Annotated in this window: 43 protein-coding genes and 1 pseudogene; 6 read left to right on the top strand and 38 right to left on the bottom strand. The window is 74.4% G+C overall.

What is annotated here, in order from left to right; genetic code table 11:
• Positions 1-19: 19 nt before the first annotated feature.
• From BIV57_RS15190 to proS, 14 genes are all read right to left on the bottom strand, one after another.
• Positions 20-1,672: a YifB family Mg chelatase-like AAA ATPase gene (locus tag BIV57_RS15190; RefSeq protein WP_071657341.1), complete on the bottom strand. Its 1,653-nt coding sequence runs from the start codon at positions 1,670-1,672 to the stop codon at positions 20-22.
• Entirely contained in the window at positions 1,673-2,032 is a 360-nt protein-coding gene (locus BIV57_RS15185; RefSeq protein WP_071657340.1) for a YraN family protein, read from the bottom strand.
• A gap of 169 nt (positions 2,033-2,201) precedes the next feature.
• Positions 2,202-2,546 (bottom strand): DUF2469 domain-containing protein, encoded by a 345-nt coding sequence (locus BIV57_RS15180; protein ID WP_071657339.1) that lies wholly within the window; start codon positions 2,544-2,546, stop codon positions 2,202-2,204.
• A 93-nt stretch (positions 2,547-2,639) separates the two neighbouring features.
• On the bottom strand, positions 2,640-3,182 hold the full coding sequence (locus BIV57_RS15175; protein ID WP_071657338.1) for an NUDIX hydrolase: 543 nt from the start codon (positions 3,180-3,182) through the stop codon (positions 2,640-2,642).
• Between the two features lie 75 nt (positions 3,183-3,257).
• A complete protein-coding gene (gene lepB, locus BIV57_RS15170) occupies positions 3,258-4,082 on the bottom strand; it encodes a signal peptidase I (RefSeq protein ID WP_079170350.1) in 825 nt (274 codons plus the stop codon).
• Positions 4,039-5,007, bottom strand: coding sequence for a signal peptidase I (gene lepB / locus BIV57_RS15165; RefSeq protein WP_071657346.1), 969 nt, complete (start codon positions 5,005-5,007; stop codon positions 4,039-4,041). The genes lepB (BIV57_RS15170) and lepB (BIV57_RS15165) overlap by 44 nt, the downstream gene beginning before the upstream one ends.
• 205 nt (positions 5,008-5,212) lie before the next feature.
• Positions 5,213-5,839 (bottom strand): signal peptidase I, encoded by a 627-nt coding sequence (gene lepB, locus BIV57_RS15160; RefSeq protein ID WP_071657336.1) that lies wholly within the window; start codon positions 5,837-5,839, stop codon positions 5,213-5,215.
• Positions 5,840-5,869: 30 nt separating this feature from the next.
• Entirely contained in the window at positions 5,870-6,232 is a 363-nt protein-coding gene (gene rplS / locus BIV57_RS15155; RefSeq protein WP_071657335.1) for a 50S ribosomal protein L19, read from the bottom strand.
• 133 nt (positions 6,233-6,365) lie between these two features.
• The gene (gene trmD / locus BIV57_RS15150) at positions 6,366-7,157 is read right to left on the bottom strand and encodes a tRNA (guanosine(37)-N1)-methyltransferase TrmD (RefSeq protein ID WP_071657345.1); all 792 of its coding nucleotides are present in this window, start codon (positions 7,155-7,157) and stop codon (positions 6,366-6,368) included.
• A 5-nt stretch (positions 7,158-7,162) separates the two neighbouring features.
• Positions 7,163-7,795: a ribosome maturation factor RimM gene (gene rimM / locus BIV57_RS15145; RefSeq protein ID WP_071657334.1), complete on the bottom strand. Its 633-nt coding sequence runs from the start codon at positions 7,793-7,795 to the stop codon at positions 7,163-7,165.
• A 119-nt stretch (positions 7,796-7,914) separates the two neighbouring features.
• Positions 7,915-8,154 carry an RNA-binding protein gene (locus BIV57_RS15140; protein ID WP_071657333.1) on the bottom strand — a complete coding sequence of 80 codons (240 nt, stop codon included), beginning with the start codon at positions 8,152-8,154 and terminating at the stop codon, positions 7,915-7,917.
• A gap of 1 nt (position 8,155) precedes the next feature.
• The gene (rpsP, locus tag BIV57_RS15135; RefSeq protein WP_071657332.1) at positions 8,156-8,629 is read right to left on the bottom strand and encodes a 30S ribosomal protein S16; all 474 of its coding nucleotides are present in this window, start codon (positions 8,627-8,629) and stop codon (positions 8,156-8,158) included.
• A 268-nt stretch (positions 8,630-8,897) separates the two neighbouring features.
• On the bottom strand, positions 8,898-9,515 hold the full coding sequence (locus BIV57_RS15130) for a hypothetical protein (RefSeq protein ID WP_071657331.1): 618 nt from the start codon (positions 9,513-9,515) through the stop codon (positions 8,898-8,900).
• Positions 9,516-9,668: 153 nt separating this feature from the next.
• Entirely contained in the window at positions 9,669-11,081 is a 1,413-nt protein-coding gene (gene proS / locus BIV57_RS15125) for a proline--tRNA ligase (protein WP_071657330.1), read from the bottom strand.
• A gap of 177 nt (positions 11,082-11,258) precedes the next feature.
• On the opposite strand from proS, the gene BIV57_RS15120 reads away from it, so the two are divergent.
• Positions 11,259-12,227: a hypothetical protein gene (locus BIV57_RS15120; RefSeq protein WP_071657329.1), complete on the top strand. Its 969-nt coding sequence runs from the start codon at positions 11,259-11,261 to the stop codon at positions 12,225-12,227.
• A gap of 64 nt (positions 12,228-12,291) precedes the next feature.
• Here the strand turns inward: BIV57_RS15120 and BIV57_RS15115 are convergent, their stop codons facing one another.
• The 6 genes from BIV57_RS15115 to BIV57_RS15090 all read right to left on the bottom strand — a co-directional run bounded on the left by BIV57_RS15115 (position 12,292) and on the right by BIV57_RS15090 (position 20,402).
• Positions 12,292-12,834 carry a GNAT family N-acetyltransferase gene (locus tag BIV57_RS15115; protein ID WP_071657328.1) on the bottom strand — a complete coding sequence of 181 codons (543 nt, stop codon included), beginning with the start codon at positions 12,832-12,834 and terminating at the stop codon, positions 12,292-12,294.
• Positions 12,831-14,399 carry a signal recognition particle protein gene (gene ffh / locus BIV57_RS15110; protein ID WP_071657327.1) on the bottom strand — a complete coding sequence of 523 codons (1,569 nt, stop codon included), beginning with the start codon at positions 14,397-14,399 and terminating at the stop codon, positions 12,831-12,833. The genes BIV57_RS15115 and ffh overlap by 4 nt, the downstream gene beginning before the upstream one ends.
• An 86-nt stretch (positions 14,400-14,485) precedes the next feature.
• Positions 14,486-16,894: a [protein-PII] uridylyltransferase gene (locus BIV57_RS15105; protein WP_071657326.1), complete on the bottom strand. Its 2,409-nt coding sequence runs from the start codon at positions 16,892-16,894 to the stop codon at positions 14,486-14,488.
• Positions 16,895-17,033: 139 nt separating this feature from the next.
• Positions 17,034-17,372 carry a P-II family nitrogen regulator gene (locus BIV57_RS15100; RefSeq protein WP_071657325.1) on the bottom strand — a complete coding sequence of 113 codons (339 nt, stop codon included), beginning with the start codon at positions 17,370-17,372 and terminating at the stop codon, positions 17,034-17,036.
• Positions 17,369-18,682, bottom strand: a complete 1,314-nt coding sequence (locus tag BIV57_RS15095) for an ammonium transporter (protein WP_071657324.1) — start codon at positions 18,680-18,682, stop codon at positions 17,369-17,371. The genes BIV57_RS15100 and BIV57_RS15095 overlap by 4 nt, the downstream gene beginning before the upstream one ends.
• Positions 18,683-18,908: 226 nt before the next feature.
• Entirely contained in the window at positions 18,909-20,402 is a 1,494-nt protein-coding gene (locus BIV57_RS15090; RefSeq protein ID WP_245797689.1) for an NsdA family TPR-like regulatory protein, read from the bottom strand.
• A gap of 621 nt (positions 20,403-21,023) precedes the next feature.
• Here BIV57_RS15090 and BIV57_RS15085 point away from each other — a divergent pair.
• Positions 21,024-21,689 (top strand): bifunctional DNA primase/polymerase, encoded by a 666-nt coding sequence (locus BIV57_RS15085; RefSeq protein ID WP_071657322.1) that lies wholly within the window; start codon positions 21,024-21,026, stop codon positions 21,687-21,689.
• Positions 21,690-21,744: 55 nt separating this feature from the next.
• Here BIV57_RS15085 and ftsY read toward each other — a convergent pair whose 3' ends face one another.
• The 14 genes from ftsY to BIV57_RS15015 form a co-directional block, all read right to left on the bottom strand.
• Positions 21,745-22,980, bottom strand: coding sequence for a signal recognition particle-docking protein FtsY (gene ftsY / locus BIV57_RS15080; RefSeq protein ID WP_071657321.1), 1,236 nt, complete (start codon positions 22,978-22,980; stop codon positions 21,745-21,747).
• 34 nt (positions 22,981-23,014) lie between these two features.
• Positions 23,015-26,626, bottom strand: coding sequence for a chromosome segregation protein SMC (gene smc / locus BIV57_RS15075; protein ID WP_071657320.1), 3,612 nt, complete (start codon positions 26,624-26,626; stop codon positions 23,015-23,017).
• Between the two features lie 280 nt (positions 26,627-26,906).
• Positions 26,907-27,107, bottom strand: coding sequence for a hypothetical protein (locus BIV57_RS15070; RefSeq protein WP_071657319.1), 201 nt, complete (start codon positions 27,105-27,107; stop codon positions 26,907-26,909).
• Between the two features lie 355 nt (positions 27,108-27,462).
• Positions 27,463-27,735 carry an acylphosphatase gene (locus tag BIV57_RS15065; RefSeq protein ID WP_071657344.1) on the bottom strand — a complete coding sequence of 91 codons (273 nt, stop codon included), beginning with the start codon at positions 27,733-27,735 and terminating at the stop codon, positions 27,463-27,465.
• 103 nt (positions 27,736-27,838) lie between these two features.
• Positions 27,839-29,278: a hypothetical protein gene (locus BIV57_RS15060; RefSeq protein WP_071657318.1), complete on the bottom strand. Its 1,440-nt coding sequence runs from the start codon at positions 29,276-29,278 to the stop codon at positions 27,839-27,841.
• A 114-nt stretch (positions 29,279-29,392) separates the two neighbouring features.
• A complete protein-coding gene (gene mutM / locus BIV57_RS15055; RefSeq protein WP_071657317.1) occupies positions 29,393-30,262 on the bottom strand; it encodes a bifunctional DNA-formamidopyrimidine glycosylase/DNA-(apurinic or apyrimidinic site) lyase in 870 nt (289 codons plus the stop codon).
• 37 nt (positions 30,263-30,299) lie between these two features.
• Positions 30,300-31,100 carry a ribonuclease III gene (gene rnc / locus BIV57_RS15050; RefSeq protein WP_071657316.1) on the bottom strand — a complete coding sequence of 267 codons (801 nt, stop codon included), beginning with the start codon at positions 31,098-31,100 and terminating at the stop codon, positions 30,300-30,302.
• Positions 31,101-31,119: 19 nt separating this feature from the next.
• Positions 31,120-31,293 carry a 50S ribosomal protein L32 gene (gene rpmF, locus BIV57_RS15045; RefSeq protein ID WP_071657315.1) on the bottom strand — a complete coding sequence of 58 codons (174 nt, stop codon included), beginning with the start codon at positions 31,291-31,293 and terminating at the stop codon, positions 31,120-31,122.
• Between the two features lie 2 nt (positions 31,294-31,295).
• On the bottom strand, positions 31,296-31,865 hold the full coding sequence (locus BIV57_RS15040) for a YceD family protein (protein ID WP_079170349.1): 570 nt from the start codon (positions 31,863-31,865) through the stop codon (positions 31,296-31,298).
• Between the two features lie 262 nt (positions 31,866-32,127).
• The gene (locus BIV57_RS15035) at positions 32,128-32,784 is read right to left on the bottom strand and encodes a hypothetical protein (protein WP_071657314.1); all 657 of its coding nucleotides are present in this window, start codon (positions 32,782-32,784) and stop codon (positions 32,128-32,130) included.
• Positions 32,785-32,807: 23 nt separating this feature from the next.
• Positions 32,808-33,290 carry a pantetheine-phosphate adenylyltransferase gene (gene coaD / locus BIV57_RS15030; protein WP_071657313.1) on the bottom strand — a complete coding sequence of 161 codons (483 nt, stop codon included), beginning with the start codon at positions 33,288-33,290 and terminating at the stop codon, positions 32,808-32,810.
• A 27-nt stretch (positions 33,291-33,317) separates the two neighbouring features.
• The gene (rsmD, locus tag BIV57_RS15025; RefSeq protein WP_071657312.1) at positions 33,318-33,890 is read right to left on the bottom strand and encodes a 16S rRNA (guanine(966)-N(2))-methyltransferase RsmD; all 573 of its coding nucleotides are present in this window, start codon (positions 33,888-33,890) and stop codon (positions 33,318-33,320) included.
• A gap of 58 nt (positions 33,891-33,948) precedes the next feature.
• Positions 33,949-36,156 carry an ATP-dependent DNA helicase RecG gene (recG, locus tag BIV57_RS15020; RefSeq protein WP_071657311.1) on the bottom strand — a complete coding sequence of 736 codons (2,208 nt, stop codon included), beginning with the start codon at positions 36,154-36,156 and terminating at the stop codon, positions 33,949-33,951.
• A gap of 43 nt (positions 36,157-36,199) precedes the next feature.
• Positions 36,200-37,888, bottom strand: coding sequence for a DAK2 domain-containing protein (locus BIV57_RS15015; protein WP_107409572.1), 1,689 nt, complete (start codon positions 37,886-37,888; stop codon positions 36,200-36,202).
• A gap of 269 nt (positions 37,889-38,157) precedes the next feature.
• On the opposite strand from BIV57_RS15015, the gene rpmB reads away from it, so the two are divergent.
• Positions 38,158-38,343 carry a 50S ribosomal protein L28 gene (rpmB, locus tag BIV57_RS15005; RefSeq protein ID WP_071657309.1) on the top strand — a complete coding sequence of 62 codons (186 nt, stop codon included), beginning with the start codon at positions 38,158-38,160 and terminating at the stop codon, positions 38,341-38,343.
• A gap of 156 nt (positions 38,344-38,499) precedes the next feature.
• On the opposite strand, the gene BIV57_RS15000 is transcribed toward rpmB, so the two are convergent.
• Positions 38,500-39,462, bottom strand: coding sequence for a thiamine-phosphate kinase (locus tag BIV57_RS15000; RefSeq protein WP_071657308.1), 963 nt, complete (start codon positions 39,460-39,462; stop codon positions 38,500-38,502).
• A 122-nt stretch (positions 39,463-39,584) separates the two neighbouring features.
• On the opposite strand from BIV57_RS15000, the gene BIV57_RS14995 reads away from it, so the two are divergent.
• The gene (locus tag BIV57_RS14995) at positions 39,585-39,818 is read left to right on the top strand and encodes an Lrp/AsnC family transcriptional regulator (protein ID WP_071657307.1); all 234 of its coding nucleotides are present in this window, start codon (positions 39,585-39,587) and stop codon (positions 39,816-39,818) included.
• 19 nt (positions 39,819-39,837) lie between these two features.
• The gene (locus tag BIV57_RS14990; protein ID WP_071657306.1) at positions 39,838-40,365 is read left to right on the top strand and encodes a DUF3515 family protein; all 528 of its coding nucleotides are present in this window, start codon (positions 39,838-39,840) and stop codon (positions 40,363-40,365) included.
• 125 nt (positions 40,366-40,490) lie between these two features.
• Here the strand turns inward: BIV57_RS14990 and BIV57_RS14985 are convergent, their stop codons facing one another.
• The 3 genes from BIV57_RS14985 to BIV57_RS14975 are packed head-to-tail and all read right to left on the bottom strand — an operon-like array spanning position 40,491 to position 43,519.
• The gene (locus tag BIV57_RS14985) at positions 40,491-41,630 is read right to left on the bottom strand and encodes a D-alanine--D-alanine ligase family protein (RefSeq protein WP_071657305.1); all 1,140 of its coding nucleotides are present in this window, start codon (positions 41,628-41,630) and stop codon (positions 40,491-40,493) included.
• Between the two features lie 25 nt (positions 41,631-41,655).
• A complete protein-coding gene (locus tag BIV57_RS14980; protein WP_071657304.1) occupies positions 41,656-42,657 on the bottom strand; it encodes an NAD(P)H-dependent glycerol-3-phosphate dehydrogenase in 1,002 nt (333 codons plus the stop codon).
• Between the two features lie 49 nt (positions 42,658-42,706).
• Positions 42,707-43,519, bottom strand: coding sequence for a lysophospholipid acyltransferase family protein (locus BIV57_RS14975; protein WP_071657303.1), 813 nt, complete (start codon positions 43,517-43,519; stop codon positions 42,707-42,709).
• 140 nt (positions 43,520-43,659) lie between these two features.
• Between BIV57_RS14975 and BIV57_RS14970 the strand changes: the two are divergent.
• A pseudogene (locus BIV57_RS14970) lies at positions 43,660-44,088 on the top strand (2-phospho-L-lactate guanylyltransferase); the annotation flags it as partial.

Here is a 44,088-nt window from a genome sequence, read left to right as displayed (position 1 = left end):
GGGGTGGGGTCTGGGGTGGTCACAGGAGGCCTCCTCGGGGGTGGCGGGTGCCGCGGTTGGTGCCGGTGCGGTAGGCGAGGGCGAGGCGGATGTGATCGGGGCCGGGTCGGTCGTCGGCGTGCAGGTCGGCGATGGTCCAGGCGACGCGGAGGACGCGGTCGAGGCCGCGGGCCGTCAGGAGGCCGCGCTCCATGTCGCGCTCGGCGGGGCCGAGCGCCCCGGAGGCGACCGGCCACCGCGTCCGCAGCTCATGGCCGGGGACCTCGGCATTGAGCCGCCACGGCGTCTCCGCGTAGCGGGCCGCGGCCCGCTTGCGGGCCTGCCGGACGCGGGCGGCCACCGTCTCGCTGGACTCGCACTCCTCCTGCTGCTCCAGCAGCTCCACGCGGCTCACCCCGGCCACCTCGACCTGGAGGTCGACGCGGTCCAGCAGCGGACCCGAGAGCCGCGCGAAGTACCGCTCCCGCTGCCGCGGCGGGCACTCGCAGCCGCCGCCGCGCAGCGAGAACCGGCCGCAGGGGCAGGGGTTGGCCGCCAGCACCAGCAGGAACCGCGCCGGGAGCGTCAGCGACCCGTGCGCGCGGGCGACCACGATCCGTCCCGACTCCAGCGGCTGCCGCAGCGAATCCAGCACCCGCATGGAGAACTCCGGCGCCTCGTCGAGGAAGAGCACCCCGCGGTGGGCCAGCGAGACCGCGCCCGGGCGCGGCAGGCCTGAGCCGCCGCCGACGACCGCCGCCATCGTGGTGGAGTGGTGCGGCGCGCAGTACGGCGGGCGCTCCAGCAGCGGCTGGCCCGTCGGCAGCAGGCCGGCGACGGAGTGCACCGCCGTCACCTCCAGCGCCTCGTGCGGCTCCAGGGGCGGCAGCAGCCCCGGCAGGCGCTCGGCGAGCATCGTCTTGCCGGCCCCGGGAGGGCCCTTGAGCAGCAGGTGGTGGCCGCCCGCCGCGGCGATCTCCAGCGCCTTGCGGGCCTGGTGCTGGCCGGCCACCTCCGCCAGGTCGAGCCGGCGGCCCGCCTCGGGGCCGCGGGCGTCGATGCCCGCGCCGGGCAGCATCAGCCCGGCGAGCAGCGGATCGCGCGGTCCGCCGCCCGCCGCCTCGTCGGGGCCCTCCTCCGGGATCGGCTTCCGGCCGCCGGACGGATCCTCCGCGGGCGGCTCCCCGCCCAGCAGCGCCACCAGCTCGCGCAGCGAGCGGACGCCCCGCACCTCGACGCCCGGCACCAGCGCGGCCTCCGCCGCCGTCGCCTCCGGGACGACCACCCGGCGGTAGCCGGCGTCCGCCGCGGCGAGCACCGACGGCAGCACCCCGCGGACCGGCCGGGCCCGGCCGTCCAGCCCCAACTCGCCGATCAGCAGCACCCCGGCGAGCCCCGCCGCCGGGATCCGCTCCTCAGCCGCGAGGATCGCCGCCGCCACCGCCAGGTCGAACCCGGACCCCGACTTGGGCACCGAGGCCGGGCTCAGCCCGATCGTCAGCCGCTTCTGCGGCCACTTCTCGCCGCTGTTGACCACCGCCGCCCGCACCCGGTCCCGCGACTCGTTGAGCGCCTTGTCCGGGAGGCCGACGATGCTGAACGCCGGGACGCCCGGCTCCAGATCGGCCTGCACCTCGATGACCACGCCGTCCACCCCGACCAGCGCCACCGAGCAGCATCGCGCGAACCCCATCTACACCGCCCCCCGCACATGCTCGACGTGCGCCGCGCCGCGGCGCCCCCGCACCACCGCCACCACGTCGAACCGCACCCCGCCCGGCGGCCCCGCCCGCCGGTCGAAGCGCGGCCACCGCCGGGCCAACCACACCTCCGCCAGCAGCCGCAGCCGCTCCGCCTTGCGCTCCCCCACGCCCGCCAGCGGATGCTGGTAGCCGGTGCCGCTGCGCGTCTTCACCTCGCAGACCACCAGGACGTCGCCGTCCTGCGCCACGATGTCGATCTCGCCGTGCCGGCAGCGCCAGTTGCGCTCCAGCACCCGCATGCCGGCCGCCTCCAGGCAGCGGACGGCCACGTCCTCGCCGTAGCGGCCCATCGCGCCCGCCGCGCACGCCGGACCGCGGCCTCCGCGGCCCTCGCCGCCCCCGCGCGCCGTCTTCTCTCCGGTCACAAGGAATCACCCCCGCGAGAAGACTCGCGGGGGTGACCGGTCCTGCACAAAATGTTACCGGCGGGTTGTGGATAACCCGAGCAACCCGCCCGGCCTACTGGCCGCTGCCGCTCCCGCCGCCGAACCCCGCCTCGTCCGAGGGCAGTTCGAGGTCGTTCTTGGTCAGCTCCTCCACATTGACGTCCTTGAACGTCAGCACCCGCACCTGGCGCACGAACCGCGCCGGCCGGTACATGTCCCACACCCACGCGTCCGCCATGGCGACCTCGAAGAACACTTCGCCGCCGTCCGACCGCACCTTCAGCTCGTAGTCGTTGGTGAGGTAGAAGCGCCGCTCGGTCTCGATGACATAACGGAAGAGACCGACCACATCCCGGTACTCCCGGTAGAGCTTCAGCTCCATCTCGGTCTCGTACTTCTCGAGGTCCTCGGCGCTCATCGAGACGTTCCCCTCTTCGCACGCGGCGGGCGGCGCAACCGCCCGCTCCACTCTTCCGTCACCCATTGTGGCCCCGGCCGCGGCCGGGGCCCGTCACTCGATCTGGTCGTCCAGCCGCAGCGGCTCCGCGCCGGGCCCGTCCGCGAGCAGTCGGGCCAGCAGTCCGCCCATCCCGGCCGGGTGCACCACCTCCCCGCCGGCCTCCGCCTCGGCCAGCTCCTCCGCCGTCCACCAGCGCAACCCGCGCAGGCTGTGCCGCTCCAGATCCGTCCAGCCCCGGGTGTCGGCGCCGGCCCGCTCGCCCGGTACGGCGGTGCGCGCCAGGTGGAACCACTCGTCGGAGCGGTAGCGGCACCCCGCGAAGAGGAAGTCGCTGCGCCGCCGCCACACCACCGGGCCCAGCTCCACGTCCGCGATGCCGGTCTCCTCGGCGAGCTCGCGCAGGGCGCACTGCTCCAGCGTCTCGCCCGGCTCGACGCCGCCGCCGGGGGTGAACCACCAGGTGTCGGAGGGGTCGTCGGGCTCGTGGCCGTGCAGCATCAGGACCCGGTCGGCCGGGTCGAGCAGCAGCACGCGGGCGGTCGTCCGGTCCACCACGGGAGGTCCGGTCTCGGCGGGGCGCGGCTGCTCGGTCACCCCCGCATTCTGCCCCTCGGGGGCCGCGCCATCCGCGGCGGCACGCCCGCACACCCGTGCCCGGACGCCGCGGCGTCAGGCGCCGCGCCGCTCCCGGGACCTGGCGGCGATCGCCGTGACGCCTCCGGCGAGGGTCGTCAGCAGCAGCAGCGCCACGCCGCCCACGCAGACCGCCAGCGCCGGCACCAGCGGCCCCGCGCCGCCGCCCGCGTCCTTCGCGGCGCCCGGCACGCCCGCGGCGGCGAAGACCGCGCGGCCGGCCCGGTCGCCGCCGAGCAGGCCGATCCGGTCCGACGGCCAGGCGACCGCCTCCACCCGGCCCACCACGGCGTCCACCGGCACCGTGCCGTGCTTCCCGTCGCCGAGCCGGGCCGCCGAGTCCATCGAGTTGAGGCGGTTGTCGCCGAGCAGGAAGAGCCGCCCGGACGGCACCGTGACGGCGAACTTGCTCAGCGCGCTCTGCTGGTGGGCGGTGCGGTCGCCGAGCGGGCGGGGGGCGAGGTAGGTCTCCTTGAGCGGCTTGCCGTCCACCGTCAGCAGGCCCTGCTTGTTGCAGCAGGAGACGCGGTCGCCGCCGACGCCCACCACCCGCTTCACCTCGGGCAGCGCGCCCCAGGTCGGGTCCTTGATGACGACCACGTCGCCGCGGCGGGCCGAGGTGCCGGGGACGCGGTCCGCCAGCACCCGGTCGCCCGGCTGCACGGTGGGCTTCATGGAGTCGGTGGGCACGGCGAACGGCCGGTAGTTGAGGGCCAGCATGCCGAATCCGCCCAGCATCGCCACGATCCCGACGCCGATGAGCACACCCTGGACCCGCTGCCAGGCCCGCCCGCGGCGGGCCCCGGCAGCGGCTCCGTCAGTCGCGCCCGTCGTCCCGGCGCCCGTCCCCGTTGCTGTCATGGCGCAAGACCGTACCCGACCGCCTCCGGCGCCACGCCAGCGGCAGCAGCCCGGCGGCGAGCACGGCGCCCGGCAGCGGGGCGCTCACCGGGTTGAGCGCACTGCTGCCGCTCCCCCCGGACATGGGCGCCGAGGCCGCCGAGGACGGGTTCGGGACGGAGGCGAAGGTGTGCGGCACCTGCAGCAGGTCCCAGCGGTTGATCGGCCACGCGACCGCGAACGCCCGGCCCACCACGTCCTTCAGCGGCACCGCGCCGCCGCCCTTCTCCGTCTCGTGGTAGCGGGAGTCGAGCGAGTCCTGGCGGTGGTCGCCCATCACCCAGACGTATCCCTTGGGGACGGTGTACGGCTTGCCGCCGTGGATCGGCTTGTCGCTGCAGGAGTAGCCGGGCTCGTAGATGTACGAACGCTCGTCCAGGGCCTTGCCGTTGACGGAGACCGTGCCGGTGCCGCTGCACTGGACGGTGTCGCCGCCGACGGCGACGACGCGCTTGATGAGGTCCTGCTCGTTGGCGGACGGCATCAGGCCGATCCAGCTCAGCGCCGTCTGGATGCCCTTGCCGACCGAGTTCTGGGTGGACGGCGGCTGCTCGCCCAGCCAGTGGCCCGGGTCGTGGAAGACGATCACGTCGCCGCGCTCCGGCTTAGCGCCGAACCACGGGGTGAGCTTGTCGACCAGCACCCGGTCGCCCACCTGCAGGGTGTTCTGCATCGACTGCGACGGAATGGAGAATGCCTGCACGAAGAAGGACTTGATGACCAGGGCGAGGACCAGCGCGATCAGGATCAGGATCGGCAGCTCCTTCCAGAAGGAGCGTTCCTTGCCCTTCTTGCCCTTGCCGTCCGCCTTGCCCGACTTGTCGGTGGAGGTCGAACTGCCGCCCGAGGACCCTCCCCCGTCGAAGCCCTGTGTCCCCTCGGTCACGGTCACCTCGCTGTCACCCACTGCCTCGCGTCCCCGCCGCGTCCGCCGCTGCTCGGCGGCGCGCGGCCCAACTGAAGTTCCGGCCTTGTGTATCACTTAACGAGCGGAGGCCGCCGAAGGACGCGGCCGGGTCGACTTCGGCCGGAAGTTTCCCAGTTTCCGCCGCGATTGAACACAGCGCCTCCCCCATGCTGGCACTACCCGTCTAAAGGGAGCGCCAGCGACTCACCGGCCACACCACCCAATCGACCCGTCCGACCACCATGTCCAGCGGGACCATCCCGCCCCCCGGGTCGCCCAGGTGGTCGCGGGAATCGCTGGAGTCGGCGCGGTGGTCGCCCATCACCCACAGGCGCCCCTTCGGCACCGTCACCGAGAAGCGCGTCTTCGAGGGCGCGTTGTGCGGGTAGAGGTAGCCGCTCTCGTGCAGCGGCCTGCCGTTCACCGTGATCCGGCCGTCCGCGTCGCAGCAGCGCACCGTGTCGCCGCCGATGCCGATGACGCGCTTGACGTAGTCGCCGCCCCCGCCGAAGGCGTCGTCCCCGTCGAAGACCAGCACGTCCCCGCGGCGCGGCGGATGGGAGGCGTAGGAGAGCTTGTCGACGATCAGCCGGTCGCCGGGCTTCAGGGTGTTCTCCATCGAGGCGCTGGGCACCGTGAAGGGCTCCGCCACATAGGCGTTGAGCAGGCCGATGACGAGCGCGATGCCGGCGATGGAGGCGATCCAGCCCCAGGGCACGCGGAAAGACCGCGGCCGCGCCGCAGCGGATCCCACCGAGGAGCTGGGCTCTTCGTCGGGTCCGACTGCGGCGCGGCCGCGGTCTTCTGCCATCGGAGGCGCGAGGCCGTAAGGCTCAGCGCGTCACTTGGCGGAGGGCGCGTTGTCGCGCTTCTCCTTGATCTTCGCCGCCTTGCCGCGCAGGTCGCGCAGGTAGTACAGCTTGGCGCGGCGGACGTCGCCGTGGGTCACGACCTCGAGCTTCTCGACGATCGGGGTGTGCACCGGGAAGGTGCGCTCGACACCGACGCCGAAGCTGACCTTGCGGACGGTGAAGCTCTCGCGGACACCGTCGCCCTGGCGGCGGATGACAACGCCCTTGAACTGCTGGATGCGGGAGCGGTTGCCCTCGATGACCCGGACGTGCACGTTGACCGTGTCACCCGGACGGAAGGTGGGGATGTCGCTCCGCAGCGATGCGGCGTCGACGCCGTCGAGCAGGTTCATCTCAACTGCTTTCCTCGCAGGTGCCACGGGCCACCCACGGAATCTCGTGATTGGTTCGAAGGGGCGCGCCGCCTTACCGGTGTCGATGAGGTCCCCCCGTGGCAGGGGCACCGGCCGGTTCGGGCGCAGCGGCTCATTCTTCCACACGGTCCTCGGGAACCGGAAATCCCAGCTCGTCGAGGAGCTTGCGGTCGTGCTTGTCCAGGGTGCCCGGGGCGAGCCGGGCCAGCAGCTCGGGGCGCATCGCGGCGGTGCGGCGCAGCGCCTCGTCGCGCCGCCAGCGGGCGATCCGGCCGTGGTGGCCGGAGAGCAGCACCTCGGGGACCTCGCGGCCGCGCCACTCGGCGGGCTTGGTGTAGACGGGGCCCTCCAGCAGGTTGTCCATGGCGCCGGGGGCGAAGGAGTCGTCGCGGTGCGACTCGGCGTTGCCCAGCACGCCGGGCAGCAGCCGGGCGACGGCCTCGACCATCACCAGGACCGCGACCTCGCCGCCGGCCAGCACGTAGTCGCCGATGGAGACCTCGTCGACGCGCATCCGGGTGCCGGCCTCGTCGAAGACGCGGCGGTCGATGCCCTCGTAGCGGGCCGGGGCGAAGACCAGCCAGGGCTCCTCGGCGAGTTCGCCGGCGAGCGCCTGGGTGAAGGGCCGGCCACTGGGGGTGGGGACGATCAGCCGGGGCGCGGGGCCGTCGGCGCCGGGCGGGGCGATGTCCTCCAGGGCGTCCGTCCACGGCTCGGGCTTCATCACCATGCCGGGGCCGCCCCCGCAGGGGGTGTCGTCCACGGTGCGGTGGATGTCGCCGGTGTAGGCGCGCAGGTCGTGCAGGCGGACGTCGAGGAGGCCGCGGGCGCGGGCCTTGCCGACCAGGGAGACGTCCAGCGGGGCGAGGTACTCGGGGAAGATCGTGACGACGTCGATGCGCACCGCCGTCACCCGGCCCCGTCGGTCCGCGGGTCGCCGTCGGCCCCGGTCTCCTCGGCGGCCCCGGCGGCCTCTGAGGCCTCGGCGCCCTCGGGGGCCGAGGCGGTCACCGCGTCGGCGTCGTCCAGCAGGCCGGGGGGCGGGTCGACGACGAGCTTCTGCTCCTCCAGGTCGACCTCGGGGACGATCTCGGTGACGAACGGGATCAGGATCTCGCCGCGGATCCCGCGGAACCGGCCGCCGGGATCCACCGCGATCAGGTCCTGGGAGGGCAGGTGGAGCACCTCGCGGACCTCGCCGACCGGCTCGCCGTCCACCGTCACCACGTCCAGCCCGACCAGCTGGTGGTCGTAGAACTCCTCCGGGTCGTCGGGGAGTTCCTCGGGGTCGATCTCGGCGACGAGCAGGGTGTTGCGCAGCGCCTCGGCGGCGGTGCGGTCGGCCACCCCCTCGAAGCGCAGCAGCAGCCGGCCGCTGTGCACCCGCCCGTCGGCGATGGTCAGCGGACCGCGTCCGGCGGGGTCGGTGGCGAGCACCGCGCCGGGCGCGAGGCGCAGCTCGGGCTCGTCGGTGCGCACCTCGACGGTCACCTCGCCCTGGATTCCGTGGGCGCGGCCGATCCGGCCGACGACCAGCTGCATGGGGGGCGCTCCTTGCGACGTGCGGGTCTGGATGGGGGTGGGGGGAGAACGGAAGAAAGGGGCCGGGCGGACGCGTGCGCGTCCGTCCGGCCCCTCGAAGAGGCTGCTCGGGCGATCCGTCAGCGGATCTGGTCGACGTCGACGAGGTCGACGCGGACTCCGCGGCCGCCCAGGGCCCCGACGACGGTGCGCAGTGCCCGCGCCGTCCGGCCGCTGCGGCCGATGACCTTGCCGAGGTCGTCCGGGTGGACCCGCACCTCGAGAACACGGCCGCGACGCAGGTTCTTGGTGTGCACCTGCACCTCGTCGGGGTTCTCGACGATGCCCTTGACCAAGTGCTCCAGGGCCTCGTCCAGCATGTCAGCCCTCGGCGGGCGCGTCGGCGGGGGCCTCGTCGCTCTTGGCCTCAGTCTTCGCCTCGGCCTTGGCCTCGGTCTTCTCGGCCTTGGGCTCGGCCTTCTTCCTCGGGGTGGTCGCCTCGCCCTTGGGCTCGTCGGCGGCCTCCTTGGCGGCGGCCTCGAAGAGGGCCTGCTTGCTGGCCTTCTCCGCCGCGACCTTCATCGGCGCCGGGGCCGGCAGGCCCTTGAACTTCTGCCAGTCGCCGGTGACCTTGAGGATCGCCTCGACGGGCTCGGTCGGCTGCGCGCCGACGCCCAGCCAGTAGGCGACGCGGTCGGCGTCGACCTGGATGCGCGAGGGGTTCTCGATCGGGTGGTACAGCCCGATCTCCTCGATCGCCCGGCCGTCGCGCTTGGTGCGCGAGTCGGCGACGATGATGCGGTAGTAGGGCGCACGGATCTTGCCCATGCGCTTCAGCTTGATCTTGACTGCCACGGGAGTGGTGTCTCCTGAAGTTGACGCGGGTGAGCGGTGCGCGTTCGCGTGGGGTTGCGGACGGCCTGCGCTCGGTGGACACGTCAGCCGAGGCGAGAGGGTCCAGCGGCTGTCGGGTTCAGCGGACCAGTATGCCATGCCGCGGCGGGTGCTCGCGGCCGTGGCCGCGCGCCCCGGCGCACCACCACGGGCTGGTGGGCGCGCCGGGGCGCGGGACGTGTCGGGGCGTCGGGCCGCTCTCCCCCTGCGGCCCGTCGCAGGGGACGGGTCAGGCGACCCTGGCGGGGGTCGCGGTGGGGTTGGCGGCGGGGTCGACGATGGTGAAGGGCTGTCCGCAACCGCCGCACACGATCGGCGCCTTGGCCAGCACCGACGGAACGACCCGCACATTGCGCCCGCACCCGCACACCGCCTTGGCCCGCACTCCGCCCCCGGAGGAGGAGTGCCGTGCCGCCGGCCCGCGGAACGCGCGTCCGGTGGCCGTGCCGGTGGTGTACGACTGGTGGGCGCCGAGTGCGCGGCTCAGCCGCTCGATCGTCGACGCGTAGCGGCGCCGCGTCTCCGGGCGCATCACGACGAGCGAGAACCCGCTGCTGGGGTGCGCGTCGTCGGGATGCTCCAGACCCAGCTCGTCGGCGACGGCCAGGAAGCGGCGGTTGTGGTAGCGCCCCGCGCGCGAGGTGTCCCGGATTCCGCGCGCGGCGGCGAGTCCGTGGGCGGCCTCGTGCAGGAGGCGTTCGAAGCTGAGTTCCGTCCCGCAGGCGGAGGAGGACTCGTCGATGAGCGACTCCGGCACGGCAAGATCGGGCAGCTCTGGATGGTGGCGCTGGATGTCGGCCCAGGCCACGGCGAGTTCGGCGGCAAGAACAGGTGGTGTCGTGCTCACATCCGGCAAACGAAGGGGAGTGGCGCGGGGTTCCTGAATCCGCGCCACTCCGCGCCAGGTTTCTGAATTTGACAGAGAGTCAAGCGGAGGCAAATTCGCCGCCGCCCGACCTACCGTTCGGTAAGGCGCGAGTTTGCGCGCGAACGGCCGGAATCAGTAGGAACGGCCGACGACCGCGATCGCGCCCGGCTCGTCGTCCGACTCCGGCACCCCGCCGTCCTCGCGCACCAGGCAGCGCACCGTCACGGCCTGCGCCGCCAGCTGCTTCTCCCCCTCGACGCCCAGCGTCGCCCACGGGATGCGGGCCCAGCCGGTGGCCGAGGCCTCCAGCGCCTCCTCGACGGTGGCGACGTCCGCGGTGTGCGACTCGCGGCGCTCCCGCGACTCGCGCAGCAGCGTCTCCTGGTCCTCCTCCAGCGCGGCGAGGACCGTCTCGGTGAGCTTCTCGAAGGAGACCGGGCTCTTGCCGCCGGGGATGCGGCGGGCCACCACGGCCTGGCCCTCGGCCAGATCGCGGGGGCCGAGCTCGATGCGCAGCGGCACGCCCTTCAGCTCCCAGTCGACGGCGCGGCGGCCGAAGGGGGTATCGGTGCGGTCGTCGACCCGGACGCGGACGCCGGCCGCGGAGAGCCGGTCGGCGATCGCCTTGATCTCGGCGAGGACGCCCTCGTCCTCCTTGATCGCCACGACCACGGCCTGGATCGGGGCGAGGCGCGGCGGCACCCGCAGCCCGTTGTCGTCGCCGTGGCCCATGATGAGCCCGCCGACCATGCGGGTCGAGGAGCCCCAGGAGGTCTGCCAGACGTGCTCGCGGGAGCCGTCCTTGGCGAGGTACTGGGTGTCGAAGGCCTTGGCGAAGTTCTGGCCCAGCTCATGGCTGGTGCCCATCTGCAGCGCCTTGCCGTCGCGCATCATCGCCTCGCAGGTGAGGGTGTTGATGGCGCCGGCGAACCGCTCGGCCTTGGTCTTGCGGCCGGGGACCACGGAGAGCGCCAGCACGTTCACCATGAAGTCCTCGTAGGCCTCGCGGTGGATCTTCGCGGCGTAGTCGCGGGCGTCCTCGAAGGTGGCGTGGGCGGTGTGGCCCTCCTGCCAGAGGAACTCGGTGGTGCGCAGGAAGACGCGGGGGCGCAGCTCCCAGCGGACCACGTTGGCCCACTGGTTGATGAGCAGCGGCAGGTCGCGGTAGCTCTGCACCCACTTGGAGAAGTACTCGTTGATGATCGTCTCGGAGGTGGGCCGGACGACGACCGGCTCCTCCAGGTCCTTGCCGCCGGCGTGGGTGACCACGGCGAGCTCGGGGCTGAAGCCCTCGACGTGCTCGGCCTCGCGGCTGAGGTAGGACTGCGGGATGAAGAGCGGGAAGTAGGCGTTGTCGGCCCCGGCCCGCTTGATGCGGTCGTCCATCTCGGACTGCATCCGCTCCCAGAGCGAGTACCCGTACGGTCGGACGACCATCGTGCCGCGCACGGGGCCGTTGTCGGCCAGCTCGGCCTTGTTGATCAGATCCTGGTACCAGCGCGGGAAGTCGTCCGACTGGGGGGTGAGCACGGGAGCCTTTGCCATGGCCCCAGATCGTACGGGGCGATGGCGCGGGAACGGGAATCGAGGCGCACGAAGGCGGCGCGCGGAAGCATCCAACGCGCCCCCTTGTGCCTCTGGACGCGGGGCCGGAAGCGCGGTCAGATGGAAGGGGTTCCCGCACCGTTCCCCTCCCACCCCGTCCCGATTGGGGGTGTCGCGATGGGTCCCGCCAGCACCCTGAGCGCACCGTGGCAGCACTCCGCGCACACCGCTTCCGCACCGTCCGCGCAGCCGGCCGGGAGCGCCAACGCCCTTCCGCCGGAGCCCGGTTCGGCCTCCCGCGTCCGCGACTGGGCGGAGATCCAGGAGCGGATGCTCGCCCCGCTGGTCGAGGCCGTCTACGGCCGCCTCGACGTCGGCCCGGGCACCCGGCTGCTGGGTCTGGGCTGCGGCTCGGGGCTGGCGCTTTTGATGGCGGCGTCCCGCGGGGCGTCCGTGCAGGGCCACGACGACGACGGGGCGCGGCTGGAGCTGGCGCGGCAGCGGCTGCGCTCGGTGGGCCGCGGGCACGCGGTGGCGGACGCGCCCCCCGGCACGCCGCCGGGCGGGCTCGCGGACACCTGCGCGGACTGCGACGAGGCCTCCCCCGCCGCGGCGCGCGGACGCTGGGGGCTGCGGCCGGCCGCGGTGCGGCCGGGCGAGCACGACGTGGTGACGCTCTTCGAGCTGTACCGGGCGGAGCAGCCGGGCGTCCTGGTGGCGCGGGCGCGCCGGCATGCGCGGCGCGGCGGGCAGGTGGTGCTCACCGGGTGGGGACCGCGGGAGCGCTGCGAGACGGGCGCGGTGCTGGAGCTCTCCGAGCGGCTGGCGCGCACCGGCGGGGAGGGCGACGGCGACAGCTCCCGGGCGTTCCGGCTGAGCGCGCCGGGCGCGCTGGAGCGGCTCGCGCTGACGGCCGGGCTGCGGCCGGAGGGCGGCGGACGGATCAACTGCCCGTTCGCCTACCCGGACATGGAGAGCGCGGTGCGCGGGCTGCGGTCGACGGGGCTCTTCGACCCGGCGGCGCGGCGGGTCGGCGACGGGCCGGTGGCCAAGGAGATCGAGGAGTCCCTGCACGGCTACGCGCGGCCGGACGGCACCGTCCGGATGAGCAACGTCTTCCGCTACGTCATCGCCCGCTCCGCCTGACGGGCCGCGGCCCCGCCGCCGGACCGCGGGCGGGGCCGCGGACCCGGCGGCACCGCGCGGACCGCTACCGTGCGGCCAGCGGGACCCACTCCTCCGACGTGAGCGCGAAGCGCTCGTGGTCGCGCCAGGCGTCGTTGAGGTACAGGAAGCGCGGCGAGAACCCCTCGTGCCGGAACCCCACCCGCTTCGCCAGCGCCAGCGACCGCGTGTTGCCCGGCTGGACGCTCACCTCCAGCCGGTGCAGCCCCAGCCCCTCCGGCTCCGGCGCGAAGCAGCGGTCGACGACGAGCAGCAGCCCCTCCGTCATCCGCCCCGTCCCCGCGTACGGCAGGTACGCGTCGTACCCCAGCGAGGCGTTGCAGAACCGCCCGCGGGCGATCCCCGAGACGTTGACCTTGCCGGCCAGCCCGCCGTCCTCCTCGTTGATCAGAAGGAAGGTGCGCAGCGCGTCGCCCTGGCGGTGCAGCAGGTCCGGGAAGCCGTCCGGCTCCACCGGGTTCCACTGCCCGATCAGCTCCGCGGAGCGCCGCACCGCCGCCGCGTACAGCGGCGCGTCGGACGCCCGCGGCTCGCGTATCCGAACCCGGAAGCCCCCCGCCGCGCTCACTTCGCGTCGCCGCCGAGGATGTCCTTGAACTCCTTCGGCAGCTCGAACTGCCCGCCGTCGTCCGGCATCGCGCCCGGCTCCAGCTCGCCCGCGGCGGCCGCCGCGCGCCGCTCGGCCGCGGCCTGCTCGTCGGCCTTGCGCTTCATCGGGTTGCCGCTGCGCTGCTTGCCCTTGGACTTCTTCTGCTGCTTGGCCTTGCGCTTGGCCCCGCCGCCGGCGCCAATGCCGGGCATGCCCGGCATGCCGCCGCCCTGGGCCATCCGGGACATCATCTTGCGGGCCTCGAAGAACCGCTCCACGAGCTGGTTGACCTCGCCGACCGAGACGCCCGAGCCCTTGGCGATGCGGGCCCGCCGCGAGCCGTTGATGACCTTCGGGTCGTCGCGCTCGCCCGGCGTCATCGACTTGATGATCGCCGAGACGCGGTCCAGGTCGCGGTCGTCGATGTTGGCGATCTGGTCCTTCATCTGCGCCATGCCGGGCAGCATGCCGAGCAGCTTGGAGATCGAGCCCATCTTGCGGACCTGCTCCATCTGCTGCTGGAAGTCCACCAGGGTGAACTCCTTGCCGCCGCCGCGGCGCAGCTTGGAGACGGACTCCTGGGCCTTGCGGGCCTCCTCCTCGCTGAAGGTCCGCTCGGCCTGCTCGATGAGCGACATGATGTCGCCCATCCCGAGGATCCGGGAGGCCATCCGGTCGGGGTGGAAGGCGTCGAAGTCGTCCAGCTTCTCGCCGTTGGAGGCGAACATCACCTGCTTGCCGGTGACCGAGGCCACCGACAGGGCGGCGCCGCCGCGCGCGTCGCCGTCCAGCTTCGAGAGCACCACGCCGTCGAAGCCGACGCCGTCGAGGAAGGCCTGGGCGGTGGTGACCGCGTCCTGGCCGATCATGGCGTCGACGACGAAGAGGATCTCGTCGGGCTTGACGGCGTCGCGGATGTCCGCGGCCTGCTGCATCAGCTCCTGGTCGATGCCGAGCCGGCCGGCGGTGTCGACGACCACGACGTCGTGCTGCTTGGTGCGCGCGAACTCGATCGAGTCCTCGGAGACCTTGACCGGGTCGCCGACGCCGTTGCCCGGCTCGGGGGCGTAGACGGCGACGCCCGCGCGCTCGGCCACGACGCTCAACTGGTTGACGGCGTTGGGGCGCTGGAGGTCGGCGGCGACCAGCAGCGGGGTGTGGCCCTGGTCCTTGAGCCACTTGCCGAGCTTGCCGGCGAGCGTGGTCTTGCCCGCGCCCTGGAGGCCGGCGAGCATGATCACGGTCGGCGGGTTCTTGGCGAACCGCAGGCGGCGCGTCTCGCCGCCGAGGACCTGGATCAGCTCCTCATTGACGATCTTGATGACCTGCTGGGCCGGGTTCAGTGCCCGGGAGACCTCGGCGCCCGCCGCCCGACCCTTGACCTGCTTGATGAACTCGCGCACCACAGGGAGCGCGACGTCGGCCTCGAGCAGGGCGATGCGGATCTCGCGGGCAGTGGCGTCGATGTCCGCCTCGGACAGACGACCCTTGCCGCGCAGGTTCTTGAAGGTCGCGGCAAGGCGATCGGAAAGGGTGTCGAACACGTCGGTCGCGAATCCTCATTGGCAGCGGGCGGCGCGGCGGCGCGCCGCGATGGTCGTCCCCCAGGGTAACGGTCCGCGCGCACGGTTCAGGCTCTGGTGCGCGACTCCCTCGGTTCCCCTCGCCCCCCGCGTGCCCCTGGCGCGCCTCTCAGCTCGCGCTCCACAGTGGCCGCCGCCGCCTTCGCCGCCTCCGGGGAGAGGGGAGCGCCGTCCGGGTCCAGGACGTAGAAGGTGTCGACCGCGTCCGCACCGAAGGTGCTGACGCGGGCCCGCTGTATCCGGACGCCGGCGGCGCCCAGCGCGAGGCCGATGCGGTGCAGCAGGCCGGGGCCGTCGTGGGCGCGCACCTCCAGCACCGTCGCGGTGGCCGAGGCGCCCGGGACGGCGACCGCGCGCGGCTCCGGGAAGCCGGGACGCGGCGTCCGGGCCGCCTCGTCCCGCTTGGCCAGCCGGCTCTCCAGCTTCAGTCCGCCGCCGAGCGCCCGGACGAGGTCCTGCCGGAGCCGGGCCGCGGCCGGCAGCGTCCCGCGGTCGGCGGCCACCGTCCAGGCCAGCACCGCGACCGGGCCCTGCCCCAGCGGGTCGATGACGTCCGCCGCGGCGGCCCGCACCGCCACCCGGTGCAGGGCCAGCACCCCGGCGGCGATCGCGGCGAAGCCGTCGGTGTCCGGCCCGGCGAGCAGGATCTCGGCGCTGGGTGCGCCCTCCGACCCCGGACGGACCGTCAGCACCGGCTCCCCCGTGCGGGCCGCCTCCACCGCCAGCCGCTCCTCCTCGGCGCCCACGGTCTCGGCGGGCGGCGGCGGGGCGTCCCCGGCGAGCACCGCGCCGACCCGCTCGACCAGCGCGTCCACCTGCTGGGCGCGCCAGTCCGTCCACACCTCCGGGCCGGTGGCCAGCGCGTCGGCCTCGGTGAGGACGTGCAGCAGCTCCAGCGTCCCGGCGTCGCCGACCGCCTCTACGACCGGGGCGAGGGTGGCCGGATCCTCCGGGTCGCGGCGCGATCCGGTGGTGAGCAGCAGCAGATGGTGGCGGACGAGGCGGGCCAGGACGTCGGCGTCCTCCTTGCCGAAGCCCATCCGGCCGGCCATGTCGCGGGCGATGGTCTCGCCGGCGACCGCGTGGTCGCCGGGCCAGCCGCGGCCCATGTCGTGCAGCAGCGCCGCGGCGAGCAACAGGTCGGGGCGGTGCACCCGGCGGGTGCGGGCGGCGGCGTGGGCGGCGGTCTCCAGCAGATGGCGGTCGACGGTCCAGCGGTGCAGCGGGCTGGAGTGCGGGCGGCAGCGCACCCGCTCCCAGTCGGGCAGCATCCGGCTGACGAGGCGTCGGGCCTCCAGCGCCTCCCAGACCTGCAGCGCGTCGGGGCCGGCGCCGAGCAGGGCGAGCAGCGCCTCGCGGGCCTCGTCCGGCCAGGGGACGGGGAGCGGCGGGCAGTCGGCGAGGCGGGCGGCGGCGTGCGGGGAGAGCGGCAGGCCGGCCTGGGCGGCGGCGGCCGCGGCGCGCAGCGGCAGGACGGGGTCGCGCTCGGGGCGGACGCCGGCGGCCAGGACGGCCTCGCCGTCCTGCTCGGCGACGCCCTCGGCGAGCGGCTGCCCGGGGTGCGGGACGGGTCCGCCGCGACGGCGGCGCAGGCCGAGGCTGTGCCGGCCGGCGCGTCCGGCGCGGCCGCCGCGGCGGGTGTCGAGGACGCGGCCGACCTCGCGCCAGGTGACGTCGGCGGCGTAGGCGACGGTGCGGCCGGCCTCGTAGACGCGGCGCAGCAGCGTCTCGCCGTCCAGCAGGCCGAGTTCGGCGGCGACGCCGTCGCGGTCGGCGCGGGCCAGGCGGTCGGTGGCGCGGTCGGTGGCGCGGTGCAGCGCGCGCCGGGTGTCGTGCAGGACGGCGGCGGCCTCGCGGAGGCCGTCGTGGGGTGCGTCGGCGGTCCAGGAGGCGGCGACGGCGCGGAGCGCGGTGAGGTCGCGGAGGCCGCCGCGGGCCTCCTTGAGGTCGGGCTCCAGCAGGTACATCAACTCGCCGTGCCGGGCCGCGCGCTCGCGACCGAGGTCGCGGAGCTCGGGGAGGCGGCGGGGGGCATCGGCGCGCCAGTCCGCGAGGACGCGGGTGCGGACGGACTCGGTGAGGGCGGGGTCGCCGGCGAGGTGGCGGACGTCCAGCAGGCCGAGGGCGACCTTGATGTCCTCGCCGGCGAGGGCGGCGGCCTCGGCGGGTGTGCGGACGGAGTGGTCGAGGGCGAGGCCGGCGTCCCAGATCGGGTACCAGAGGCGCTCCGCGTCGGGGGCGGCGCCCTTGGGGAGCAGCAGCACGACGTCGAGGTCGCTGTAGGGGCTCAGCTCGCGGCGGCCGTAGCCGCCGACGGCGGCGAGGGCGCCCGGCCCCTCGAAGAGGGACTGGAGCCAGCCGTCCGTGAGCGCGGTCAGGGAGAGGCGCTCCCGCTCGGCGGGCAGGCCCTGTTTCAGCAGCTGTGCGCGGGCCTCACGAAATCCGTCGGGGGTCATCGGGTTTCCTTCTCCCTCACGGTGGTCCGTGCTCCCTGCCCGCCGCCCCTCCCGGAGGCCACCAGGTCCGCTGTCACCGCGCGGACCCCGGGTGGGGTGCCGGGGCGGAGGGGCGGCAGGGGCGGCAGGGGCGGCACCGCTACAGCGCGTCGGGGCCTCGTTCGCCGGTGCGGACGCGCACCGCCGTCTCGACGGGGACGCTCCAGACCTTGCCGTCGCCGATCTTGCCGGTCCGCGCCGCCTTGACGACGACGTCGATCAGCTCCTCGGCGTCCTCGTCCTCGACCAGCACCTCGACCCGCGCCTTCGGCACCATGTCGACGGTGTACTCGGCCCCCCGGTACACCTCGGTGTGCCCGCGCTGCCGACCGTGCCCGCTCGCCTCCGTGACCGTCAGGCCGTGCACGCCGAAGGCCTCCAACGCGGCCTTCACCTCGTCCAACCGCTGCGGCTTGATCACCGCGGTGATGAGCTTCATGCGTCGGCCTCGACCTTCTTCTCGACCTTCTTCGCCGTCGAGACCTTCGCCTCGACCTTCTTCGCGGACCCGCCGGCCACCCCGGTGAAGTCGTACCCCGTCTCGGCGTGCTCCGCCTGGTCGATGCCGCTCACCTCGTCGTCCTCGGTGATCGTCATGCCCATCGTCTTGTCGATCGCCTTCGCCAGCAGGAAGGACACCACACCGGAGAAGACCAGCACGGTCAGCACGCCCACGCACTGCTTGCCCAGCTGCGCGAGCCCGCCGCCGTAGAAGAGGCCCTTCGCGGTCTGGCCGACACCGCCGGTGGCGAAGAAGCCGATCAGCAGCGAGCCGACGATACCGCCGACCATGTGGACGCCCACCACGTCCAGCGAGTCGTCGTAGTTCCAGCGGTACTTCAGGCCGACGGCCGCCGCGCACGCCACGCCCGCGATCAGGCCGACCGCGATCGCGCCCAGCGGGCTCACCGAGCCGCCGGACGGCGTGATCGCCACCAGGCCCGCCACCGCGCCGGAGGCCGCGCCCAGCGTGGTGAACCGGCCGTGCTTGATCCGCTCGTAGACGAGCCAGCCGAGCATCGCCGCCGCCGTGGCCACCTGGGTGTTGAGGAACATCACCGCGGCCACGCCGTTCGCGGAGAGCGCGGAGCCGGCGTTGAACCCGAACCAGCCGAACCACAGCAGACCGGCGCCGATCATCACCAGCGGCAGGTTGTGCGGGCGCATCGGGTCGCGCTTGAACCCGATCCGCTTGCGGATCGCCAGGATCACGCCGAGCGCCGCCACACCGGCGTTGATGTGCACCGCCGTGCCGCCCGCGAAGTCGATGACGCCGAACTTGAAGAGGAACCCGTCCGAGCCCCACACCCAGTGCGCCACCGGGAAGTAGACGATCGTCCCCCACAGGGCGATGAACAGCGCCCAGGCGGTGAACTTCACCCGGTCCGCCAGCGCCCCGCTGATCAGCGCCGGGGTGATGATCGCAAACATCAGCTGGAAGGAGGCGAAGACATAGATGGGTATGCCGGTGCCCGTCCACAGCTGGTTGAGGCCGATGCCGCGCATTCCGAGCCAGTCGAGGCCGCCGAGCACGGCGTTGCCGCTGTCGAAGGCGACGCTGAAGCCGTACAGCGTCCACAGCACTGTGATGATGCCGAGGCTGATGAAGCTCATCATCAGCATGTTGAGGACGCCCTTGACGCGGACCATGCCGCCGTAGAAGAACGCCAGCCCGGGTGTCATCACCATCACCAGCGCTGCGCTGATGAGCATGTAGGCGGTATCGCCTGCGCTGAAGCCATGGGGCATCGGCGGTCTCCTCGGCCTGCTCGGGGGATCAGGTGGTGCAGAATGCCGATCCGCTGTTTCCGAGCGCGCCGCGGTTTGTGTCGTCCGGGTGACGTTCCGCCGTGCTCTGTTTCGTGCGCGTTAAGGAGATCTCAACCGGCCGCGCCGCCCGCTCCGGATGATCTGGCGTGGGGGAGCCGAGCAAACCAAAGGGGCGCGCGCGGCCGGAGTCATCGGCCGGGACGGCTCAGCCGGCGGCCGCCAGCTCGGGCAGGTCCATCAGCAGGCGGTCGGAGAGGTCGACGACCTCGGCGACCCCGGTGTAGCTGCGCACCGCCGCGTGCGTGGTGCGGCGCAGCCGGGTGTTGACCCGTTCGGAGCGGATCCGGACGGCGATGTCGACGGCCCGGTGGGCGAGCGGCACCGCCGCCGCCGGCGCGCCCTGCAGCAGGTGCACGCTGGCCAGCCCGACGAGGTTGAGGGCGTGCGAGCGCTGGTGCCTGCCGTCGGCCGCGAACAGCGCGACGGCCCGCTCCAGTTCGGGCACCGCGCGGGAGACCCAGACGGGGCTGCGGTCGCCGCGGTAGGCGAGGTCGCGGTAGGAGTGGCCGTTCTCGGCGTGCAGTTCGGCCTCGGTGAAGAAGGCCATCCAGTCGGGCTCGGGCTCCTCGCCGCCGACCGCCGTCTCCTGGAAGACCGTCTCGGCCTGGCAGGCGGCCCGGTGGCAGCGGTTGGGCTCCCCGAGGTTGGCGTGCGCGCGGGCCTCCAGGGCGAGCAGCATGGCCGTGGTGCGCGGGGTGCCGGAGCCGCGGCTGCCGTACTGGGCGAGGTGGACGAGCTCCAGCGCCTCCTCGGCCCGGTTGAGGTGCAGCATCTGACGGGCCATCGCGGAGAGCACGAAGGCGCCGAGGGTGCGGTCGCCGGCCTCCTTCGCCGCGTGCAGGGCCAGCACGAAGTACTTCTGGGCGCTGGGCTGCATGCCCACGTCGTAGGACATCCACCCGGCGAGGTGGGCGAGTTCGCCGGCCGTGCGGAAGAGCCGGGCGCGCAGCTCGGGCGGGTTGGGCTCCTGGAGCAGGTCGGTGACCTCGTGGAGCTGGCCCACCACGGCCTTGCGGCGCAGGCCGCCGCCGCACTGGGCGTCCCACTCGCGGAACCGGCGGGTGGTCTCCTCCAGCAGCTCCACCTCGGGGGCGGAGAGCCGCGAGACGCGACTGCCGGCGGGGCCGGGCACCAGGTGCTCGGGGGTGCCGGCGAAGGACGCGCCGGGACGGCGCCGCGGCAGGGGCAGGCCGCAGTCGTCGCCCTGCGCCGCCCCGTCGGGGAAGCGCGCGGCGCCGGGGGCCGGGCCGAGCCATCGCTGCATCGACTCGACGAGATCCGGGCCGGCCGTCACCGACAGCGAGCTGCCGAGCCACCCGCCGCGGCCGACCATCAGATCGCTGCGGGAGAACTCGCCCAGCATGCGCACGGTGCGCTCGCCCGACCAGGGCAGGTCGACACCGGAGAGGGCGGGCGCGGCGGGGGCGGCGCGCAGCCCCAGATCCTCCTCGGTGACGACGCAGCCGAAGTGCTCGGAGAAGAGCTCGGACATCAACTTCGGTATCGGCTCGCGCGGTTGCTCGCCGTCGAGCCAGCGGCGCACCCGGGAGGTGTCGGTGGAGACGTGGAGCGCGCCCATCCGGCGCGCCCGGCGGTTCACCTGGCGCGCCAGCTCGCCCTTGGACCATCCTGTTCTCACGAACCAGGACGCCAGTCGGTCGTTTGGTGGTTTGTCAGCCACCGGAACGCCCCCATTCCGGGTTTCCCCGCTGCTGTGCCTCCGCCCGGTGGTCCCCGCCGCTGCACGCGGGGGCCGACCACCCGGTCTCCCGGGTGCACCGGACGGCGGCGCTCCGTGGGCCGTCAACGGGGATTCGACAATCGAGTCCGCCGCCGGCGCCGCGCCGGGTGCGCCGGTGGTGCAATTGCCTCCGGCATACCCACGGATCTGACGTAGCGCCATGGCCTGTGAACCGAACGTAACCCTTCGGGTCACCCCCTGGCGAGTCCGCCACCGCAAACGCCACCCTTCGCCACCCCTAGGCCCGAACCGATCGCCACCCGGGCACGATTGACTTGACGTGGGACGGGTCGCCCACTCCTCCCTGGAGCATGCCGAACACCCCCGGCATTGCGCCAGGGCGTGCACGAAGCGACACGCGCCCTGCCCTCGCCACGTGCGCTATTGGCGCACGCCGCCACGCACCGGAAAGCTGGCGGGCAGGCGTCCCGAGGCAGCACCGGCACACGCAGGCAATCGGAAGCACACGGAGCGTCACAAGCGCGTAACCATCGGCGATCCTGACCCGTTGGGGGTGACATGGACATCATGCTCGGCTCGCGACCCCGCCGCCGCACCCGCGCCACGGTGTGCCGGGCGGTGGCTCAGTACACCGAGCGCTGGGGCTGGCCCGTGGTCCCCGGTGCCCACTTGGTCCGCGGCGACCGGTGCTCCTGCGGCCTGCCGCACTGCGCGGCGCCCGGCCGCCACCCCGAGGGCCCGCCGGCGGCACGCCTGCCCGGCGGAACGCGCGCGGCGGACGTCGAGCAGCTGTGGCCGGCCGAGGCCGAGACCACGGTCCTCCTCCCGCTCGGCGACCGCTTCGACGCGCTGGACGTCCCCGAGGCGGCCGGGTGCCGCGCCATGGTCCGGCTGGAGCGGATGGGCTCCCGGCTCGGCCCGGTGCTGGCGCTCCCCGACGGACGCGCCGACGGCCGCGAGGGTCGCCGCACGCTCTTCTTCGTCGCGCCGGGGGCCGCGGCCGAACTGCCCGATCTGCTCTACAAGATGGGCTGGGACGACGCGGGGCTCGACGTGGTGTGCCACGGGCGCGGGGAGTACCTCCCCGCGCCCCCGTCGGTGCTGGCGCGGTGGCTGCGGCCGCCGTCCGCGCCGACCGCGGCGCGGCCTCCCGAGGCGCGGCTCCTGCTGGGCACGCTGGCGTACGCGTGCCACCGGACGCGGGAGCCGGCCCCGGCGCCGTAGCGTTCCGCGCGGAACACCCGCGGCGCGGAACGCTCGCGGCGCGGAACGCGGAGCGCTACTCCCCGATGAGCGCGTCCACGAACGCGCCCGGCTCGAACGGCGCCAGGTCGTCCGCGCCCTCGCCGAGGCCGACCAGCTTCACCGGCACCCCCAGCTCCCGCTGCACCGCCACCACGATGCCGCCCTTCGCCGTGCCGTCCAGCTTGGTCAGCACGATCCCGGTGATGTCCACCACCTCGGCGAAGACCCGCGCCTGCACCATGCCGTTCTGACCGGTGGTGGCGTCCAGCACCAGCAGCACCTCGTCCACCGGGCCGTGCTTCTCCACGACCCGCTTCACCTTGCCCAGCTCGTCCATGAGCCCGGTCTTGGTGTGCAGCCGGCCAGCGGTGTCCACCAGCACGGTGTCGCTGCCGTCCGCGATGCCCTCCTTGACCGCGTCGAAGGCCACCGACGCCGGGTCGCCGCCCTCCGGGCCGCGGACCGTCCGCGCGCCCACCCGGTCGCCCCAGGTCTGCAGCTGGTCGGCGGCCGCGGCGCGGAAGGTGTCGGCGGCGCCGAGCACCACCGTGCGGCCCTCGGCGACGATCACCCGGGCGATGCGGCCGCAGGTCGTCGTCTTTCCGGTGCCGTTGACGCCCACCACCATCACCACCGCGGGGCGGGACGGGTCGGCCTCGGCGTGCCGCGCGGTGCGCAGCTCGCGGTCCATCTCCGGGTCGATCAGCGTCAGCAGCTCCTCGCGGAGCAGCGCGCGCAGCTCGTCCGGGGTGCGGGTGCCGAGCACCTTCACCCGGGTGCGGAGCCGCTCGACCAGCTCCTGCGTCGGCTGCACGCCGATGTCGGCGGTGAGCAGGGTGTCCTCGATCTCCTCCCAGGTGTCCTCGTCGAGATGGTCCCGGGAGAGCAGCGCCAGCAGGCCCTTGCCCAGCGTGTTCTGGGAGCGCGAGAGCCGGGAGCGGAGCCGCACCAGGCGGCCGGCGGCCGGCTCGGGCACCTCCAGCGCGGGCTTCTCGGGCTCGGCGGGCGCCGCCGCTGGCTCGGGCTCCCCGGGGAGCTCGACCTCCTCGACGGTGCGGCGCGGTTCCTCCTTCGGCGGCGCGGCCTCGTCGCCGACCTGCGGCTCGGGCTCGGGCTCGCGCGCGGGCGCCTGCTCGACCGGCGCCTGGGGCGCCGCCGGCTTCGGCAGGGCCGCCTTGCGCCGCCGTCCGGAGACGACGAGGCCGGCGCCCCCGCCGACCACCACGATCGCGGCGACGACGATGACGATGACAAGGGTGAGAGTGTCCATAACGGGACCCAGTATCCCCGACGGGCCCGCCGCGTCAGCCTACCCGCGCCGTCTCCCGGTCGCCGTCCCGCAGGCGCTGGGAGATGACCTCGGAGATGCCGTCGCCCTTCATCGTCACGCCGTAGAGGGCGTCCGCCGACTCCATGGTGAGCTTCTGGTGGGTGATGACGATCAACTGCGAGGAATCCCTCAGCTCCTCCATGATCGAGATGAGCCGCCGCAGGTTCGTCTCGTCGAGCGCCGCCTCCACCTCGTCCATCACATAGAAGGGGCTGGGCCGCGCCTTGAAGATGGACACCAGCAGCGCCACCGCGGTCAGCGATCGCTCGCCGCCGGAGAGCAGCGAGAGCCGCTTCACCTTCTTGCCGGGCGGCCGCGCCTCCACCTCCACGCCGGTGGTGAGCATGTCGGACGGGTCGGTGAGCACCAGCCGCCCCTCGCCGCCCGGGAAGAGCCGCGAGAAGACGCCCTCGAACTCGCGCGCCGTGTCCTCGTACGCGGAGGTGAAGACCTGCTCGACCCGCTCGTCCACCTCCGCGATGACGGTCAGCAGGTCGCGCCGGGTCTTCTTCAGGTCCTCCAGCTGCTCGGTGAGGAACTTGTGCCGCTCCTCCAGCGCCGCGAACTCCTCCAGCGCCAGCGGGTTCACCTTGCCCAGCTGGGCGTACGCCTTCTCCGCCGCGCGCAGCCGCTTCTCCTGCTCGGCCCGGACGAACGGCCGCGGCCGGTTCTCCGGCGCCTCCGGATCCTCCGAACGCTCTTCCCCCTCGGCCGGCGGGGACGGCGGCACCGGCTGCTCCGGCCCGTACTCCTCCACCAGCCCGGACGGCTCGATGCCGAACTCCTCCAGCGTCCGCCCCTCCAGCGCCTCGATCTTCAGCCGCTTCTCGGCGCCCAGCACCTCCCCGCGGTGCACGGTGTCCGTCAGCTTCTCCAGCTCGCCGGCGAGCGAGCGCCCCGCCTCGCGGGCCTCCCGCAGCAGGCCGTCGAGCTCGGCGCGGCCGCGCTGCGCCGCGTCCCGCTCGGCCTCCGCCCGGCCCAGCGAGGCCTCCACGAAGAGCAGCAGGTTGGCCGCGCCCGCGCGCACCGCGCCGGCCACCGCCGACTCCCGCTCCAGCCGCCGCCGCAGCGCCTCGGCGCGGGCCCGCGCTTCCCGCTCGGCGCGCGCCGCGCGGTCCAGTCCGTCGGCGCGGCCCGAGAGCCCGCGGACGCGCTCCTCGTGGGTGCGGACGGAGAGCCGCGCCTCCATCTCGGTCTGCCGGGCGTTGGCGCCGTCCGCGGCGAGCCGGTCGCGGTAGGAGGAGTCGGGCTCCTCCTCCCCCGGCTCCTCCTCGGCCGCCTCCAGACGGGCCGTCAGCACCTCCAGCGCCTCGGCGGCCTCGGCGCGGGCCTGCTGGGCGCGGTCGACGGAGGACGCCAGCCGCTCCGCCTCGCCCTCGGCGGCGCGCGCCTGGCCGCCGAGCCGGCCCAGCTCGCCGGCCGCGCGGGACCGTTCCTTCTCGGCGCGGCGGCGGGCCGCCGCCACCTCGTCCGCGTGCCCGGCCGCCTCCGACCGGGCCTGCTTGGCCGCGGCCAGACGCTCCGTCAGCCGCTCGCAGCGCTCCTCGACGGCCTCCAGCCGCGCCGCCGCCTCGTCGACCGCGGCCTGCACCTCCAGCAGGCTCTCCCCGCCGCCGGCGCCGCCGTGCGCGAAGGCCGCGCCCAGCACATCGCCGTCCCGGGTCACCGCGGCCAGCTCCGGACGCTCCCCGACCAGCGCCGCCGCCTCGTCGAGCGTGCCGACCACGGCGACCCGGCCGAGCAGCCGGCGCACCGCCCCGGCGAGCGCCCCGGGCGCCCTGACCACCTCGGCGGCGCTGCGCGCGCCCGCCGGCACCGCGCCGACCTGCTCCTCGCCCGCCCCGGCGCCGCCGACCAGCAGCGCGGCACGCCCTATGTCGCCCTCCCGCAGATGGCGCAGGGCGGCCGCCGCGGCCGCCACATCGGCGACCGCCACCGCGTCCGCCGCGGCACCCAGCGCGGCGGCCACCGCCGCCTCGAAGCCGGGCTCCACCGACAGCAGCTCGGCGGCCGGCCCCAGCACCCCGGCGAGGCCGCCGTCGGCCGCCGCCCCGGCCAGCGCGGCGGCGCCGTCCTTGCGGCGCAGCCCCTGGGCCAGCGCCTCGTGACGGGCCGTCAGCCCGGCCCGCTCCCGCTCCGCGGCGGCCGACTCCTCGCGGACGGCGGAGAGCTCCTCCTCCGCGGCGGCCAGCGCCTCGCGGGCCTCCTCCTCGGCGGCCTCCAGCACGCCGCCGTCGCCCGCCTCGCCGTCCTCGGTGGCGCCGACGCGCTCCTTCAGCTCCTCGTACTCGGCGCGGGCCGCCTCCGCGCGGGCCGCCGCCTCGTCCCGGGAGACGCCCAGCCGGCCGATCTCGGCCTCGGCGGACGCCACCTTGCCGCGGGCCGCCTGCACCTGGCCCTGGAGCCGGGCGAGGCCCTCCCGGCGGTCGGCGACCGCGCGGGCCGCGGCGCGCAGCCGGCGCTCCTCCTCCTCCAGCTCCCGCTCCAGCGTCGCCCGCGCCTCCGCGGCCTCGGCCAGCTGGTACTTCGCGCCCTCCAGCGCCTCCTGCAGCTCCGCCTCCTGCTCGCGGACGCGCGCCGCCTCCCGCTCCAACTCCTCCGGGTCGCGGCCGCGTCGGGAGGCCGACTCCTCGCGCTGGCCGGCGGCGCTGCGCTCGCGCTGCTCGGCGAGCCCGACGGTGCCGCGCACCCGCTCGGCGAGCGAGGAGAGCTGGAACCAGGTGTCCTGCGCCTGCGCCAGCCGCGGGGCGAGCGCGGCGACCCGCCGCTCCAGCTCGGCCTCGGTGCGCTGCGCCGCGGCCAGGTCCGATTCGACGGCGGCCCGGCGCTCCTTGTGGGCCCGCTCGTCCGCGGCCTCCTCGGCGAGCGCCTTGCGCAGCTGCACCAGGTCGTCGGCGAGCAGCCGGAGCCGGGCGTCGCGCAGGTCGGCCTGGATGACGGCGGCCCGGCGCGCCACCCGCGCCTGCCGGCCCAGCGGCTTCAGCTGCCGCCGCACCTCGGCCGTCAGGTCGGCCACCCGGTTGAGGTTGGTCTGCATCGAGTCCAGCTTCCGCAGCGCCTTCTCCTTGCGCTTGCGGTGCTTGAGGACGCCGGCCGCCTCCTCGATGAAGGCGCGCCGCCCGGAGGGGTCGGCGTGCAGCACCGAGTCGAGCTGGCCCTGGCCGACGATGACGTGCATCTCGCGGCCGATGCCGGAGTCGGAGAGCAGCTCCTGGATGTCCAGCAGCCGGCACTGGTCGCCGTTGAGCGCGTACTCGCTGCCGCCGTTGCGGAACATCGTCCGGGTGATCGTCACCTCGGCGTAGTCGATGGGCAGCGCGCCGTCGGAGTTGTCGATCGTCAGGCTCACCTCGGCGCGGCCCAGCGGCGCCCGCCCGGTGGTGCCGGCGAAGATGACGTCCTCCATCTTGCCGCCGCGCAGCGACTTGGCGCCCTGCTCCCCCATCACCCAGGAGAGGGCGTCCACCACATTGGACTTGCCCGAGCCGTTGGGGCCCACCACGCAGGTGATGCCCGGTTCGAACCGCAGCGTCGTGGCCGACGCGAACGACTTGAACCCACGGAGCGTCAGGCTCTTGAGGTGCACGCGGAGTTCTCCTCGCCTCTCCCTCGCGGACAATCGCCGACAACGGCAGCGTCAACGGACTCTACCGGTTTCGCGGTCGCGGGCCGGGGGCACACCACCAGCAGAGGGACGGGAGATCGCGGGGACGAAGCGGGGAGCGGGGACCATGGCAGAGGCAGCGGACGACGCACGGCGCCAACGACGAAGGGACGCCGGCTGGGGCGTCCCTTGGATATCCTTCGGCGGATTCCGGCCTGGCCCGGCGGCAGTGCCGCGGGAGGCCGGCTGACCGGCTGCTGGCTCAGGCCAGTGCCGGCTCCACCTGGTGTACGTCGATGTCGATCAGCGACTCGTTGTGCACTGCTTCGGTGAGTGCGTCATTCTCCGCCTGCATGCGGACCAGCTCGGACTCGAGATCCTGGACGCGCTGCTGCAGACGACGCATCTCTCCGATCAGTCGCGGGTCGGGGCCGCCGACGTAACCGAGAAGCGCCTTTGCCATGATGGATGGTCCTCCACGCTGAGTGACCGACCCCAAGCGGTGGTGGGTCGAGAGGTGTTTTCGCGTTGGCCGCGCGCTCACTCTCTGACCGGCCTGCGGCGGGGTCCGCATGTCGGCCGACACGGTACGAGTGCGCGGGTTTTCAGCGTCTCACCAAACAGCGAGAGGGTCAACACGATCACGGCGTGCCGCGGCGGGCCCTCGATGCATGCGCCTCACTGCGCGCATCGGGCCTGCGCCGTCACTTCCGTCGGTCAGCCATGAGATCGTCTTGTGCCTTGCGCGGGAGTCAAGCACGCCGCGGGCCGGGGCGCAAGCGCCTTCGAAGGGTTCCTCCGCGGGTCAGCGGCCCCTTTTACTTGATCGCGAAGCCCTCGGCCGGTGCCGTCGCCCGATCGGACGGACGCCAGATCTCGGTGACGCCGTCGACGCGCCCGGGCGTGTCGCCGTTGCGGAGCCAGTCCAGCAGGAGCGCGCAGCGCGCGCGGTCGCCGTAGGCGTCCACCTGGACGCGGCCGTCGGCGAGATTGGACGCGGATCCGGTGAGGCCGCCGATCTCCAGCGCCCGGACCCGGGTCCACCAGCGGAAGCCGACGCCCTGGACGCGCCCCCGCACCCAGGCCGTCATCCGCACCCGGCCGTCCTCCCCGCCCGCGCCGTCCGCGCCGAGCGCGGTCGCGCCGGTGCGCGGCGCCCGCATCCCGTGGTCCTGGTCGTCCATGGACCCCAACCTAGTTGTCCGTCGGCGGGACCGCGCAGACCAGGCGGTCGGCCGGGAGGTCGTGGGCGAGCATCCGGGCGCGGCCGCCGCCCGGCGTCCAGGAGGCGACGCCGACCCGGCCGGGGGACTCCGGCTCCGGCGCGTCGACCAGGAACAGGACGGTGTCGCCGGAGGCGGCGACCACCGTGCTGCCAATCCGGGCGAGGCCGGCGCTGCCGGGCACCAGGGTGGCGGCGCCCCCGGTGAGCGGGGCCTCGGCGAGGGCGTAGCGGGAGTTGTCGCCCTCGCGGCGGACGGCGAAGACGAACCGGCCGGTGCCGGGGAGCACGGCGAGGCGGCCGTCGTCGAGCCCCTCCAGGTAGCGCCAGCCGCGCGGCATCCGGACGGCGGCGCGGTGCGTGCCGCCCGGGGTGAAGCGGAGCGTGACCAGGGGCGGGTCGCAGCCCTCCGCGGTGCAGGGGCCGTCCAGGGCGATGGCGGCGGCGGTCCGGTCGACGGTGTCGAAGGCGACGATGCGGCCGGTGGTCGTGGTGGTGAAGAGCATGGCAGCGTCGCCGCCGCCCGGGTTGGCCGGCCACAGCACGTCGACGGTGAGCCGCTCGGAGGTCCACAGGCCGGCGTCGAGGGCGCTGGTCAGGACGACGGCCGGGCCGCTGCCGGCCGGTCCGCTGCCGGCCGCCCCGGGGAGGACGGCGGCGGGGTGCAGGCCGGGGAAGTGGGCGCCGTCCAGCGGGCGTCCTTCGGTGCCGGGCGGCGCCTTGGGGGTGCCGTCGATGCCGTGCGCCACCCGGATCGTCCAGTTGCTGCCGATCGGGTTGGCGGTGCCGGCGGCGGTGTAGGCGTTGTCCGCCTCCCAGACGGTGCCGCCGGCGGTGACCCCGAGCAGCGAGCCCGCGGCGGGGCTGTCGCCCCAACCTCCGTCCGCGGTCCAGGACTTCAGCGGCGCGGGGACGGTGCCGAGGTCCAGGGGCTGCACGGCGAGGCGGCCGCCGAGGGCGGGCTGCCAGGCGGTCTCCAGCAGGACCTCGGTGCCGTTGGCGAGCGGCACCGCGCACGGGTCGGTGCCGCGGGCGGTCTGGGCGGGGACGCTCTGCTGGGTGACGGGTCCGCGCAGGGTTCCGTCGGGGCGGACGAGGATGAGCCGGGAGGGCATCTCGCCGGCGCCGGTGTCGTCCCGCAGCAGTGCGCCGGCGGCGGGGCGGGGGACGGCGGCCGAGGCGGGTAACGGGCGCCCGGGGTCGGGGGCGGCGGTGGGTGCGGTACGTCCGCCGGGGTGCAGGGCGTGGATGCCGTACGCCGCGAGGAGCGCGGCGGCGGCGGTGAGCACGACGATGCGGGTGCGCAGCCGCGGGAGCCTGCGCCTGCGGCGGGGGCGCTCGTTGTCCAGGACGTCGTGGGCGGAGGGCTCGGACGGGCCGTCGTCGGGGTCCCACTCGATCTCTATCGGCACGACGCGAGTGTGACTCACGCTCTGGTGTTCGGGAACCCTCCCGGACGCCACCGACCGCGCCGACATCGCGACGGCCCCGGGTGGGGTCCCGGGGCGGCGGTCAGGTCACCGCGGTCAGCGGGGGGCGCGCTGGCAGCGGGGGCAGTAGTAGCTGGAGCGGTTCATGAACGCGGCCCGCCGGATCGGCGTCGCGCAGCGCCCGCAGGGCAGGCCCTCCCGCCCGTACGCCGCCAGCGAGCGGTCGAAGTACCCGCTCTCGCCGTTGACGTTGACGTACAGCGAGTCGAAGCTCGTCCCCCCGGCCGTCAGCGCCGCACCCATCACCGTCCGCACCTCCGCGAGGAGCCGCGCGGTGAGCGGCGCCGTCATCGTCCCCGTGGGACGGCGGTAGTGCAGCCGGGCCCGCCACAGCGCCTCGTCCGCGTAGATGTTGCCGACGCCGCTGATCAGCGACTGGTCGAGCAGCGCCCGCTTCACCTCGCTGCGCCGCCGCCGCAGCGCCGTGTGGAAGGCGGCGTCGTCGAAGGCGCCGTCCATCGGGTCGAGCGCGATGTGCCCGACCGAGGCCGGCACCCCGTCCGCCGCCGTCGACTCCAGCGCGAGCCCGCCGAAGGTGCGCTGGTCGACGAAGCGCAGCTCGGTGCCGGCCGCGTCAGCGAAGGAGACCCGGATGCGCAGATGCGTCTCGTCGGGGGCGTCCTTGGGCTGGACCAGCATCTGCCCGCTCATCCCGAGGTGCGCCAGCAGCGCCTCGCCGCCGTCGCCGGTGTCGGCGGCGTCGTCGAGCGGGATCCACAGGTACTTGCCGCGCCGCCGCGCCGTGCCCAGCGTGCGACCGGTCAGCCGGGCCGCGAAGTCCGCCGCGCCGGCGGGGTGCCGCCGGACCGCGCGCGGGTGCAGCACCATGACGGAGTCGACGGTGCGGCCGGAGACCCAGCGCTCCAGGCCCCGGCGCACCACCTCGACCTCGGGCAGCTCGGGCATCCCGTGATCCTCCCCCGTCTCGCCCGCCGCCGTCCGCTCAGACGGTCGGCGCGACGCCGTCCTGGGACGGCTTGTCCAGCCCGGCCTTGATCCGGATGGCGTGCCAGGCGCTCTCGGCGGCCTGCTGCTCCGCCTCCTTCTTCGAGCGCCCGGTGCCGGTGCCGTAGTCGTCGCCGCCGACGCGGGCGACCGCGGCGAAATGCTTCTCGTGGTCCGGGCCGCTCTCGGAGATGAGGTACTCGGGCACGCCGATGCCCGTCTCCGCGGTGAGCTCCTGGAGGCTGGTCTTCCAGTCGAGACCGGCGCCGAGGCTGGCGGACTGCTCGATCAGCGGGTCGAACAGCCGGTGCACCAGCTCGGTGGCGGCGTCCAGGCCCTGGTCGAGGTAGACGGCGCCGATGACGGCCTCCACCGTGTCGGCCAGGATGGACGACTTGTCGCGCCCGCCGGTGCCCTCCTCGCCGCGGCCGAGCCGGATGAACCGGCCCAGCTCGAGGCCCCGCCCGACACCCGCGAGGGCACGCGCGTTGACGACCGCCGCGCGCAGCTTGGCCAGCTGCCCCTCGGGGAGATCCGGGTGGGCCCGGTAGAGGGTGTCGGTGACGATCAGGCCCAGCACCGAGTCGCCCAGGAACTCCAGGCGCTCGTTGGTGGGCAGACCGCCGTTCTCGTACGCGAACGAGCGGTGCGTCAGGGCGCGCACCAGAAGGGCGGCTTCGAGCGTGTACCCGAGCCGCCCTTCGAGGATGTCGAGCGACTCCTCGTGCTGCGGGCCGCGGCCCTCGCTCGGACGGTTGGCGTCCCCGCGCGACCGATTGGACCTCTTCGCAGCCGTCATCGCTCCTCGCACCTGCCCGTCAGACGTTGAGGACCTGACGGCGGTTGTAGGTGCCGCAGTTCGGGCACGCGATGTGCCCGAGCTTCGGCTCGTTGCAGGTCTGGCAAGGGACCAGCGCCGGGGCGGTCGCCTTCCACTGGCTGCGACGGTGGCGCGTGTTGCTGCGCGACATCTTCCGCTTCGGAACTGCCATCGCTACTTCTCCTGGTTCTCGGCACCGTCGGCGCCATCGGTGTTGTCATCCCCGGCGCCCGAGTGCTCGGGTGCGACGGTGAGTCCTTGCAGGGCCGCCCACCTGGGGTCGACGGCGTCGGTGTGCCGGTGCTCCGGATCGTCCGCCAGGCACGCCCCGCAGTCGGGGCACAGGCCCGGGCAGTCCTCCCGGCACACCGGTTGGAGCGGCAGTTCGAGAACCACCGCGTCCCGCACCACCGGTTCGAGGTCGATCAGGTCGCCCTCGATCCGGAGCTCTTCCGGCTCTTCGTCCTCGCCGTCCCCCTTGCCCCGGTCGGCGCCGCGCTCGTCGGCGACGTCCGGGTAGAGGAACAGCTCCTGGAACTCCACGTCGAGCGGCTGCTCGGCGGGCTCCAGACAGCGTACGCACTCACCGGCCGCCCGGGCGCGCACGGTGCCCGTCACCAGCACACCGTCGACCACGGACTCCAGACGCAGCTCCATCTCGAGCGGATCGCCCTCGGGCACGCCGATCACCCCGGCGATGCCGAGGCCCGCGGGCGCGTCGACGGAGCGGCTCTGCGTCTGCATCGCTCCGGGACGCCTGCCCAGCTCACGCGTGTCAAGCGTGAGCGGATCGCGGTGGTCGAGGCGCTTCAGGGGTCTTCCTGCTCTCTGGCGGTACTGCTGGTGAGGTGCGGTCGAATGCGGCGAACGGGCGCGACGGCCCAGGCCGAGGGACAAGGATACTGGACAGGCCCGCCAGTCCCAACTCGGACCCGATTCGGGCCGACGGCGGGCGCATTCCGGACGGTTCGCCCCCGCTCCCGGCGGCGCTCGCGCCGGCGCCGGGTCAGTCGGGGTCGTTGAGGGTGCGGAGGCGGTCGGCGTCGATGACGGAGGTGTCGAAGAAGCCGGAGACGTCGACCTCGGGGACGTCCGCGGCCTCGCCGGCCCCGCCGTCCTCGCCCTTGCCGGCGTCCTTCCCGGCCCGCTCCGCGGGGCGCGGGCCGGGCAGTTCGGCGGCGCCCTCCGGCGCCTCCCCGCCCAGCTCGGCGATCGGGCGGCGGCCCATCAGCTTCTCGCGGCCGCGGCCGACGGCCTCCAGCGTCTTGCCGAGCACCACCTCGAAGGTGGCGAGCTTGAGGTCGACGTAGTCGTCGGCCTTGCGGCGGGTCTCCTCGGCGTCCCGGCGGGCCTTGGCGAGGACGGCGTCCGACTCGCGCCGGGCCTCGCGGGCGACCTCGGTCTCGGAGACGAGGACGGCCCGCTCCTTCTTGGCGCGGGCGGCGATCCGCTCGGCCTCCTTGCGGCCCTCGGCGACCAGCGCGTCGCGCTCCTCGACCACGGCGCGGGCGGTGGCCAGCTGCTCCGGGAGGGCGGCCTTGGCCTCCTCCAGCATCCGGATCAGCTCGGTGCGGTTCACGACGCAGGAGGAGGACATGGGGAGGGACCGGGCCCCGTTGATGAGTCCGATGGCTTCGTCGATCCGGCGTTCTGCGCTGTCCACGGAGTGGACTCTACAGGGGGTGCTCAGCCGCGTTCGGCGAGCCGCTCGCGCAGCGCCGCGAGCACCGGTTCCGGGACGAGTCCGGAGATGTCGCCGCCGTAGGAGGCGACCTCCTTGGCCAGCGAGGAGGAGAGGAAGCTGTAGACCGGGTTGGTCGGGATGAAGAGCGTCTCGACGCCGGTGAGCCCGTGGTTCATCTGGGCCATCTTCAGCTCGTAGTCGAAGTCGCTCACCGCGCGCAGGCCCTTGGCGATGGCCGGGATGTCGCGCTCCCGGCAGTAGTCGACGAGCAGCCCGTGGTGCGCCTCGACCTTGACGTTGCCCAGGTCGGCGGTGACCTCCTCGATCAGCGCCACCCGCTCGGCGACCGAGAAGAGCCCGGCCTTCCCGGGGTTGATCAGCACCGCGACGTAGACCTCGTCGAACAACTTCGAGGTGCGGGCGATGATGTCGACATGGCCGTTGGTGATCGGGTCGAACGACCCCGGGCAGACGACGCGGCGCATCACTGTGACTCTCCTTGACCCTTACGTTTACGTGCCGGTAGCGGCGCGACCGTACCAGAGCGTCCCCTCGCCGTACCGACGGGACCTGAGGGGCTCGAATCCGGGCGGCCAGGCGAACGTCCCGCCCCGGGTGGCGCGTTCGACCGCGACCAGCGCCTCGGGCGCCAGCCAGCCGCCGTCCCGCAACCGGGTGAGCAGTCCGGCCAGGTGATCGTCCGTCACCGCGTAGGGCGGGTCGAGGAAGACCACGTCGTACGGCTGCGCCGGGGCGGGCCCGGCGGCGACCGCCTCGGCCTTGCCGGGGCGCAGCTCGGCGCCGGGCAGGCCGAGCGCCGCGATGTTGGCGCGGATCGTGCGGGCGGCGCGGGCGTCCGCCTCGGCGAGCAGCGCATGGGCGGCGCCCCGGGAGAGCGCCTCCAGGGCGACGGCGCCGGAGCCGGCGTAGAGGTCGAGGACGCGGGCGTCGTCGAGGCCGCCGCGCATCGACTCCCAGGTGGAGAAGAGCGCCTCGCGGGCGCGGTCGGAGGTGGGCCGGGTGCCGGTGCCGGGCGGGACGGCCAGCCGGCGGCCGCCCGCGGCGCCGGCGATGACGCGGGTCACGCGGTGTCTCCCCTGGTCGTGGATCGGACGGGGCTCAAGCGTAGGCGCACCGAGGGTCTCAGCCCTTGTCGAGGTAGTCGGCGCGCTCGGGGTCGACCAGGGCGGCGATGGCGGCGCGCAGGTCGGGCTGGTCGGCCAGCTCCGGGTCGGCGGCGACCAGGCGGACGGCCTCGGCGCGCGCCTCGGCGATGACGTCCTCGTCCTCGATGACCGCCAGCACCCGCAGGCTGGAGCGGGAGCCGGACTGCGCCTGGCCCAGCACATCGCCCTCGCGGCGCTGCTCCAGGTCGATCCGGGAGAGCTCGAAGCCGTCGGTGGTGGCGGCCACCGCCTCCAGCCGGGCGCGCGCCGCGGTGGCCGCCGGCATCTCGCTGACCAGCAGGCACAGCCCGGGCGCGGAGCCGCGGCCGACCCGGCCGCGCAGCTGGTGCAGCTGGGAGACGCCGAACCGGTCGGCGTCCATCACCGCCATCACCGTGGCGTTGGGGACGTTGACGCCGACCTCGATGACGGTGGTGGCGACCAGCACGTCCACCTCGCCGGCGGCGAAGGAGCGCATCACCGCGTCCTTCTCCTCGGGCGGCATCCGGCCGTGCAGCGCCGCGATGCGCAGCCCGGCGAGGGCGCCGGCGGTCAGCTGCTCGACCATGTCCAGCACCGCCAGCGGGGGGCGGCGGTCGCCCTCGGCGCTCTTCTTCGCCTTCTTCTCGTCCTCCTCGTCGCCGATCCGCGGGCACACCACGTACGCCTGGTGGCCCTTGCCGACCTCCTCGCGGACCCGCTCCCAGGCGCGGGCGAGGAAGTGCGGCTTCTCGACGGCGGGCACGACGTGCGAGGCGATCGGCGAGCGCCCGGAGGGGAGCTGGGCGAGCACCGAGGTCTCCAGGTCGCCGAAGACCGTCATCGCCACCGTGCGGGGAATGGGGGTGGCCGTCATGACCAGCAGGTGCGGCACCCGGTCTCCGGGGGCCTTGGCGCGCAGCGCGTCCCGCTGCTCGACGCCGAAGCGGTGCTGCTCGTCGACGACGACCAGGCCCAGGTCGTGGAAGGAGACGGTGTCCTCGATGAGGGCGTGGGTGCCGATGACGATGCCGGCCTCGCCGGTGGTGGCGTCCAGCAGCGCCTGGCGGCGCGCCTTGGCGCCCATCGACCCGGTGAGCAGCGTCACCTTGGTGCCGTCGGCGGACCCGCCGAGCAGCCCGCGCTCGGCCAACTCCCCCATCATCTCGGTGATGGAGCGGTGGTGCTGCTGGGCGAGCACCTCGGTGGGGGCGAGCAGCGCGGCCTGCCCGCCGCTGTCCACCACGGCGAGCATGGCGCGCAGCGCGACCAGCGTCTTGCCGGCGCCGACCTCGCCCTGCAGCAGGCGGTGCATGGGGTGGGAGCGGGCCATGTCGGCGAAGATCTCCTCGCCGACCGCGACCTGGCCCTCCGTCAGGGTGAAGGGCAGCTTCGCCTCGAAGGCGGCGAGCAGCCCGTCGGGGCGGGGCAGCCGGGGGACGGCGGGCAGCGCGGAGTCGGCGGCGCGGCGCTGGGCGAGGGCGGTCTGCAGCACGAACGCCTCGTCCCACTTGAGGCGGTCGCGGGCGCGCTGGACGTCGTCCATGGTGCGGGGACGGTGGATCAGCTCCAGCGCCTCGGCGAGCGCGGGCAGCCCGCGGTCGTCGGTGAGCTGCGCGGGGACGGGGTCCGTCAGGCCCTGCCAGCCGGTGGCGCGCAGCTGGTCGAGGACCACGGTGACGGCCTTGGAGATCTTCCAGGTGGGGAGCTTCTCGGTGGCCGGGTAGAGCGGGACGGGGCGGCCGGCGAACTCGTCGACGGCGTCGTCGTCACCGGCGTCCAGCAGCTCGTACTCGGGATGGGCCAGCTGCAGGCGGCGGTTGAAGACCTCGACCTTGCCGGCGAACATCCCGCGGCGGCCGGGCAGCAGGCGCTCCTTGTGCGGGTGCTCGCGGAAGAAGACGATGTCGACCTGTCCCTGACCGTCCGTCACCACGGCCTTGAGCATGTTGCCGCGGCGGGCCTTCATCGGGTGCGTGGAGACCTGGGCGACCTCGGCGACGACCGTGACGTGCTCGCCGAGTTCGAGGTCGCGCATCTTCGTCAACTCGCCGCGCTCGCTGTAGCGGCGCGGGTAGTGGTGCAGCAGATCGCCGACGGTGTGCAGGTCGAGGCGCTCGGCGAAGGTCTTCGCGGAGGCGGCGCCGATGTAGGTCTTGAGGGGCTGGGTGAGGGTCGGCGGCGGCGTGGAGGTCACGGGGTCCATTGCACACCATCCCGGTGACAGCGGGCCGCATCCGGCCCGGGCGTCACTCCAGCCCGATGGTGAGGAGGGTGGCGGGGTGGCCGCCGGGGAGGATGACGGTCTCGGTGTCGGGGCGCAGCTCCTCCGCGTGCCGGCGCAGCGCCGCGGCGAGCCCGAGCGGGGCGTCCGCGCCGGGCAGCAGCGTCAGCAGCTCGCCGCCGTCGGAGAGCAGCCGGTCCAGCAGCAGGCAGCCGGCGGTCTCCGCGTCGGGGGCCGTGACCACCGGTTCCGCGGCGGTGTCCGGCCCCAGCACGCCGCGCACCGTGCCGTCCCCGGCGGGCAGCAGCGCCGCGCAGCCGGTGGCCGCGGCGGCCTCGGACATCGCGGCGGCGTCCTCGTCCAGCGCCCGCGCCGGCTCGTGGACGGCGAGCGCGGCGAGCGACTGCACCGGCGACTCGGACGGCACCACCCGGGCGTGCACCCCCGCCTCCTCCAGCTCGGCCGCGGCGGCGAGGAAGGCCTCCCAGCGGCCGGGGCCGCCCGGCAGCAGCACCGCCTCGGCGGCGCCGGAGTCCAGCACGGTGCGGGTGGCCCGGCGGGCGTCCGCCTCGCCGGTGAGGACGGTGGCGCCGGCGCCGGAGAGCACGTCGGCGAGGCCGGGGCCGTCGGCGAGGGCCAGCACGGTGCGGCCCTCGCGGGGGCGGTGGCCGTCGGCGTGCGCGGGGACGGTGCCGGCCTCGCCGGCCGCGGCGGCGGTGGCTCCGAAGTGCTCGATACGGATGCGGTGCGGGCGGCCGGTCTCCACGCCCGCCTCGACGGCGGCGCCCGGCTCGTCGGTGTGCAGATGCACCGTCCACAGCCCGTCGCCGCCCACCACGACCAGCGAGTCGCCGAGCGCGGCGAGCCGGACGCGCAGCGCGGCGACGGCCGCGTCGGCGGCGTCCAGCAGGTAGACGACCTCGTAGCCGGGCGACGGGGCGTCGGGCGCGGGGCGCGGGGTCTCGCAGCCCGCGGCCGGGACGGCGGTAGTGGAGGCGAGCGCGGCGCGGGCCTCGAAGGCCCGCGCGTCGAAGGCGCGGCCGACGACGGTCTCGGCGAGGGCGCCGAGCAGCACCGTCAGCCCGCGGCCGCCGGCGTCCACCACGCCCGCCCTGCCCAGCACGTCCAGCTGCTCGGGGGTGCGCAGCAGCGCCCGCTCGGCGCCCTCGATGGCGGCGAGGACGGTGGTGATGGTGCGGCCCCGGCCCGAGGCGGAGCCGGCCGGGGCGCCGCGCAGCGCCTCCTCGGCGGCGTCGGCGGCGGCCGAGACGACGGAGAGCACGGTGCCCTCGACGGGCGCGGCGACCGCCTCGTAGCCGCGGTCGGCGGCCCGGCGCAGGGCGCGGCCGAGGCGGGCCGCGTCGAAGCCGGCGTCGTCGTCCGCGGGGGCGAGCACCTCGGCGGCGCCGCGCAGCAGCTGGGCGATGATGGCGCCGGAGTTGCCGCGGGCGCCGAGCTGGGCGCCGCGGGCCAGGGCGCGGACGGCGTCGCCGGGGCCGGCGCCGGGGCGCTCGTCGAGGCAGGCGTCGAGCTCGGCGACGGCGGCGCCGAAGGTGAGGTGGAGGTTGGTGCCGGTGTCGGCGTCCGGGACGGGGTAGACGTTGAGGCCGTTGATCTCCGCGCGGTGGCGTTCCAGGGCGCGGAGCCCGGCGGCCGCCCACTGGCGCACCATGTCGGCGGTGAGGGAGGGCAGTTCGTCGCCGGATTGCGGCATGGGGCTCCGTTCGGGCGCGGACGCGGGCGGGGGGACGCGGGCGGGGACGCGGTTCCACAGCGTAGTCGTGGCAGGCGGGGGCGGGGCGGGGTGCCGGGATGCGGAAACCCGGGGGATTTTCCTCCCCGGGACGGAGCGGGGTATGCTGCACCAGTTGCCCGTGGACAGCCGTGCGCTGGACCGGGTCATACCCTCCCGGTGAAGGTCCCCTTCGGGGCCAGCGCGTGGGGACCCATCCGTTAGTGCATCTGAAGTCTTTGGAGTGACCCGTGGCTGCCAACTGCGACGTCTGCGGCAAGGGGCCGGAGTTCGGTAACAGCATCTCCCACTCGCACCGTCGCACGCCCCGGCGCTGGAACCCCAACATCCAGACGGTTCGTGCGAAGGTCGGGGGGACGCCGAAGCGGCTGAACGTCTGTACCTCTTGCATCAAGGCCGGCAAGGTGGAGCGCTAACAGCGTCTCCGCTCGGTTTTGCGTGAACCGGGTCTGCCCTTCGGGGCGGGCCCGGTTCTTGCGTTGCCGGCTTCGCGCGGTGCGGGGTTCGCCGCCCCTCCGCCCCGGCCTCCCACCCGGACCGCTGCGCGGTCCGCGGGGGTAGGGGCGGGGGGGTCAGCTGGTGAAGTGGTCCCAGCCGGGGGTGGTGTCCCAGGGGTGGCCGTCGACGGTGACGCGGACGTCGGAGGGGGCCGGGGCCTTGTGGACGTCGCCGACGACCCGCCAGCGGGCCGGGAGGACGGTGTCCGCCGGGAAGACCGCGCAGATCGCGTGGTCCTCGCCGCCCGTCAGCACCCACTGCACCGGGTCGACGCCGACCGCCTGGCCGATGTCCGCCATCTGCGCCGGGATGTCGAACTGACCCGAGTGCAGGTCGATCTGCACCCCGCTCGCCGCCGCCACATGCCCCAGGTCGGCCACGAGTCCGTCGCTGATGTCGATCATCGCGGTGGCGCCCAGCGCGGCCGCGGCGGGCCCCGCGTGGTACGGCGGCTCCGGCCGCCGGTGCGCCTCGACGAACGCCCGCGGCGAGCGGAACCCGCGGGAGAGCACCGTCAGCCCGGCCGCGGACCAGCCCAGCCAGCCGGTGACGGCGACCACGTCGCCCGGCCGGGCGCCCGCGCGGGTGACCGGTGCCCGCCCGCCGAGGTCGCCCAGCGCGGTGATGGTCACCGAGACCTGCTCGGCGCGGACCACGTCGCCGCCGACCACCGCGGCGCCGGCCACATGGCACTCGTCCCGGATGCCGTCCATCAGCTCGACGGCCCAGGTGACGGGGAGCTCCGCCGGGGCGGCGAGGGCGAGCAGCAGGGCCGTCGGGGAGGCGCCCATCGCGGCGATGTCCGCCAGGTTCTGGGCGGCGGCCTTGCGGCCCACGTCGTAGGCCGTGGACCAGTCGCGGCGGAAGTGCCGCCCCTCGACGAGCATGTCGGTGGTGGCGACCACGCGTCCGTCCGGGGCGGCGACCACCGCGGCGTCGTCCCCCGGGCCCAGCTGGACGGCCGCTGTCCTGGGCAGACGGGCGGTCAGCTCCTGGATGAGACCGAATTCACCGAGTTCGCCCAGGGTCGCCTGCATCGCTTCTTCCTCCGGTTTTGGGTGCCGGGGCGCACGTCTCGCTGAACTCCCCGGCCGCACGATAGCGTGTCAGCTGACTTGCGGTGTTTTCCAGGAGTGACAGCCGAGACGGAGGACGACCCGTGGTGCAGGCGTACATCCTGATCCAGACCGAGGTCAGCAAAGCATCATCGGTCGCCAACGCGATCAAGGACATCCCCGGTGTGCTGCTGGCAGAGGACGTGACCGGCCCCTACGACGTGATCGTGCGGGCCGAGGCGGAGACGGTGGACCAGCTGGGACAGTTCGTGGTCGCCAAGGTTCAGCAGGTGGAGGGGATCACGCGGACCCTGACCTGCCCGATCGTCCATATCTAGGGTTCCGTACCATCGCGGGATGGGCGCCAACCGATTCCGCTTCGCAGGTGTTGCCGCACTGGTTCTGGTGGCCGGGTGCGGCGCTTCGGGCTCGGACTCCGGCGCGGTGCGGCTGGCCGCGCCGCGGCCGGGTTCGGAGCGGGCCGCGGCGGCGTGCCGGGCGCTGGCCGCGCGGCTGCCGGAGAAGGTGGACGGGCTGGCGCGGCGGGACGTCACCCCGAAGTCGGCGTACACGGCGGCCTGGGGGAAGTCGGGGGACGGGGGCCATGCCGAGGTGGAGATGCGGTGCGGGGTGGGGACGCCGGCGGTGCTGACGCCCGGCTCCGCCACGTACAACCCGACGGCGGACTCGGCGGCGGTGAACGGGGTGGAGTGGCTCTTCGAGAAGGCCGGGGGCTCGGGGGCGGAGCGCTACACCACGATCGACCGCGCGGCCGAGGTGCAGGTGCGCGTGGCGAAGCGGGGCTCGGCGGGGAGCTCGGCGATGGTGGATCCGCTGCTCGACTTCGCGTCGGCGGTCAAGTCGGCGGTGCGCAGCACGTCTTGACGGTGCCGGTGGATCGCGGTCGCTGTCCGCCGCCCGAATTCGAAAGCTCGCCTCTGCACCCCGGCACCCCACCCGGCCGGGCTTCCGCCTGGCCGCGGGGGCGCCCGGCCAGGGGCCGAGCGGGCTCAGCGCAGGCCGGTGGGGCGGCGGAGGGCCGCCTGGATGAGGCGGTCGATCAACTCCGGGTAGGGCACGCCGGTGTGCTGCCACATCAGGGGGTACATCGAGATCGGCGTGAAGCCCGGCATAGTGTTGATCTCGTTGATGACCCAGCCGTCGTCGGTGAGGAAGAAGTCCGCGCGGACCAGCCCCTCGCAGTCCACCGCCTCGAACGCCTTCACCGCCAGCCGCTGCACCTCGGCGGTGTCCTCCGGCGCCAGCGGGGCGGGGACGATGCCCTGCGCCGAGTCGATGTACTTCGCCTCGAAGTCGTAGAACTCCGCGTCCTCCCCCGCCGAGGGGATCTCCGCGGGGACGCTCGCCCGGGGGCCGTCCTCGAACTCCAGGACGCCGCACTCGATCTCGCGGCCGCGCACCGCCGCCTCGACGATCACCTTGGGGTCGTGGCTGCGGGCCAGCGCGAACGCGTCGTCGAGCCCCTCCGGGCCGAGGACCTTGGTGATGCCGACGCTGGAGCCGGCCCGGGCCGGCTTGACGAAGACCGGCCAGCCGAGCTCCGCGATGCGCGCCTTGGCACCCTCCGGGTCCCGCTCCCACTCGCGCGGCTTGACGACCACGTACGGGCCCACCGGCAGCCCCGCGGACTCGAAGACCCGCTTCATGTACTCCTTGTCCATGCCGACCGCGCTGGCCAGCACGCCGGAGCCGACATAGGGCACGCCCGCGAGCTCCAGCAGGCCCTGGAGGGTGCCGTCCTCGCCGTACGGGCCGTGCAGCAGCGGCAGCACCACGTCGACCTCGCCCAGCGCCTTGGGGACCGAGCCCGGCTCGCTGAGCACCACCTCGCGGCTGCCGGGGCCGTTGGGCAGCACCACGGCACCGGCGGTGTCCTCGGCGACGTCCTCGACGGCCGGGACGCTCCGGCCGTCGATCGCCATCCGCTCGGGAGCGTCGGCGACCAGCGCCCACCGGCCCTCGGTCGTGATGCCGATGGGCAGCACCTCGTACTTGGTGCGGTCGATGGCCGCCAGCACGCTTCCCGCGGTCACGACGGAGACGCCGTGCTCGGAACTGCGGCCGCCGAGGACGACCGCGACCCTGATGCGCCTGTTCTGGGGTGCCGGTGTGGCAGTTGGGTTCGTCATATCGGGCTTGAGACTACCTTCCGGGTCACCGCCGCTCGGGCTTGGCGCTGCGGGACATCAGCTCCTTCAGCCCGACGTGGGGGGATTTTCCGCCGTGCACCACGTCCACCACCGTCTCGGTGATCGGCATGTCGACGCCGTGACGGCGCGCCAGCTCCAGCACGGAGCGGCACGACTTGACGCCCTCGGCGGTCTGCCGGGTCGCCTTGATGGTCTCCTCCAGGCTCATCCCGCGGCCCAGGTTGGTGCCGAAGGTGTGGTTGCGGGAGAGCGGGGAGGAGCAGGTGGCCACCAGGTCGCCCATCCCGGCGAGGCCGGAGAAGGTGAGCGGGTCGGCGCCCATCGCCGCGCCGAGCCGGGAGGTCTCGGCGAGGCCGCGGGTGAGCAGGGTGGCCTTGGAGTTGTCGCCCAGGCCCATGCCGTCCGCGATGCCGACGCCGAGGCCGATGACGTTCTTCACCGCGCCGCCCAACTCGCAGCCCACCACGTCGGTGCTGGTGTAGGGGCGGAAGTAGCCGGTGTGGCAGAGCGACTGGAGGCGGCGGGCGGCCTCCTCCTCGGCGCAGGCGATGACCGCGGCGGCGGGCTGCCGCTGGGCGATCTCCGGGGCGAGGTTGGGGCCGGTGAGGACGGCGACGCGCTCCGGGCCGGTGCCGGCCACCTCGGAGATGACCTCGCTCATCCGCTTGCAGGTGCCGAGTTCGACGCCCTTCATGAGGCTGACCAGCACGGTGTCGGGCCCGAAGAGGGGCGCCCACTCCGTGAGGTTGGCGCGGAAGGTCTGGGAGGGGACGACGAAGGCCGCGAACTCGGCGCCGTCGGCGGCCTCGGCGGGATCGGTGGTGGCCAGGATCCCGTCGGGGAGGCGAACGTCCGGCAGGTAGTCCGGGTTGACGCGGCGTGAGTTGATGGCCTCCGCGAGTTCCGGGCGGCGGCCCCACAGCGTCACCTCGCAGCCGGCGTCGGCCAGCACCATGGCGAAAGTGGTGCCCCATGAGCCGGTTCCGAAGACGGCGCAGCGTGTCAAGGAGGTCCTCCTGTCGGGTCGGGAGAGGGCAGCGGAGCGGCGCGCGGGTCTAGGCGGCGTCGCCGTCGGTGGACGCGGCGCCGCCGGGGGCGGTCCCGCCGGCGCGGCGGGCGGCCTCCCGGCGCTCGCGGTTCTCGGCCGCCAGCGCCTTGCGGAAGTCGAACCGCTCGGCGGGCGCCTTCTCCCCGCGCAGCTCCTCCAGCAGCGCGGTGATGGCGTCCATGATCTTGTCGGTGGCCCGCCGCAGCACGTCCGAGGTGATCGGCTCCCCCTCGAACTCGGAGAGGTCGACGGGCTTGCCGGCCAGCACCTTGACCGTAGCGCGGGGCAGGATCCGGAACTTGGGCTCCCCGGCCTTCTTCGCGTACGGCGGCACGATGCGCTGCGCGCCCCACTGGGCGACCGGGATGACCGGGGCGCCGGTCTCCAGCGCGACCCGGGCGGCGCCGGACTTGCCGGTCATGGGCCACAGGTCCGGGTCCCGGGTGAGCGTGCCCTCGGGGTATATGGCGACGCATTCGCCGGCCCGGACGGCCTCGACGGCCTCGCTGAAGGCGTGGGCGGCGTCGGTGCTGTTCCGGTAGACCGGGATCTGCCCCATGTGGCGCATGAACCAGCCCGCCACCGGTATCCGGAAGAGCGATTCCTTGGCCAGGAATCGGGCCGGACGCCCCGTGTTGTACTGGAAGTGCGCATAGGTGAACGGATCGAGAGCGGAATGATGATTGACGACGGTGATGAAGCCGCCGTCCTTCGGCATGTTCTCCATTCCGCGCCACTCGCGCTTGGCCAGGGCGGCCAGCGGCGGCCGGGCGATGGCGCCTCCCAGCCGGTAGGCGAGTCCGATCCTGCCGCGGGTCACCTGGATTCCTCCTGCAGATCTGTGCTGGTTGCGGGGGTCCGCAACCGACTCAGTGTCGCTCTCCGGTCCCCCTGCTGTCGAGAAATGGGTGCCGTGGAGCGTCGTGCGCGCCCCGGACGACGGACGTCGGGGGCGTCGCGGTGACGGACGGCACGGCCGGGTGGGCGCTGGTGGTGCCCGTGAAGCGGCTCGCGGCGGCCAAGTCGCGGCTGGCCCCGGCCGCGGGGGCGCAGCGGAGGCGGGAGGCGCTGGCCCTGGCGTTCGCCTGCGACACGGTGGCGGAGGCGCTGCGCTGCGGCGCGGTGCGGGGTGTGGCGGTGGTCACGGACGACGCGCGGGTCGCGCGGGAGCTGGGCGGCGTCGCGGAGATCGTCGCGGACGAGCCGGGGACGGGCCTCAACGCGGCGCTGGAGCATGGCGCGGGGGCGGCGCGGGCGCTGTGGGGGCCGGCGGTGCGGGTGGCGGCGCTCTCGGCGGACCTGCCCGCGCTGCGGGCGGCGGAGCTGGGGCGCGTGCTGGAGGACGCGGGCCGGTTCGGGCGGGCGTTCCTGCGGGACGCGGCGGGGGTG

Source organism: Mangrovactinospora gilvigrisea (genome assembly GCF_001879105.1).
In the GTDB taxonomy this organism is placed as follows: domain Bacteria; phylum Actinomycetota; class Actinomycetes; order Streptomycetales; family Streptomycetaceae; genus Mangrovactinospora; species Mangrovactinospora gilvigrisea.
This window is presented reverse-complemented; position numbering and strand designations above follow the sequence as displayed.

Excerpts from the sequence above, each read along its gene's own strand:
- BIV57_RS15190 (WP_071657341.1), bottom strand. The coding sequence starts at position 1,672 with ATGGGGTTCGCGCGATGCTGCTCGGTGGCGCTGGTCGGGGTGGACGGC.
- BIV57_RS15185 (WP_071657340.1), bottom strand. The coding sequence starts at position 2,032 with ATGGGCCGCTACGGCGAGGACGTGGCCGTCCGCTGCCTGGAGGCGGCC.
- BIV57_RS15180 (WP_071657339.1), bottom strand. The coding sequence starts at position 2,546 with ATGAGCGCCGAGGACCTCGAGAAGTACGAGACCGAGATGGAGCTGAAG.
- lepB (WP_079170350.1), bottom strand. The coding sequence starts at position 4,082 with ATGACAGCAACGGGGACGGGCGCCGGGACGACGGGCGCGACTGACGGA.
- lepB (WP_071657336.1), bottom strand. The coding sequence starts at position 5,839 with ATGGCAGAAGACCGCGGCCGCGCCGCAGTCGGACCCGACGAAGAGCCC.
- rplS (WP_071657335.1), bottom strand. The coding sequence starts at position 6,232 with ATGAACCTGCTCGACGGCGTCGACGCCGCATCGCTGCGGAGCGACATC.
- rimM (WP_071657334.1), bottom strand. The coding sequence starts at position 7,795 with ATGCAGCTGGTCGTCGGCCGGATCGGCCGCGCCCACGGAATCCAGGGC.
- BIV57_RS15140 (WP_071657333.1), bottom strand. The coding sequence starts at position 8,154 with ATGCTGGACGAGGCCCTGGAGCACTTGGTCAAGGGCATCGTCGAGAAC.
- proS (WP_071657330.1), bottom strand. The coding sequence starts at position 11,081 with ATGGCAAAGGCTCCCGTGCTCACCCCCCAGTCGGACGACTTCCCGCGC.
- BIV57_RS15120 (WP_071657329.1), top strand. The coding sequence starts at position 11,259 with ATGGGTCCCGCCAGCACCCTGAGCGCACCGTGGCAGCACTCCGCGCAC.
- BIV57_RS15105 (WP_071657326.1), bottom strand. The coding sequence starts at position 16,894 with ATGACCCCCGACGGATTTCGTGAGGCCCGCGCACAGCTGCTGAAACAG.
- BIV57_RS15100 (WP_071657325.1), bottom strand. The coding sequence starts at position 17,372 with ATGAAGCTCATCACCGCGGTGATCAAGCCGCAGCGGTTGGACGAGGTG.
- BIV57_RS15095 (WP_071657324.1), bottom strand. The coding sequence starts at position 18,682 with ATGCCCCATGGCTTCAGCGCAGGCGATACCGCCTACATGCTCATCAGC.
- BIV57_RS15085 (WP_071657322.1), top strand. The coding sequence starts at position 21,024 with ATGGACATCATGCTCGGCTCGCGACCCCGCCGCCGCACCCGCGCCACG.
- ftsY (WP_071657321.1), bottom strand. The coding sequence starts at position 22,980 with ATGGACACTCTCACCCTTGTCATCGTCATCGTCGTCGCCGCGATCGTG.
- BIV57_RS15070 (WP_071657319.1), bottom strand. The coding sequence starts at position 27,107 with ATGGCAAAGGCGCTTCTCGGTTACGTCGGCGGCCCCGACCCGCGACTG.
- BIV57_RS15065 (WP_071657344.1), bottom strand. The coding sequence starts at position 27,735 with ATGACGGCCTGGGTGCGGGGGCGCGTCCAGGGCGTCGGCTTCCGCTGG.
- mutM (WP_071657317.1), bottom strand. The coding sequence starts at position 30,262 with ATGCCCGAGCTGCCCGAGGTCGAGGTGGTGCGCCGGGGCCTGGAGCGC.
- rnc (WP_071657316.1), bottom strand. The coding sequence starts at position 31,100 with ATGACGGCTGCGAAGAGGTCCAATCGGTCGCGCGGGGACGCCAACCGT.
- rpmF (WP_071657315.1), bottom strand. The coding sequence starts at position 31,293 with ATGGCAGTTCCGAAGCGGAAGATGTCGCGCAGCAACACGCGCCACCGT.
- BIV57_RS15040 (WP_079170349.1), bottom strand. The coding sequence starts at position 31,865 with ATGCAGACGCAGAGCCGCTCCGTCGACGCGCCCGCGGGCCTCGGCATC.
- coaD (WP_071657313.1), bottom strand. The coding sequence starts at position 33,290 with ATGCGCCGCGTCGTCTGCCCGGGGTCGTTCGACCCGATCACCAACGGC.
- recG (WP_071657311.1), bottom strand. The coding sequence starts at position 36,156 with ATGGACCCCGTGACCTCCACGCCGCCGCCGACCCTCACCCAGCCCCTC.
- BIV57_RS15015 (WP_107409572.1), bottom strand. The coding sequence starts at position 37,888 with ATGCCGCAATCCGGCGACGAACTGCCCTCCCTCACCGCCGACATGGTG.
- BIV57_RS15000 (WP_071657308.1), bottom strand. The coding sequence starts at position 39,462 with ATGCAGGCGACCCTGGGCGAACTCGGTGAATTCGGTCTCATCCAGGAG.
- BIV57_RS14990 (WP_071657306.1), top strand. The coding sequence starts at position 39,838 with ATGGGCGCCAACCGATTCCGCTTCGCAGGTGTTGCCGCACTGGTTCTG.
- BIV57_RS14985 (WP_071657305.1), bottom strand. The coding sequence starts at position 41,630 with ATGACGAACCCAACTGCCACACCGGCACCCCAGAACAGGCGCATCAGG.